The 42164-nt window shown below is 74.0% G+C and carries 37 protein-coding genes; 20 read left to right on the top strand and 17 right to left on the bottom strand.

Going from position 1 to position 42164, the window contains the following annotated elements:
• Positions 1–61 precede the first annotated feature (61 nt).
• The 7 genes from AB0N76_RS28145 to AB0N76_RS28115 all read right to left on the bottom strand — a co-directional run bounded on the left by AB0N76_RS28145 (position 62) and on the right by AB0N76_RS28115 (position 8638).
• A complete protein-coding gene (locus AB0N76_RS28145) occupies positions 62–841 on the bottom strand; it encodes an enoyl-CoA hydratase (RefSeq protein WP_363561693.1) in 780 nt (259 codons plus the stop codon).
• 135 nt (positions 842–976) lie between these two features.
• On the bottom strand, positions 977–2017 hold the full coding sequence (locus AB0N76_RS28140; RefSeq protein WP_363561691.1) for an enoyl-CoA hydratase/isomerase family protein: 1041 nt from the start codon (positions 2015–2017) through the stop codon (positions 977–979).
• 251 nt (positions 2018–2268) lie between these two features.
• On the bottom strand, positions 2269–3489 hold the full coding sequence (gene fahA / locus AB0N76_RS28135; protein WP_363561689.1) for a fumarylacetoacetase: 1221 nt from the start codon (positions 3487–3489) through the stop codon (positions 2269–2271).
• 43 nt (positions 3490–3532) lie between these two features.
• Complete coding sequence (locus tag AB0N76_RS28130; protein WP_363561687.1) at positions 3533–4405, bottom strand: hypothetical protein; 873 nt, start codon at positions 4403–4405, stop codon at positions 3533–3535.
• On the bottom strand, positions 4402–5604 hold the full coding sequence (locus AB0N76_RS28125; RefSeq protein WP_363561685.1) for a cupin domain-containing protein: 1203 nt from the start codon (positions 5602–5604) through the stop codon (positions 4402–4404). Before AB0N76_RS28125 ends, AB0N76_RS28130 begins: the two co-directional genes overlap by 4 nt.
• 39 nt (positions 5605–5643) lie before the next feature.
• Positions 5644–6858, bottom strand: a complete 1215-nt coding sequence (gene hppD, locus AB0N76_RS28120) for a 4-hydroxyphenylpyruvate dioxygenase (RefSeq protein ID WP_363561683.1) — start codon at positions 6856–6858, stop codon at positions 5644–5646.
• Positions 6859–7168: 310 nt separating this feature from the next.
• The gene (locus AB0N76_RS28115) at positions 7169–8638 is read right to left on the bottom strand and encodes a phosphoribosyltransferase family protein (protein ID WP_363561681.1); all 1470 of its coding nucleotides are present in this window, start codon (positions 8636–8638) and stop codon (positions 7169–7171) included.
• Positions 8639–8849: 211 nt separating this feature from the next.
• Here AB0N76_RS28115 and AB0N76_RS28110 point away from each other — a divergent pair, with 211 nt between their 5' ends.
• The 9 genes from AB0N76_RS28110 to AB0N76_RS28070 all read left to right on the top strand — a co-directional run bounded on the left by AB0N76_RS28110 (position 8850) and on the right by AB0N76_RS28070 (position 15351).
• Positions 8850–10196: an iron-containing alcohol dehydrogenase gene (locus AB0N76_RS28110; protein WP_363561679.1), complete on the top strand. Its 1347-nt coding sequence runs from the start codon at positions 8850–8852 to the stop codon at positions 10194–10196.
• Complete coding sequence (locus AB0N76_RS28105) at positions 10189–10896, top strand: cupin domain-containing protein (protein ID WP_363561677.1); 708 nt, start codon at positions 10189–10191, stop codon at positions 10894–10896. The genes AB0N76_RS28110 and AB0N76_RS28105 overlap by 8 nt, the downstream gene beginning before the upstream one ends.
• A complete protein-coding gene (locus tag AB0N76_RS28100; protein ID WP_363561675.1) occupies positions 10893–11303 on the top strand; it encodes a hypothetical protein in 411 nt (136 codons plus the stop codon). The genes AB0N76_RS28105 and AB0N76_RS28100 overlap by 4 nt, the downstream gene beginning before the upstream one ends.
• Positions 11304–11585: 282 nt before the next feature.
• Complete coding sequence (locus AB0N76_RS28095) at positions 11586–12221, top strand: hypothetical protein (RefSeq protein ID WP_363561673.1); 636 nt, start codon at positions 11586–11588, stop codon at positions 12219–12221.
• The gene (locus AB0N76_RS28090) at positions 12218–12643 is read left to right on the top strand and encodes a hypothetical protein (protein WP_363561671.1); all 426 of its coding nucleotides are present in this window, start codon (positions 12218–12220) and stop codon (positions 12641–12643) included. Before AB0N76_RS28095 ends, AB0N76_RS28090 begins: the two co-directional genes overlap by 4 nt.
• A gap of 133 nt (positions 12644–12776) precedes the next feature.
• Positions 12777–13505, top strand: coding sequence for a cupin domain-containing protein (locus AB0N76_RS28085; RefSeq protein WP_363561669.1), 729 nt, complete (start codon positions 12777–12779; stop codon positions 13503–13505).
• Positions 13505–14446 carry an SDR family oxidoreductase gene (locus AB0N76_RS28080; protein WP_363561667.1) on the top strand — a complete coding sequence of 314 codons (942 nt, stop codon included), beginning with the start codon at positions 13505–13507 and terminating at the stop codon, positions 14444–14446. The genes AB0N76_RS28085 and AB0N76_RS28080 overlap by 1 nt, the downstream gene beginning before the upstream one ends.
• Positions 14443–14997, top strand: coding sequence for a VOC family protein (locus AB0N76_RS28075; RefSeq protein ID WP_363561665.1), 555 nt, complete (start codon positions 14443–14445; stop codon positions 14995–14997). Before AB0N76_RS28080 ends, AB0N76_RS28075 begins: the two co-directional genes overlap by 4 nt.
• A 174-nt stretch (positions 14998–15171) precedes the next feature.
• Positions 15172–15351 (top strand): hypothetical protein, encoded by a 180-nt coding sequence (locus AB0N76_RS28070; protein ID WP_363561663.1) that lies wholly within the window; start codon positions 15172–15174, stop codon positions 15349–15351.
• Between the two features lie 212 nt (positions 15352–15563).
• Here AB0N76_RS28070 and AB0N76_RS28065 read toward each other — a convergent pair whose 3' ends face one another.
• A complete protein-coding gene (locus AB0N76_RS28065) occupies positions 15564–17822 on the bottom strand; it encodes an ATP-binding protein (RefSeq protein ID WP_363561661.1) in 2259 nt (752 codons plus the stop codon).
• Positions 17823–18245: 423 nt separating this feature from the next.
• Here AB0N76_RS28065 and AB0N76_RS28060 point away from each other — a divergent pair, with 423 nt between their 5' ends.
• The 3 genes from AB0N76_RS28060 to AB0N76_RS28050 all read left to right on the top strand — a co-directional run bounded on the left by AB0N76_RS28060 (position 18246) and on the right by AB0N76_RS28050 (position 22940).
• A complete protein-coding gene (locus AB0N76_RS28060) occupies positions 18246–18881 on the top strand; it encodes a response regulator transcription factor (protein ID WP_363561696.1) in 636 nt (211 codons plus the stop codon).
• 169 nt (positions 18882–19050) lie between these two features.
• Positions 19051–21321, top strand: a complete 2271-nt coding sequence (locus tag AB0N76_RS28055; protein ID WP_363561659.1) for a histidine kinase — start codon at positions 19051–19053, stop codon at positions 21319–21321.
• A gap of 260 nt (positions 21322–21581) precedes the next feature.
• Positions 21582–22940, top strand: a complete 1359-nt coding sequence (locus AB0N76_RS28050) for a M28 family metallopeptidase (protein ID WP_363561657.1) — start codon at positions 21582–21584, stop codon at positions 22938–22940.
• 51 nt (positions 22941–22991) lie between these two features.
• Here the strand turns inward: AB0N76_RS28050 and AB0N76_RS28045 are convergent, their stop codons facing one another.
• Together AB0N76_RS28045 and AB0N76_RS28040 are read right to left on the bottom strand one after the other, a co-directional pair.
• On the bottom strand, positions 22992–24692 hold the full coding sequence (locus tag AB0N76_RS28045; RefSeq protein WP_363561655.1) for an acyl-CoA dehydrogenase family protein: 1701 nt from the start codon (positions 24690–24692) through the stop codon (positions 22992–22994).
• Positions 24693–24773: 81 nt separating this feature from the next.
• On the bottom strand, positions 24774–25349 hold the full coding sequence (locus AB0N76_RS28040; RefSeq protein WP_363561653.1) for a PadR family transcriptional regulator: 576 nt from the start codon (positions 25347–25349) through the stop codon (positions 24774–24776).
• A gap of 209 nt (positions 25350–25558) precedes the next feature.
• On the opposite strand from AB0N76_RS28040, the gene AB0N76_RS28035 reads away from it, so the two are divergent.
• Positions 25559–26029, top strand: a complete 471-nt coding sequence (locus tag AB0N76_RS28035; protein WP_363561651.1) for an SPW repeat protein — start codon at positions 25559–25561, stop codon at positions 26027–26029.
• An 82-nt stretch (positions 26030–26111) separates the two neighbouring features.
• Here AB0N76_RS28035 and AB0N76_RS28030 read toward each other — a convergent pair whose 3' ends face one another.
• Together AB0N76_RS28030 and AB0N76_RS28025 are read right to left on the bottom strand one after the other, a co-directional pair.
• Positions 26112–27530 carry a class II fumarate hydratase gene (locus AB0N76_RS28030; protein ID WP_363561650.1) on the bottom strand — a complete coding sequence of 473 codons (1419 nt, stop codon included), beginning with the start codon at positions 27528–27530 and terminating at the stop codon, positions 26112–26114.
• Positions 27531–27881: 351 nt separating this feature from the next.
• Positions 27882–28616: a carbon-nitrogen hydrolase family protein gene (locus AB0N76_RS28025; RefSeq protein WP_363561648.1), complete on the bottom strand. Its 735-nt coding sequence runs from the start codon at positions 28614–28616 to the stop codon at positions 27882–27884.
• A gap of 199 nt (positions 28617–28815) precedes the next feature.
• Between AB0N76_RS28025 and AB0N76_RS28020 the strand changes: the two genes are divergently transcribed.
• Positions 28816–30744, top strand: a complete 1929-nt coding sequence (locus AB0N76_RS28020) for a cholesterol oxidase substrate-binding domain-containing protein (protein WP_363561646.1) — start codon at positions 28816–28818, stop codon at positions 30742–30744.
• A 91-nt stretch (positions 30745–30835) separates the two neighbouring features.
• Here the strand turns inward: AB0N76_RS28020 and AB0N76_RS28015 are convergent, their stop codons facing one another.
• Complete coding sequence (locus AB0N76_RS28015; protein ID WP_363561644.1) at positions 30836–31447, bottom strand: GNAT family N-acetyltransferase; 612 nt, start codon at positions 31445–31447, stop codon at positions 30836–30838.
• A 108-nt stretch (positions 31448–31555) separates the two neighbouring features.
• Here AB0N76_RS28015 and AB0N76_RS28010 point away from each other — a divergent pair, with 108 nt between their 5' ends.
• From AB0N76_RS28010 to AB0N76_RS28000, 3 genes are all read left to right on the top strand, one after another.
• Positions 31556–32746, top strand: a complete 1191-nt coding sequence (locus AB0N76_RS28010) for an acyl-CoA dehydrogenase family protein (protein WP_363561642.1) — start codon at positions 31556–31558, stop codon at positions 32744–32746.
• Positions 32747–32877: 131 nt separating this feature from the next.
• On the top strand, positions 32878–33267 hold the full coding sequence (locus AB0N76_RS28005) for an ADP-ribosylation/crystallin J1 (protein WP_363561694.1): 390 nt from the start codon (positions 32878–32880) through the stop codon (positions 33265–33267).
• 15 nt (positions 33268–33282) lie between these two features.
• A complete protein-coding gene (locus AB0N76_RS28000; RefSeq protein ID WP_363561640.1) occupies positions 33283–34089 on the top strand; it encodes an ATP-grasp domain-containing protein in 807 nt (268 codons plus the stop codon).
• Between the two features lie 21 nt (positions 34090–34110).
• Here the strand turns inward: AB0N76_RS28000 and AB0N76_RS27995 are convergent, their stop codons facing one another.
• Together AB0N76_RS27995 and AB0N76_RS27990 are read right to left on the bottom strand one after the other, a co-directional pair.
• Positions 34111–34572 (bottom strand): hypothetical protein, encoded by a 462-nt coding sequence (locus tag AB0N76_RS27995; protein WP_363561638.1) that lies wholly within the window; start codon positions 34570–34572, stop codon positions 34111–34113.
• On the bottom strand, positions 34569–35006 hold the full coding sequence (locus AB0N76_RS27990; protein WP_363561636.1) for a MarR family transcriptional regulator: 438 nt from the start codon (positions 35004–35006) through the stop codon (positions 34569–34571). Before AB0N76_RS27990 ends, AB0N76_RS27995 begins: the two co-directional genes overlap by 4 nt.
• A 223-nt stretch (positions 35007–35229) precedes the next feature.
• Between AB0N76_RS27990 and AB0N76_RS27985 the strand changes: the two genes are divergently transcribed.
• The 3 genes from AB0N76_RS27985 (at position 35230) to AB0N76_RS27975 (ending at position 38520) form a co-directional block, all read left to right on the top strand.
• Positions 35230–36144 (top strand): alkaline phosphatase family protein, encoded by a 915-nt coding sequence (locus AB0N76_RS27985; protein WP_363561634.1) that lies wholly within the window; start codon positions 35230–35232, stop codon positions 36142–36144.
• 423 nt (positions 36145–36567) lie between these two features.
• A complete protein-coding gene (locus AB0N76_RS27980) occupies positions 36568–37047 on the top strand; it encodes a hypothetical protein (protein ID WP_363561632.1) in 480 nt (159 codons plus the stop codon).
• A 150-nt stretch (positions 37048–37197) separates the two neighbouring features.
• Positions 37198–38520: a multidrug effflux MFS transporter gene (locus AB0N76_RS27975; RefSeq protein WP_363561630.1), complete on the top strand. Its 1323-nt coding sequence runs from the start codon at positions 37198–37200 to the stop codon at positions 38518–38520.
• A 215-nt stretch (positions 38521–38735) separates the two neighbouring features.
• Here the strand turns inward: AB0N76_RS27975 and AB0N76_RS27970 are convergent, their stop codons facing one another.
• Together AB0N76_RS27970 and AB0N76_RS27965 are read right to left on the bottom strand one after the other, a co-directional pair.
• Complete coding sequence (locus tag AB0N76_RS27970; RefSeq protein ID WP_363561628.1) at positions 38736–40832, bottom strand: glycosyl hydrolase family 18 protein; 2097 nt, start codon at positions 40830–40832, stop codon at positions 38736–38738.
• A 940-nt stretch (positions 40833–41772) separates the two neighbouring features.
• Positions 41773–42164, bottom strand: a 392-nt coding sequence (locus AB0N76_RS27965; protein WP_363561626.1) for a hypothetical protein, incomplete at its 5' end; no start/stop codon positions are given.

Raw genomic sequence — 42164 nt, 5'->3', positions numbered from 1 at the left:
GTCAGCCGACGGCGGGCGACCGGCGGCTGACGACCGGCGGCTGACAACCGGCGGCCGTCCGTCAGCGGTGCTGGAAGGAGGCGGGGCGCTTCTCGGCGAAGGCGGCCATGCCCTCCTTCTGGTCGGCGGTGGCGAAGGCGGCGTGGAAGAGGCGGCGCTCGAAGCGGACGCCCTCGGCGAGGGTGGTCTCGAAGGCGCGGTTGACGGACTCCTTCATCATGATCGCCGCCGGCGCGGACATCTCGGCGACCTTCTCCGCGGTGGCCAGCGCCTCGTCGAGCAGCTGGTCGGCCGGGACGATCCGGGACACCAGGCCGGCCCGCTCCGCCTCCTCGGCGCCCATCATCCGGCCGGTCAGGCACAGCTCCATCGCCTTCGCCTTGCCGACCGCCCGGGTGAGCCGCTGCGAGCCGCCGATGCCGGGGATGACACCGAGCTTGATCTCCGGCTGGCCGAACTTCGCGGTGTCCGCCGCGAGCAGGATGTCGCAGAGCATGGCCAGCTCGCAGCCGCCGCCCAGCGCGAAGCCGGCCACCGCCGCGACGACCGGCTTGCGCAGCTCGCCGAGCCGGTCCCACGGGCCCAGCCAGTCGTCCAGGTAGACGTCCGGGAACCGGTTGCCCTGCATCTCCTTGATGTCCGCGCCCGCCGCGAAGGCCTTCTCCGAGCCGGTGATCACCAGACAGCCGATCTCCGGGTCCCGGTCGAACGCGGTCGCCGCGGCCACCACCTCGTTCATCAGCTGGGTGTTGAGCGCGTTGAGCGCCTTCGGCCGGTTGAGCGTGATCAGCCCGACCCGGCCCTTGCGCTCCACCAGGATCGTCTCGTAGGTCTCGGTCATCGCCGTTGACTCCCATTCCGCTGCTCGGCGCCGCCCGGGGCGCGCCTTGGACCACCCAACGATCTCCGAACCGCCCCGCCTCGCGCCAGTCTCGATCCGCGAGACGGTCGTCACGGCCGCCCGGGGGCCCCGGTCTCAGCCCAGGCCCAGCTCATCGCCCTCGCGCGGGGCGAGGAAGCGCGCCACCTCGGCCTCCCCGACGGCCGCGAGCGAGGCCGGGGACCACCGCGGGTTCCGGTCCTTGTCGACGACCTGGGCGCGGATCCCCTCGACCAGGTCGTGGCCGTCCAGCGCCGCGCAGGAGATCCGGTACTCCTGGTTCAGCACCGCCTCCAGCGACGGCAGCACGCGGGCCCGCCGCAGCGCGGTGAGCGTGACCTTGACGGCGGTCGGCGAGTTGCCGAGCACCAGCTCGGCCGCCTCCTTCGCCTCCGGCGCACCGTGCGCGAGCAGCCGCCCGACGATCTCCTCGACCGTGCCGGCGGCGTAGCAGGCGTCGATCCACTCCCGCTGCCCGGCGAGGGCGGCGGGCGGCGCCGGTTCGGCGTGCGCGGCCACCAGCGCCGCGAAGTCACCGGTGGCAGAGGCGAGTTCGGCGAGCAGGGCGGGCACCTTCGCCGACGGCACGAAGTGGTCGGCGAATCCGCACAGCAGCGCGTCACCCGGCCCCATCGAGCCCGAGGTCAGCCCCAGGTGGGTGCCCAACTCGCCCGGGGCACGGGCGAGCAGCCGGCTGCCGCCGACGTCCGGCACCAGGCCGATCCGGGTCTCCGGCATCGCCACCACCGAGCGCTCGGTGACGATCCGCACCGCCCCGTGGGCGGAGAGCCCGACCCCGCCGCCCATCGTGATCCCGTCCATCACCGCGATGTACGGCTTCGGGTAACGGGCGATCAGCGCGTTCAGCCGGTACTCGTCGCGGAAGAAGGCGCGCGTCCCGGCCCCGCCGGCCTTGGCGTCGTCGTGCATCGCCCGGATGTCGGCCCCTGCGCACAGCCCGCGCTCGCCGGCGCCGGTGAGCACCACGGCCCGCACCGCGTCGTCCCCGGCCCACCCGTCCAGCGCCGCCCGGACGGCCGTGATCATGCCGTGGGTCAGCGAGTTGAGCGCCCGCGGCCGGTCGAGCACGATCCGCCCCACCCCGCCGTCCCGGTAGACCTGCACCTCGTCACCCATCGGGCCCGCTCCCGTCCGTCGTCGGTCCTGCGCTGGTCGGCGGCGATCCCGCCGAAGATCCGTGCCGCCGCCACCGTACCTTCGCACCCGGCGCGTCCGGTACCGCGAGCCGGAAAGCCCGGGGGAGGGAGCACAGCGGGCCGGACAGTACGGAGGGCGGCGCCCGGGGGTCCGGGGCCGCCCTCCGTCCGGCGGTGCTGCGGTCGGTGGTGCTGTGGTCGGCGGTGCTGCGGTGGTTGGGGAGGGGCGCGTCAGGGGGCGACGCGGCCGGTGACCTCGCCGAGGCCGACGACCGTGCCGTCCGGGCCGGGGGCGGTCGCGGTGATGGTCACCTCGTCGCCGTCCTCCAGATAGCTGCGGGTCGAGCCGTCCGGGAGCTTGAGCGGCTCCTCGCCGTTCCAGGTCAGCTCGATCAGCGCGCCCCGGGTGTCCCGCTCCGGGCCGCTGATCGTGCCGGAGGCGAACAGGTCGCCGGTGCGCAGCGAGGCGCCGTTGACCGTCATGTGGGCGAGCTGCTGCGCGGCCGTCCAGTACATCGAGGCGAACGGCGGGCGGGAGACGGCGTGGCCGTTCAGCCGGACCTCCAGGGCGAGGTCCAGGCCCCACGGCTCGCCGTCGCGGTCGTCGAGGTAGGGGAGCAGCTCGACGTCGCGGGCCGGCGGGGCCACCCGGGCGTGCTCCAGGGCGTCCAGCGGCACGATCCACGGCGAGACGGAGGTGGTGAAGGACTTGCCCAGGAACGGGCCGAGCGGCACGTACTCCCAGGCCTGGATGTCGCGCGCCGACCAGTCGTTGACCAGGCAGACCCCGAACACGTGCTCGCGGAACCGGTCCTGGGGGACGGGCGTGCCGAGCGTGGACGGCGCGCCGACCACGAAGCCGACCTCGGCCTCGATGTCGAGCCGGCGGCTCGGGCCGAAGGACGGCACGGCGTCCGCCGGCGCCTTGCGCTGGCCGTGCGGGCGGACCACCGGCGTGCCCGAGACCACCACGGTGCCGGAGCGGCCGTGGTAACCGATCGGCAGGTGCTTCCAGTTGGGCGTCAGCGGCTCGGTGCCGGGGCGGAAGATCCGGCCCAGGTTGGTGGCGTGGTGCTCGGAGGCGTAGAAGTCGACGTAGTCGGCGACCTCGAACGGCAGGTGCAGCTCCACCTCGGCGACCGGCAGCAGCAGCGGCGAGAGCGCGTCCCGGTGGGACTCCTCGGTCAGCCAGCGGGTGAGCGAGGAGCGGACCTCGGTCCAGACCGGACGGCCCGCGCCCAGCAGCGGGTTGAGCGAGTCCGCGTCGAGCAGCACGGACGGCTCCCCGGTGGCGCGGGCGGCCGCGCCGGCGTCGAGGACGAAGTCCCCGATCCGGACGCCGATCCGCCGCCGACCCGGCTGGTCGGCCGCGGCGAAGACGCCGTAGGGCAGGTTGTGCACGCCGAACGGCGAGTCCTGGGCGCTCGCGAGCCAGCTGCGGGGGGTGGTCAACGGTCCTCCAGGGGCGGTGGGTTGAGCGATCGGGCGGCGGGGGTCACGGGGTCGGCGACGCCGCGGGCGGGGTGAGCAGGCCGAGGGCGGCCAGGTCGTCGAGCGGCTCGGCGATGCTACAGGTGCCGAACGCGGTGAACGAGTTCCGGATCACCGTGATCTGACGGTCGGTCAGTTCATGGACCGCCGCGGCCAGCACCTCGCCGGAGCGCTCGGCCAGCACCTCCGCCGCCGCCTTCCGGTCGGTCTCGGTGGCGGCCAGCAGGACGTTGAGGAACCCGTGGTGCTCGAAGCCGGTCGCCGGGTCGGTGTACCGGACGGCGTGGTGCAGTCCGGCGGTGCACTTGTACGGCAGTCCGCGCTGCGCGCAGCCGGTGAGGAAGCCGGCCAGCTCGTCCTCGTCCGGGAACGCGCCGGCCACCACCCCGCCGGTGCGGAACTTGGCCCGGTACGGGCTGTCCACCAGCACGTCCAGCACCTCGTCCAGGCCGTCGCCGCGCAGCAGTTCGCGCGGCAGTTCGACCGCGGCGGGCACCGTCGGCGGCAGCAGCAGGTCGAGCGCGGCGACCGCCTCGCGGGCGTCCCGGGTGGCCAGTTCGACGCCGGCCACCTCGAACGGTTCGGCGGCGGCGAGGGCCGGGCCGAGCTCGGCGCTGCCCCCCGGCAGCACCAGCCCGACCCGGAGGCGGGGCCCGGGGCCCGCCACCGCGGCGGCCGCCTCGCCGAGCCGGCCGGCCCCGCAGAGGAACGGCCCGACCGCGTCGGCGTACCAGGCGGACCGGTGTGCGCGGTGCGCGGGCACCGCCTCGGCGACCGGCAGGTTCCCCGGCGGGAACACCGCCGCGTCGTCGAACAGCCCCCGGAACAGCTCGGGGACGGCGGGAGCGGCGGGAGCCGCGGCGTGGGGGGCGCTCACTGCTGCGGCCCCCGACCGGCCCAGGTCCAGGCGTAGTTGGAGTCCTCGCTGGCCCGGCCGCCCTCGCCCAGCTCCAGCGGACGGAAGGTGTCCACCATCACCGCGAGCTCGTCGAAGAACTCCGCCCCGATGGACCGCTCGTACGCGCCCGGCTGCGGGCCGTGCGTGTGGCCGCCCGGGTGCAGCGAGATCGAGCCCTGGCCGATGCCGGAGCCCTTGCGCGCCGCGTAGTCGCCGCCGCAGTAGAACATGACCTCGTCGCTGTCCACGTTGGCGTGGTAGTACGGCACCGGGATCGACAGCGGGTGGTAGTCGACCTTGCGGGGCACGAAGTTGCAGATCACGAACCCGTTGCCCTCGAACACCTGGTGGGCCGGCGGCGGCTGGTGGATCCGGCCGGTGATCGGCTCGTAGTCCGAGATGTTGAACGCGTACGGGTACAGGCAGCCGTCCCAGCCGACCACGTCGAACGGGTGGTGCGGCACCGTGTACCGGGTGCCCGAAATGCCGTTCGGGCCGCGGTGCTTGACCAGCACGTCGACGTCGCCGGCCTCGTCCACCAGCAGCGGTCCGGCCGGGCCGCGCAGGTCCCGCTCGCAGTACGGCGCGTGCTCCAGCAACTGGCCGTACTTGGACAGGAACCGCTTCACCGGGGTGATGTGGCTGTTCGCCTCGATGCAGTAGGCGCGCAGCGGCTCGTCACCGGACGGCACCCAGCGGTGGGTGGTCGCCCGCGGGATGACCACGTAGTCGCCCTTGCCGACCTCCAGCGTGCCGAAGACCGACTCCAGGGTGCCGGAACCGGACTCCACGTACACGCACTCGTCGCCGAGCCCGTTGCGGTACAGCTCGCTCGGCGCCCCGGCGGCGACGTACGAGATCCGCACGTCGCCGTTGCCGAGGACGAGCCGGCGGCTGGACACGACGTCCGCGGACTTCCACTCCTGGCCCGCGAACAGCTCGTGCAGCTTGAGGTGGCGGGGGAGCAGGGGGTGGTTGGGCACCGTCGACTGGTCCGGCAGCTCCCACGGCACCGCGTTCACCACGGCGGACGGGATGCCCCGGTGGTAGAGCAGCGAGGAGTCCGAGGAGAACCCCTCCTCGCCCATCAACTCCTCGTAGTACAGCCCGCCTTCGGGCGTGCGGTGCTGCGTGTGCCGCTTGGGCGGGATGCTGCCCAGCTGTCGGTAGTACGCCATCGTCCTGCTCCTCCCAGACCCGTCCCGTCGCTCAGTCGCTCAGAGGTTCCCGCGGGCGTCCTGCTCGCGCTCGATCGCCTCGAAGAGGGCCTTGAAGTTGCCCTTCCCGAAGCCCAGCGAACCATGCCGCTCGATGAACTCGTAGAAGACGGTCGGGCGGTCGCCGATCGGCTTGGTGAAGATCTGCAGCAGGTAGCCGTCCTCGTCCCGGTCGACCAGGATGCCGCGCTTCTTCAGCTCCTCGATCGGTACCCGGACCTTGCCGATCCGCTCGCGCAGCTCGGGGTCGTCGTAGTACGAGTCCGGGGTGTTCAGGAACTCGATGCCGCGGGCGCGCAGCACGTCGACGGTGGTGAGGATGTCGTTCGTGGCCAGCGCCATGTGCTGGCAGCCCGGGCCGGTGTAGAACTCCAGGTACTCGTCGATCTGCGACTTCTTCTTCGCGATCGCCGGCTCGTTGAGCGGGAACTTCACCCGGTGGTTGCCGCTGGCGACGACCTTGGACATCAGCGCGGAGTAGTCGGTGGCGATGTCGTCACCCACGAACTCGGCCATGTTCACGAAGCCCATGACCTTGTTGTAGAAGGTGACCCACTCGTCCATCTTGCCGAGCTCGACGTTGCCGACCGCGTGGTCCAGCGCCTGGAACAGCCGCTTCGGCGAGCCCTCCGGGTGCTTGACCCGGCTCTCGGCCGTGATGAAGCCCGGCAGGTACGGGCCGTGGTAGCGCGAGCGGTCGATCAGGGTGTGCCGGGTCTCGCCGTAGGTGGCGATCGCGGCGCGGCGCACGGTGCCGTTCTCGTCGGAGACGTCGTTCGGCTCCTCCAGGACGGTCGCGCCGGTCGCGCGGGCGTGCGCGATGCACTTGTCGACGTCCGGCACCTCCAGCGCCAGGTCGACGACGCCGTCGCCGTGCCGGCGGTGGTGGTCCAGCAGCGGGCTGTCCGGGGCGACGCCGCCCTTGATCACGAAGCGGCAGGAGCCGGAGCGCAGCACGTACGCCTTGCGGTCGCGGCGGCCGGTCTCCGGGCCGGAGTAGGCGACCAGCTCCATGCCGAACACGACCTGGTAGAACTGGGCCGTCTGGGTGGCGTTGCCCACGACGAACACGACGGCGTCCTGCGCGGTGACCGGGAACGGGTCGGTGGCGGGGTCGTGCTCGACGAGGCCGACGAGGCGGCGCAGCTGCTCGGCGTCGAGACCGGCCTCGCGCTCCTCGGGGGTCAGCTCAAGGGCGTGGGACTGCGGGGTCATCGGTGGTTCCTCCACATTGAGGCCTCGGCATTGAGGCATCCGCTTGAGGCGGCCGCGCCGCGAAGGGTGGGTACGGGTGGGTGCGGGCGGCTGAGCGGAGAGCTTGCTCCAGTCGGGGTGGTTGGGCAACAGGTCGGGTTTTCACTGTTCAATGTGTACAAGGTGATCAGGAAATCAATGGTCCGGCTGTGCAGAATGCCTGGTCGGGCGGGGGTGTTTCACGAGTTCTGCGTAACGGCCGTCGCGGGTGCCGATCAGCGGGTGGACGGGCGGGGTGGACGGGTGGGGGCGCGGTGGGGCGCGGGTGGGGTCACGACGGTGCGAGGTGGTCGCGGAACCAGTCCCGGGCCAGCTCGGCGACCTGGTCCAGCGTCCCGGGCTCCTCGAAGAGGTGGCCCGCCCGTGGCACCACCGCGAGCTCACTCTCGCAGCGCAGCCGCTCGCGCGCCCGCCGGTTCAGGTCGATCACCACGCCGTCCCGGCCGCCGACGATCAGCAGGGTCGGCGCGGTGACGGCGGCCAGGTGGTCTGCCCCGGCGAGGTCCGGCCGGCCGCCCCGGGAGACCACCGCGCGCACGCCGTCGCCGAGCCGGGCGGCCGTCCACAGGGCGGCGGCGGCCCCGGTGCTCGCGCCGAACAGGCCGAGGGGGAGCGGGCGCCCGGGCGTGTCGGCGGGGGTGGTGGGGGTGGGGATTCCGGTGGGATGGGTGGGGTCGGCGAGTTCGGCGCTTTCGGCGAGCTTGGCGATTTCGGCGAGCTTGGCGATTTCGGTGGGGAGGGTGCGGGCCACCTCGGTCAGTCGGGCGCCGAGCAGATCGACGTCGAAGACGTTCCGCCGGTCCGGCTCCTCGTCCTCGGTGAGCAGGTCGAACAGGAAGGTGGCCAGGCCGGAACGGCTGAGGAAGTCGGCCACGTACCGGTTGCGCGGGCTGTGCCGGCTGCTGCCGCTGCCGTGCGCGAACACCACGATGCCGCGCGCGGCGGCCGGCACCGTCAGCCGCCCGGTGAGCCGGACGTCGCCGACTCGGAGGGTGAGGTCGCGGTCGAAGGGGACGGCGCTCCGCGGGCTCGCGGTTCCGGCGCCGGCTTCGGTGTCGGTTTCGGTGTCGGCTCGGGCGCCGGCTCGGGTGTCGGCTTGGGCTTCGGCGAGGTGGCGGAGGACCTCGGCGTCCTCGGTCTGCGAGAAGTCCGCGTAGAACTCGCCGATCGCGAAGAACGGCGACGGCGTCCCCACGCAGACGAGTTCGTCGGCGACCCCGCTCAGCCGCTCCGTCCAGTCCCGGGGCGCGACCGGGACCGCCAGCACCACCCGCGCCGCGCCCCGCGCCCGCACGATCAGACAGGCGGCCCGGGCGGTCGAACCGGTGGCGATGCCGTCGTCGACCACGACCACCGTCCGCCCGCGCAGGTCGGCGGGCGGCCGGTCGCCCCGGTAACGGCGGGCCCGGCGCTCCAGCTCGACCCGCTCCCGGGCCTCCACGGCGGCCAACTGCTCCGGCGTGACCCCGGCGGGCCGCAGCACCTGGTCGTTGAGGACCCGCACCCCGTCCTCGCCGATCGCCCCCATCCCGAGCTCCGGCTGGTACGGGACGCCCAGCTTGCGGATCACGCAGATGTCCAGCGGCGCGCCGAGCGTGGCCGCCACCTCGGCGGCCACCGGGACGCCGCCGCGCGGCAGGGCGACCACGATGGTGCCGGGGCCACGCAGGTGGCCCAGGCAGGCGGCGAGGCGGCGGCCCGCGTCGGTGCGGTCGGTGAAGTGGGTACCGGTGGCGTGCATGGTTCGGCCTCCCGAGTCCACCGTACGTCCGGCGTACGTCCGGCGGGGGCGGGGGTGGCGGCGGACGGTCCCGGGCGGTCCCGGGCGGGGGCGGGACGCGGATGGGGCCCGCCGCCCGTGTGTCCGGGACGACGGGCGCGCCAGCGTGGACCACAACGCGGCGGTCCGCCCCCCGACGGCCGGTCCGCCCGACCCGCGAAGGAGCCGTCCCGTGTCCATCCCCCAACCCCAGCACCGCCCTGCCGCCGCCGGCGGGCCGCCGCACCCGGCCGACTCGCCGGACCACGGCCCGGCCGAGCGGGCCGCGCCGTCCGCGCGCGCCCTGGACGCCCACGCCCCGGGTCTGCACGCCACCGGCGACCCGGCGAGCGGGGACCCGGCCGCCGGCTGGACGGTCGCCACCGCGCTCCCGGTCAGCTACCGGGTCCGCTTCGTCCCCGGCGTGCTGGACCCCCGGAACCCGGCCCTCGCCCGGGCCGGCGGCCCGCCCGGACGGCGCCTCGTCGTCGTCGACGCCCGGGTGCACGAACTGCACGGCCACCGGCTCCACCGCTACCTCACCGCCCAGGGCGTCGAGTACGAGACGCTGGTCCTGCTCGCCCACGAGCAGGTGAAGACCATGGACGCGGTGTTCCAGGTCGCCGACCGGATGGACTCGTTCGGCATCTCCCGGCGCGGCGAACCGGTGCTCGCCGTCGGCGGCGGCGTGCTGACCGACGTGGTCGGCCTCGCCTGCAGCCTCTACCGCCGCTCCACCCCGTTCGTCCGGGTCCCGACCACACTGATCGGCCTGGTCGACGCGGGCGTCGGGGCCAAGACCGGCGTCAACCACGGCCGGCACAAGAACCGGCTCGGCAGCTACCACCCCGCCGTCGACACCCTCCTCGACCCGGCCTTCCTCGCCACCCTGGACCGGCGGCACGTCGCCAACGGGCTCGCCGAGATCCTCAAGGTCGCGCTGATCAAGGAACCGGGCCTGTTCGACCTGCTGGAACGGCACGGCCACGGCCTGCTCGACGCCCGTTTCCAGACCCCGCGCGTCGCCGCCGCCGTCCTCGGCCGGGCCGTCCACGGCATGCTCCAGGAGCTCCAGCCCAACCTCTGGGAACACCGCCTGGAACGCCTGATGGACTACGGCCACTCGTTCAGCCCCACCCTGGAGATGCGGGCACTGCCCGAACTGCTGCACGGCGAGGCGGTCTGCGTCGACATGGCGCTCACCACCGCGGTCGCCCGGCGACGCGGCCTGCTCGACGCGCAGCAGGCCGAACGGATCCTGCGGCTGATGCGACGGCTCGAACTGCCCGTCTGGCACCCCCTGTTGGAACCGGTCACGCTCGCCGAGGCGCTCGCCGACACCGTCCGCCACCGGGACGGGCGGCAACGGCTGCCGCTGCCGTCCGGGATCGGCGCCGGGGTCTTCGTGGACGACCTGAGCGGGCGCGAACTCGCCGACGCGGCCCGGAGGTTGCGCTCCTGGTCGGCGGCCGACCGGTCCCGCGCGGCGGCCGGGCCGATGGCGGCCGGGATGCCGGAGGGGTGTGAGGCGTGTGCGTAGCGCGGTCGTCGTCGCGGACACCGGCGCGCCGGCCGACGTCCACGGGGTGCACGGCGCGGCCGGGGTCACCCAGTGGGCCTGCCTGGCCCGGCGCGCCGGACTGACCGGGGCCTGGGAGGCCGTCGAGTGGGCGCGGATCCCGGCGGGCGGGGTCAGCGGCGAACACCTGCACACCCGCACCCGCGAGGTGTACGTGCTGCTGGCGGGGGAGGGCGAGGTGACCCTCGACGGCCGCCCGTACCCGGTTCGGGCGGGCGACGCCGTGCTGACGGCGGTCGGCACCCGACACGGGCTGCGCAACACCGGGGCCGGACCGCTGGAGTGGCTCGTGATCGAGCTCCCGGCCGACCCGGTGGGAGGGACGAAGGGGAGCGAGGACGTCGGCAGTACGGTCGTCGCCGACCTGCGGCGGAGCGGACCGCTGGACCCGTCCGCCGTGATCGGCGGACCGCTGCGCCTGCTGCGGCACGTCGAACTGGCGCCGGGCGGACGGGCCGAGCTCGCGGCCGACGGCGTCGAGCACACGCTGTTCGTCACCGGCGGGGGCGGACGGGCGGGCATCGGGGGCCTCCGGGTGCCGCTGCGGGCCGGGACGGCGGTGACCCTGCCGCTCGGCACGGCGGTAGGTCTGGCGGCCGGTCCGGACGGGCTCGGGTACGTCCACGCGGAGCTCACGCTGCCGGGCGGTGAGCGGGGATGATCGTCACCGGAACCGGCGGGCCCAGCCTGCTGGTCGGGCCCGGTGCCCAGCGGATCCGCACCCGCTGCCTGGCCCGGCGGGGCATGCTGCACAGCGAGTGCGAGGCGTTCGAACACATCCGGCTCGGGCCGGGAACCTGCTACGACCTCGCCGGACGCGAGCGCACCGAGGCGGCCTGGTACGTGCTGCGCGGACCGGTCGCGCTGCTCGACTGCCCCGACCACCCGCTGCGCCTGCTCGACCGGGGCGCCCTGCTGCTCGCCCCGCGCGGCGAGTCCGTGCACCTGCACGGCGGCCCGCTGGGTGCGGAACTGCTCTGCCTGACCGTCCTGCCGGGGCGGGTGAGCGCCGCGCTGCCGGAACGGCGGCCGGAGGTGGAGGGGCGCGCGCCGGCGGATGTCGGCTGACAGATGACGGATAACAGATGACGACTGACAGATATCAGATTCTGTCAGTTGCCATCCGTCATCCGTCGTCTGTGTGTGCCGGTCCCGTCCCACGCCGCCCGGGAGCGTCCGGGACGCCCCGGGACGTCGCCCGCAGGCCCGGAAACCCCGGGGGCAGGGGCCCGGCCCGGGGGCGGGAACAGGACGGGACCGGGTTCCCGTGCGGCCGGGACGACAGGCGCCACACCGTGGAGGGCAGAAGCGGCCCGGAACGGACCGCAGGACAGCAGAAGGAGCCCCGTCATGACGGGCACCGTCATCACCGACCTCCGCCGACGCGGCGCCGTGGACCCCAGCCGGGTGTTGACCGGACCGCTCCGCGTCGTCGGACTGCAGTGGCTCGACCCGGGCCGCAGCGTCGAGGTCGCCGCCGAGGGCGTCGAACGAGCCCTCTACATCACGGCCGGTTCGGGAACCGCCACGGTGCCCGGGGCCGAGGACGAGGCCGAGGACGAGACGTCGATGGCCGCCGACTCCGGGATCCCGCTGGTCGAGGGCACGGCCCTGACCCTGCCGCTCGGCGCGTGCACCGTTCTCACCGCCGGAACCGCCGGCCTTGAGTTCTTCCACGCGGTCCTCGCCGTCGCCGGGCACCCGGGCGGTGCCATCGCCCACCCGGCGGCGGACCGTCCGACCGTCGACCACCCGACCGTCGACCACCCGAGCGAGGCGGGCCCCGCCACCGGCCACCCCGCCACGGACCACCCCGACACCGAGGAGTCCACCGCTGACAGCCCGGCTGCCGACCGCCCGGCCGTCGACCGCCCGGCCGTCGACCGCCCGGCCGTCGACCGCCCGGGCGGCGCCGCCGCGAAGCTCCCCGAACAGCCGGACCACCCGGACAACCCCTCCAGCCCGAAGGGAGGCGAGCCCCGGTGATCGTCGCCACCGCGACGGCCTCGGCCGCCGTCATCATCGGCCCCAACGGCGAGCGCGTCCGCCTGCGTTGCCTGGCGCGCCGCTCCATGCTCGCCAGCGCCTGCGAATCCTTCGACCACCTGCGGCTCAGCCCCGGCGCCCGCCACACGCTGTCGGGTCAGCCGGCGGATGAGACCGTCCTCTACGTCCTGCGCGGCTCCCTGCTCATCGGCCAAGTCGCAGAAGAGCCGGACCACTTGGCCGTCGACGGCGATCTGCTGCTGGCGAGCCGGGGTTGCCCGCTCCAACTGGAGGCCGGTCCGCTCGGCGCCGAGGTGCTCTGCCTCGACCTCGTCGCGCCGAGCCGCTCCGCCGCGACCCGCGAGTCCCTGGCCCGGCGGCGCGCCGAACGACGGGGCGCCGAACGGCGGACCCGGCCGTGATCGGGCCTGTCGCCCCACCACCGACCGCCCACCCACCAGCCATCCACCTGACGAACGCCGTCGCGGCGCCGGTCGATCCGGCGCCGCGCGGTGTGACGACGACGGCGCCGCCCACCGCCGAAGGAGACCTCGCGTGATCCTCGTACCCGCAGCCGCACCCCGCACGGCCCCCGCGTTCCGGCGACTGATCGACCCGCAGCACCTGCCGTCCGCGCACGGCGGGCTGACCGTCGAGACCCTGCCGCCCGGCGTCCGCGTCGAGCAACACCCCTCCCGGGTCGGCGAATCGGTGACCCTGGTCCTGTCCGGCGGCATTCGCTCGGCCGGGCGGGTGCTCGGTCCGGGCGAGGGCCTCTACCACCCGCCGGGCAGCTCCTGCGGACTCACCGCCCTGCCGGGCGCGCCCGCCGCCGTACTCACCGTCCGGCCGCTCGCGGTGCCCGGCGACCAGCCCGCGCCGCGCCCGTACCCGGTCCCGTTCGCCCCGCCGAGGCCGGACACCTGCGTCGCCGGGTCGTCCGGCATGGCGGTGCGCTGGCTGGCCACCGACGACACGGTCGGCGCCCGCCGGCTCACCGTCGCCGCCTCGATCTTCACCACCGGCGGCCGCCAGGACCTGCACCGGCACCCGCACGCCGACGAGTTCTTCCTGGTCCTCTCGGGGGGCGGCAGCCACCTCACCGACAGCGCCGAAGTCCCGCTCCGCGCAGGGGACCTGGTGTTCGTGCCGGCCGGCGAGTGGCACGGCTTCCGGACCGGTCCGGCCGGCCCCACCGCCGCCCTCCACGGCTACCTGGGCGCGCCCAGCCTCGCCCGGGCCGGCCACCAGTTCCGCCCGACCGCCGTGCCGGAGGCCGCGTGATGGACACCGCGCACGGCACCCCCGGCCACGGGCCCGGGCGGCGGCCGGACGGGCCGGACGGGCCGGCGCGGCCGCCGTCGGTGGCGATCGTCACCGGCGCCAGTTCCGGCATCGGCCGGGCCACCGCCGTCGCCCTGGCGCGCGCCGGGCACGCCGTGGCCATCGGCTACCGCACCGACCGGGCCGCCGCCCGCCGGACGGCCGCCCTGGCCGGCGGGCGGACCATGCTGCTCCCGCTCGACCTCGCGGACCCGGCGGCCGCCGCCCGGGCCGTCCAGGGGGCCGCCGAACACCTCGGTGGGCTCGACATCCTGGTCAATTGCGCCGGAATCAACCGGCGTTCATCCGTTCTCGACGAGACCCTGGACGACTGGCAGCGGATCCTCACGGCGGACCTCACCGGACCGTTCGCCTGCGCCCAGGCGGCCGCCCGCCGGATGGTCCGGCAGGGGCGTGGCGGGCGGATCGTCAACGTCACCTCCGTCCACGAGTTCGCCCCGATCGTCGGTGGCGCCGCCTACTGCGCGGCCAAGGGCGGGCTGGGCGGACTGACCAAGGTGCTGGCCCTGGAGCTGGCGCCGTACGGGATCACCGTGAACGCGGTCAGTCCCGGCGAGACCGCCACCCGGATGAACGGGGTGCTCGACGACCTCGACCTCGCCGATCTCGCGGACCTCACCGACCGCGCCGGTTTCTCCCGGCCCGCCATCCCGGTGGGTCGGCCCGGACTGGCGGCCGAGGTGGCCGCCGCCATCGTCCACCTGGCCGGGCCGGATGCCGCCTACACCACCGGTATCTCGCTCACCGTCGACGGCGGGCTCAGCCTGATGAGCGCGATCGCCAACCAGCGCGACGCCGCCCACGAGCGGACCGGCGCCGGTTGCCCCGGCCCCGCCGCGTCCGGCTCCGTCCGTCATGCTCCGGAAGGGAGCGCGCCATGACCGGCATCCCCGGCGCCCGCGCGGTGCACCACGTCGCCTTCACCGTCCCCGACCTCGACCAGGCGGTGGCGTTCTTCACCGGCGTCCTCGGCGCCCGGCTGCTCTACCGCCTGGGCCCGATCGCCGCGCCACCGGGCGACCCCGACTGGATGACCCGGCAACTCGGCGTCCACCGGGAGGCGGTGGCGTACATCGCGATGCTGCGGTTCGGGCCGGTCGGCAACCTGGAACTGTTCCAGTACTCCGCCCCGGACCAGCGCCGCGAGCTGCCCGCCAACAGCGACTGGGGCGGCCACCACCTCGCGATCGCGGTCGACGACGTCGACCTGGCCGTCTCCTACCTGCGGTGGCAGCCGGGCGTCAAGGTCCTGGGACAGCCGCAGACCGTCGCCGACGGCGGACCGATCGACGGCGACCGCTGGGTGTACTTCCGCACGCCCTGGGGGCTCCAGTTGGAGGTGCTCGCGATGCCCGCCGGCATGCCCTACGAACGCGCCACCGCCGAGCGGCTGTTCACCCCGAAGGAACGCTGGTCCCGCGTCCTGCCCTGAGGCGCCTCCGCGCACCGAGCCGCCGTCGCGCCCGCCGTCCCGTTCCGGTTCCCGTTTGGGACCGGAACGGGACGGCGGGCCCATGCGCCCGGGGCGTGCCGCCGACCAGAGTGGAGGGCGGAGCGGTCGATCGGCTCGACCGTTCGGAAGTAGAAAGAGTCTGGAGCACCACCCATGGCAACGAACACGGCAACGAAGACGCTCGGCGTCGCGTCCGTACTCGTCGGGCTCGCCACGGCCACCGCCGTCATCCGGAGCGCTGTCGTCAGCGCGGTGGCCAAGCCTGGCCCCGCAGCCGACGCCTCGGAAACCGCGCGGCGCTGCAAGCCGGGCGAGCAGGACTGCAAGGGCTGATCACCCACGGTCGCCCGTCCGTCCTCCCCCGACCATCCGTCCCCCCGCCCCGGCGCCGCCAGCGCCGGGGCGCCGACGGTGCCCGGACGGGCGGCCGATGACAGGTGACGGCGGACGGATGACAGCTGACAGAATCTGAAATCTGAAATCTGTCAGCTGTCATCCGTCAGCTGAAATCTGTCATCCGTCAGTTGTCAGTCGTCCCCCGCCACTCACCGGCAGCCGCTCGCGCCCTGTGTGTGCGAGGGGTGCCGGGGGAGTACCGCCAGGACCCGCGTCCCGTTGTCCGCTGGTTGCCGGTCGATGGTGCAGCGGCCGCCGATCTCGGCCGCCCGGTCCGCCATCGACCGCAGTCCGACCCCGCAGTCCGGCTGCTCGGCGGGCGGCCGGAACTCCCCGAGGCCGATCCCGTCGTCCTGGACGGTCAGCGTCAGGTGCGTCTCGTCCACCCGGAGCGACACCTGGGCGTGGCGGGCCCGGGCGTGGCGCAGCACGTTGTTCAGCGCCTCGGCGGTGATCCGGTACGCGGCCACCTCGACGGCGGCGGGCAGTTCCGGCAGCGGGTCCGGCTGGAGCGTGGCGGTGACGGTCAGCCCGTCACTGCTGAACGTCGCCGCGAGGTGCTGCACGGCCCTGGCGAGGCCGAACTCGCCGAGCGGCGCGGGCCCGAGCCGGTCGGTGATCCGTCGCACCTCCTTGATCGTCATCGCCAGGTCACGGGAGATGCCCCGCAGCGTCTCCGCGAGCCCGTCGCCGGCCCCGTTCCCCGCCGCCCCCGCTCCGGTGTCGGACCCGGCCGGGGCGGAGGTCGGGCCCGCGGTCGAGCCCGCCGCCGAGGCCGCGTTGTCGACCCGCAGCCGCAGCCCCGCCAGGGCCGGCCCGAGCCCGTCGTGGATGTCCCGGCGCAGCCAGCGCCGTTCCTCCTCACGGGCCGCGACGATCTGCTCCCGGCTGGCCTGGAGGTCCTCCAGGAGCTGGAGGGAGGCGACGGCCGGCGAGGCCTGGTCGGCGAGCGACCGCAGGATGCCGACGTCGCTCGGATCCAGTTCCTCCTCGCCCGCCCGCAGGCCGACCGTCAACTCCCCGATCACCGTGCCGTGGTGGACCAGGGCGAAGTCCTGCACCGGCCCGTCCAGCCGTCCGACGGCGGCCAGCGGGCGCCGCCCGGCCCGGGTGCTGACGGTCAGCGCGACGCCCGGCAGTCGCAGTTCCTCCGCGACGGCGGTGCAGAGCGCCGACGGAAGCCGCTCCGGCTCGACCACCTGTCGGACCTGCCCGGCCAGGGTCCGCAACACCTGGTAGGGCTGGGCGCGTTCGCCGTAGTAGAGCCGGTCGACGGCGCCCACGGCCCACCGGGTGACCCGGGGAAGTCCGGTGCCCAACCCGTAGACCAGGGCGATCAGCACCAGCGCCGCCGCGCCCCGGCCGGGCAGCAGCCAGCTGGAGAGCACGGCCGCGCACACCACGAACAGCAGGGTGAGCCCGGTGACGAGCAGCAGTCCGGTGAGCACCGACCGGGCCGCCCGGTCGAGCCGCCACCCGCCGTCCCGCACCACCAGGAACGCCACCGCGACGGCCCACACGGCGCCCGCCGCGGTGAACAGCGAGTAGCTCAGCCAGTATTCGTACTGGAACCGGCGCGTGTAGTAGTCCTGCATGCCCGCCCAGAGCAGGTAGGCGCCCAGCATCGCCGCGAGGTGGGCCCGCCGCCGGGGCCCGGCGGTCGAGCCTCCCGAGCCTTCCAAGCCTCCCGAGCCGGCCGAGTCCGGCCGGGCAGCCTGGGCGGGCCGGAGCAGGCGGACCAGCAGGACGGCGGCCGCGATGCCGATCAGCAGGTAGTTGACCGGGTCGTAGAGGCTGTCGAGGTGGTCCGACACGGAGCCGAAGAAGCCCGTGACCGCCCCGCCCGCGAGCGGGTTGGGGCGGCCGAAGACCGTGGTCCGGTCCAGGAACGACATGCTGTCCGGCAGCACCCAGAGGGTGACCGCGCCGATGTACCACCACCACTTGCGGGTGGTGAGCCGACCGGCGGGCAGCCAGAGCGGCAGCACGTAGAACAGGCTCTGGCTGACGGTGTCGCAGACCCCGCGCACGATCGCCGCCGCGCCGACGATCCCGGGGTCGGAGACCTCCACCCAGACCGGTGCGGCGGTGGCGCTCGGCAGCATGGACGTCAGCGCGTAGAGGAGCATCACCCAACCGAGCGGATTTCCCGGCCGGTGGGCGTGCAGGAGCATCCCCGCGCCGGCCGTGGGCAGCGCGTAGAGCAGGATGGCGAGCTGGTCCCGGGGGGCCTCCACGCCGGGGTCGCCGAGGTGGACCAGCACGTAGCAGATCCACAGCGTGGCGATGGCCAGGCAGAGCGCGGTGACGGCGGCGGCGCCGGTCAGTTGTCGCTGGGCGGGCGTCCGGAGTGGCGCGATCCCGGCGGATGTCCGCGGCCGGGGGCGAGGGGAGATCACCGTGGTCATGGCACCGCCTAGGGACGGGTGGGGATGGGGTCCACCGGCGGCGGCCGGTCGCCGGGCCGGGCGCTCCCACCAGTCTCGGCCGCCCGTCGTCCCGGGCGCATGGGGCAGTGGTCTCGTCCGTCACCGGGAGGCCACACCGAGCCACCGCGGGCCGCACCGCTTCCCGAGCGCCCGCACGCCGCCCCGACGATCGCCCACCGTCGACCGTCCGCCCACCGCCGATCCGGCCGTCCGGGCCGCCGATCACCGGTGTGACCTGCCCCGACGGCCGCCCAGCCGACCATGCATGTCACGGAAAGTCACGGTCACATCGCTGGTAGTGTCGGCCGGGTGGATGAAGAGCAGCCCGCCGAGGAATCCCGGCAGTCGGAGCAGGACCCGGACCGCACTCCGGGGGAGGAGCCGGACGCCGCGCCCGTCCGGGTGCTGATCGTCGACGACCACCCGCTGTTCCGGGAGGGCCTCAAGGCCGCCCTCGAAAGCGCCGAGGGCATCGTCGTGGTCGCCGAGGCCGAGCGCGCCGGCGACGTCCCGGACGCGGTCGCCCGCCACCGCCCGGACATGGTCGTGATGGACCTCTCCCTGCCGGACGGCTCCGGCCTGGAGGCCACCCGTCGACTCTCCGCCGAGCAGCCGGCCCCGCCGGTGCTGATGCTCACCATGGCGGACGACGACGGCAGCCTGCTCGCCGCCCTCCAGGCGGGCGCCCGCGGCTACCTGGTCAAGGGCGCGGGCCGGGAGGAGGTGCTGCACGCCGTGCGGACGGTCGCGGCCGGCGGCGCGGTGTTCGGCGCGGACGTGGCCGAACGGATCACCACCCTGCTGGCCGGTGCCCGGGTGCGGGAGGCCGGGCAGCTCTTCCCGGCGCTCACCGCGCGCGAGGCGGAGGTCCTGGACCTGGTGGCCCGGGGGCTCGACAACCGGCGGATCGCCCGTGAGCTGGTGGTCGCGGAGAAGACCGTGCGCAACCACGTCACCCACATCTTCGAGAAGCTGCACGTCGCGACCCGCGCGGAGGCGGTGGCCCGGGCCCGTGACATGGGCCTCGGCGACGGCTGACCCCGCGCCCGCGTGTCCCCCTCCCGCCGTGCCCCCCGCTTCGCCCTGCCCCCGCTCCGCCGGGCCGGGGCAGGCCGCTGGGGCCCGGACCGGACCGCCGCCCCGCGCTTCCGGGACGGCGGGACGCGCAGGATGCGGAGGAACGGAGGACGCGGGGGAGGAGGCCCTGATGAGTGAACCGGCCGTCACCCCGGCCAGCGGAGGCCGGGCCGTCACCACCCCGGCCCCGTCGACGGCCGCGTCGACGACCCCGCCGACCCCTGCCGCCCGGACGAACCCGACCGGACCGCCGAGCCCGGGCGCCCCGTCGAAGCCGCCGGTCGCCCCCTGGCGGACCGCCCTGGCCCCGGCCTACTGGACCTGCGGCGCGACCCTGCTCAGCGGACTCGGCTGGGTCCTGCTCGCCGTCACCCACCAGGACGCCGCCTGGGCCGCGCCGTTCTACCTCCACGACGGCGAGACCGTCCTCCTCGGTTTCGCCTTCTCACTCTCCGGGCTGCTCATCCTCGCCCACCGCGCCGGCCCCGTCAGCCCTGCCAGCCCCGGCGGCCCCGACGACCCCGCGCGCCCGGGCGCCGGCCCGCCCGGACCACCGGCCGGCCGCAGCCTCGGCCGCTGCCTGCTCGCCGCCGGCTTCGGCGGCTGCCTCTCCCGCTTCGTCCTCCTGGCCGGCGCGGTCGCCGACGCCGGACCGGTCACGGAGGTGGTCGGCGCGGCACTGCTGCTCGCCTCCGTCACCCTGTTCATCTTCGTCTCGCTCGCGCTCCCGCTCTGGCTGCCCGAGGGGCGCCTGCCCGGTGGCGCGGGCCGCGGCTACGTCGCCGCCGTCGCCCTCTGGAGCGCCCTGCACGCGTGCGCCGTCCGGCTCGGCAGCCGGCTCCCGTACTTCAACGACGTCCTGCTGCCCGGCGACGAGGGGCTGCCGCTGGACGAGTGGCGGGCGACCCTGGTCGCCTGGGGCATCGTCGCCGTCAGCCTGACCGTGGCCGCCGTCCGCTGGCGGCGCTCCGCCCGCCCGCACCGCAGCGTCACCGCCGTCCTCGTGCCCTACCTGATCTGGCTGGTCACGACCAACATCGCGCTGCGGATCGGGACTTCGGAGAGCGTCGCGGCGGTCGCCTACTTCTCCGGGTCCGCGCTGTGGATGCTCGGCGCGGTCGGCTACGCCTTCACCCGCGACCGTTCCCACTACCTCGACCGGGCCACCCGCCGGATGCTCAGCGTCCTCGCCCTCACCGCCCTGCTGATCGCCGGCTACCTCGGCATCGCCCTGCTGCTGCGCCGCGCCCTGCCGCAGGCCAGCAGCGCGGGCGCGCAACTGCTGGCGGCCGGAGCGCTGGCCATCGGCGGACTGCTCGGACCGACCACCCGCTGGGTGGTGCGCGCCGTCGACCGCTTCTACTACGGCGACCGGGCCCGCCCCTACCAGGTGGTGCGGGCGCTCGCCGAACGGCTGAGCCGCGCCGTCAGCCCCGCCGACGCGCCGCCGCTGCTGTGCGACACCGTCGTCAACGCGCTCGGCCTGCCCGGCGCCCGGGTCGTCCTGCACACCCGCACCGGGCCGCACGAACTCGCCTCGCTCGGCTCCATCGGCCCCAACAGCCAGGTGTTCCCGCTCAGTTACGAGGGCGCGGTGATCGGCGACCTGTACGCGCCGCCGCGCGCCGGGCAGCCCGAGCTGGACGTGCAGGACCACGAAGTGCTGCGGTTCCTCGCCGACCAGGCCGCGCCCGCGATCGCCTCGCTGCGGATGTACGAGGAACTGCAGCGCGGGCGGCGACAGATCGTGCTGGCGCGGGAGGAGGAGCGCCGACGGCTCCGGCACGACCTGCACGACGGGCTCGGGCCGACGCTCTCCGGTCTGCGGCTCGGCGTCGACACCGCGCGCGCCGCCGTGCCCGAGGACTCCGCGGCGGCCCGTTCGCTGCGCGCGGTGTCGGCCGGGATCGGGCAGGCGATCGACGAGCTGCGGCGGATCACCGAGGGGTTGGCGCCGGCCGCGCTGGCGGGGGAGGGGCTGGCGGTCGCGCTGCGGCGGCTGGTGGCGGAGCTGGACGGGCCGCGGGTGCGGATCGCGCTGGTGCTGGATCCGGATCCGCCGCCGGTGCTGCCCGCGGCCGTCGAGGTCGCGGCGCTGCGGATCAGCGGGGAGGCGCTGCACAACGTGCTGCGGCACTCGGGCGCGGGGCAGGCCCGGTTGACGCTGCGGGTGCGGGCGGAGGAGGTCGCGGTCGAGGTGTGGGACGACGGCTGCGGGTTCCCGCCGGAGGCGCCGGGCGGCGGGGGCGGAGCCCGAGGGGGCGGTTCGGGCGTGGGACTCCGTTCGATGGCCGAGCGGGCCGAGGAGCTGGGTGGCGGCTTCATGACGGGCAACCACGACGGTGGCGCCGTCGTCCGCGCCGTCCTGCCCCGCACACCGGACCGGTCGCCGGGCGACTGACAGCTGACAGAATCTGAAATCTGAAATCTGAAATCTGTCAGCTGTCATCCGTCAGTCGTCAGCTGTCAGTCGTCACCCGTCATTTGTCGGCCGCCGGCCACCCCGCCGCCTCCCTGCCCCTTGACGGACCCGCGCCTTCGCTCAATCATCATGGTCGCGTCAACTTTACGGCGAGGCGGGCCCCCGCGCCCCCTCAGCACTCCCACGCCGCCCGCGAGATGACGCGCTTCCGATCTGCCCCACCAGAAACCGGAGCCCCCATGACCGAGCGCGTTCCGCGGCGATCCCGCCTGCGCCGATCCGCCCTGCCCGTCGCGGCCGTCGTCACCCTCGCGGCCGCCCTCCTCGCCCCGGCCGCCGCCGCGGCCCCCACCGTGCCGCCGGCCCAGGCGGTGGCCGCGTCCACGACGGTCGCGGCCGCCCCCGACATCCCGGTCGCCAACGTCAAGGCGCACCTCGCCCAACTCCAGTCGATAGCCACCGCCAACGGCGGCAACCGGGCCCACGGCCGGTCCGGCTACAAGGCCTCGATCGACTACGTGAAGGGCAAGCTGGACGCGGCCGGCTACACCACCACCCTGCTGACCTTCAGCTACAACGGTTCGACCGGCTACAACCTGATCGCCGACTGGCCCGGCGGCGACACCTCGCACGTCGTCATGGCCGGCGCCCACCTGGACTCCGTCACCGGCGGCCCCGGCATCAACGACAACGGCTCCGGCTCGGCCGGCGTCCTGGAGACCGCGCTCGCCGTCTCCCGGGCCGGACTCAAGCCCACCAAGCACCTGCGGTTCGGCTGGTGGGGCGCCGAGGAGTACGGCATGGTCGGCTCCAAGAACTACGTCAACGGCCTGGGCGCCACGGAGCGTTCGAAGATCGAGACCTACCTCAACTTCGACATGATCGGCTCGCCCAACCCCGGCTACTTCACCTACCGCTACGACAGCGCGCTCGACGCCCTGTTCCGCGATTACTTCGCCGGCCTGGGCATCAGCACCGAGCAGGACTTCGAGGGCGACGGCCGCTCCGACCACGCCCCGTTCCAGAACGCGGGCATCCGGGTCGGCGGCCTGTTCAGCGGCGCCGACTACACCAAGACCAGCGCTCAGGCGGCGAAGTGGGGCGGGACGGCGGGCCAGCCGTTCGACCGCTGCTACCACTCCTCCTGCGACACCAGCGCCAACATCAACGACACCGCGCTGGACCGGATGAGCGACGCCATCGCGTACGCGATCTGGACCCTCGCGGCCGGCAGCACCACCCCGCCCACCGGCACCGTCTTCGAGAACACCGCCGACGTGCAGATCCCGGACAACGGCGGCGCGGTGACCTCCGACGTCGCCGTCACCGGCCGGACCGGCAACGCCCCGGCCGCGCTCCAGGTCGGCGTGGACATCAAGCACACCTGGCGCGGCGACCTGGTCATCGACCTGGTCGCGCCGAACGGCACCACCTTCCGCCTGAAGGACGCCAGCGGCAACGACTCCGCGGACAACGTGCAGACCACGTACACGGTGGACGCCTCCGCGGTGGCGGCCAACGGCACCTGGAAGCTCAAGGTCCAGGACATCGCCTCGCAGGACACCGGCTACATCGACAGCTGGAAGCTCACCTTCTGACGGACACCCGTGGGTGCCGGCCCGCCGGCCGGCACCCACGGGAGCAACCGGCTACGCGGGCATCTCGTACGCGCCCGAGAGCGCCTCGACCATGCCCCACACCTTCGCCGCCCGCGCGCCGTCCGCGACCGGGCGGCGGACGTGCGCCAGCGCCCAGGCGGCCTGCGCCTCCGTGGTCGACGCCTTGCCGTGCAGCTCGGTGGCGTGCGCGGAGAAGTCCCGCACCAGCGCGTCGAAGATCTGGTCCAGCAGGTCCGCGTCCAGCCCGGTGAGCTCGGCCTGCTCCAGCACCAGCTGGCCGTAGACGATCAGCGCGAACAGCTGGCCGATCTCCAGCAGGAAGTCCAGGTCCGCCTGCTGCTCGGCGCTCGGCGCGTGGCTGAGCAGCAGCTCGCAGAAGCCGTCGGCCTGCTCGCGGAACCGGGCGACGTTCGGGACGTGCGCGTGCGCGTCGTAGGCGGTCCGCCAGTCGTGGAAGCGGATCGCGCCGAGGCCGCGGGCCGGGCCCTGGCGGAACAGGAACTCGTCGTCGGTGGCGTCCAGCCGGCTCGGCACCGGCGCGTACTCGGCCGGGTCGAACAGGTAGTTGGCCATGAACTTGAGGATCAGCGCCAGGTTGACGTGGACGGTGCCCTCCAGCTTCGGCAGGCCCCGGATGTCCTTGGCGGCCTTGTCGAAGTAGGTGTCCGCCTCGAAGCCCTTGGCCGCGATGACGTCCCACATGAGGTCGATGACCTTCTCGCCCTCGGTGGTGACCTTCATCTTGGTCATCGGGTTGAAGAGCAGGTAGCGGCGGTCCTCGGGGGAGGCGGTGCGGAAGTAGTCCACCGAGCGGGCGGCGAACAGCTTCATCGCCGCCAGTCGCGCGTAGGCGTCGGTCAACTCCCGGCGGACGTGCGGGAAGTCGGTGACCTTCTTGCCGTAGAGCACCCGGTTGTGGGCGTGCGTGACGGCCTCGTACATGGCGTGTTCGCAGATGCCGACGGAGGCCGTGCAGAGGTTGAACTTGCCGACGTTGACGGTGTTCAGCGCGGCGTCGAAGGCGGCCTTGCCGGTGTGCAGGACGTCCTCGGCCCGGACCGGGTACTCCTCCAGCCGGAACTCGCTGACGTACATCTGGGCGTTCACCACGTTCTTGACCAGGTGGTACGCCTCGTGGCGGCTGTCCGCGGCGAAGAAGACGTAGCCCTCCGGGCCCTCGACGTCGGAGCGGCGGCCGAACACCGAGACCAGGCCGGCCACGTTGCCGTTGCCGATGTAGTACTTGGAGCCGGTGGCGGTGAAGCCGCCCTCGCCGTCCGGGGTGAGGATCATGTCGGTCGAGTAGATGTCGGCGCCGTGGCTGCGCTCGGAGAGCCCGAACGCCATCACGTGCCCCTCGGACAGGAGCTTCGCCGCGCGCGCCCGGACCGCCTCGTTCTCGCTCTGCCAGACCGGGCCGAGGCCGAGGATGGTGACCTGCCAGGTGTACCAGTAGCCGAGGCCGTAGAAGCCGAGGATCTCGTTCAGCTCGGCGATCCGCGCGGTGTCCCAGCGCTTGTCCGGGTCGGCCGCGGACGGCGTCAGGAACTCCGCGAACAGGCCTTCCTTGGCGGCGAATTCGAGGAAGTCGGCGTACCAGGTGCGGTCGATGTAGGTGTCGATCAGCGCCTTCTTGCCGCGCGACTCGAACCAGTCCACGGTCGCGCGCAGCAGCCGGCGGGTCGGCTCGTCGAACTGCGCGGGGTCGTAGGTACGCGGGTTGAAGAGCATCGCGGGCTCCCGGGGGGGTCGAGGGTGGTTCGGAACTTCGGAGGGAACTTCGGGGGATGTCAGGGGGACATCAGGGGGACGTCAGTCACTGGGCGCGGTGGGGGTGCCGGCGCCGTCGGCGACCAGCTCGCGCAGGGTGGCGAGGACGTCGTCGAGCCAGGCGAGCGTCATCCGCTCGTACTCGATCCCGCCGCGCAGCACCACGTGCTGGAGCCGTTCCCGGGGCGCGAGCGCGTCCGGTGCCGGGAAGTCGCGCTGTTCGCCGTGCAGGTAGCGGGCGAGCAGCGTGGCGTGGCTCTCGCGGTGCCGTTCGACCTCGGGGATCAGCGCCGCCGGGTCGTCGAAGGCGGCCGCGCGGATCCGGACGGCCAGTTCGTGCCGGACGGTCTCCGGTTCGACGGGTTCGCGCAGCCACGCGGCGAGCGCGGTCCGGCCGGGCGGGGCCGCCGAGTAGACCTTCTTGTCCGGTCGGCCGTCCTGGGCGACCTCCTCGGCGCGGACCCAGCCGTCCGCCTCCATCCGCCGCAGCACCCGGTAGATCTGCTGGTGGGTGGCGGTCCAGAAGCGGCCGATGGACCGGTCGAAGCGCCGGGCCAGTTCGTAGCCGGAGCCGGGCCGTTCCAGCAGCGAGACGAGGATCGCGTGCTCCAGTGCCATGACCGGCATCCTGCTATGCAACGAGTTGCATACGCAATGGCGACAGGCGGCGGTGAGACGGAGGTCACCCGCGGCGGCCGGGACGGCGCGGAGGGTGACACGTGGCGGGCAGGGTAGCTTCCCCGGCGAAAAGGTGCAAAACGGCCGAACGGCGACAGAATGGTACTGGGCTAGAGCCCTCCATGTTCCAGACCTAGGAGGTGGTATCGGTGTCTACCCAGATCCCGATGGGCATGGAGCACCATCCGGACATCGTCGAACTCCGGGAGCACTACGAGCGGGTCACCCTGACCCCGCAGGCCCAGGGCATCGAGGCCCTGGCCGTTCTCGCCGGCCTGTTCCTGGCGGCCTCGCCATGGATCGTCGGCTTCACCGCCTTCAGCACGCTGACCGTCACCTGCCTGATCGTCGGTCTCGCCTACTGCGTGCTGATGGCCGGCTACGGCTCGGCGTACGAGCGCACCCACGCACGGGCCTGGGCGGCCACCCTGCTCGGCGCGTGGACGATCATCTCCCCGTGGGTCGTCTCGGGTGAGGTGGACCGCGGCAAGAACATCGTCACCTGCATGATCGCGGGCGGCGTGATGTTCCTGCTGGGGCTCGCCGCCATCTCGATGGCCACCATGACGTCGAACGGAGCAGCGATGAGGCGCGGCCGGGCCGGCCGAGCCAGGGGCTGACGGACACCGGAAGCCCGGCACCCGGGGCGTGGAGCGGCGAGGCCGCCCTCCGCGCCCCGGGCGCGTCAGAAGCGGTACGACACTACGGCCGGGTCATCCGCAGCACGTCCAGCGCCTCGTCCAGCTGCTCGACGGTGAGCCGCCCCTGTTCGACGTACCCCCGCTCCAGGACCACCTGACGGATGGTCTTCCGCTCGGCCAGCGCCTGCTTGGCGACCTTGGCCGCCTCCTCGTACCCGATGTACCGGTTCAGCGGCGTGACCACCGAGGGCGAGGACTCCGCGTACTCCCGGGCCCGTTCGACGTTGGCGGTGATGCCGTCCACCGTGCGGTCGGCGAGCAGCCGGGCGCTGTTGGCGAGTAGCCGCACCGACTCCAGCACGTTGCGGGCGATCACCGGCAGCATCACGTTGAGCTCGAAGTTCCCGCTCGCCCCGGCGACCGTGACGGTGGCGTCGTTGCCGATCACCTGGGCCGACACCATCAGCACCACCTCGGGCAGCACCGGGTTCACCTTGCCCGGCATGATCGACGAACCGGGCTGGAGGTCCGGCAGGGCGATCTCGCCGAGGCCGGTGCGCGGGCCGGAGCCCATCCACCGCAGGTCGTTCGCGATCTTGGTGAACCCGACCGCGACGGTCCGCAGCTGGCCGCTCAGCTCGACCAGGCCGTCCCGCGCGCCCTGGGCCTCGAAGTGGTCCCGGGCCTCGGTCAGCGGCAGGTCGGTGGCGCGGGCGACCTCCTCGATCACGGCCGCGGCGAACCCCGGCGGGGTGTTGATGCCGGTGCCCACCGCGGTGCCGCCGAGCGGGAGCTCGGCGACCCGGGGGAGGGTGGCCAGCAGCCGCTCCCGGCCGTGCCGGACCTGCGCCGCGTACCCGCCGAACTCCTGGCCGAGGGTGACCGGCGTGGCGTCCATCAGGTGCGTCCGGCCCGCCTTGACGACCTCCGCGAACTCCGCCGCCTTGCGCTCCAGCGCCTCCGCCAAGTGCTCCAGGGCCGGGATCAGGTCGTGGGTGACGGCGGCGGTGGCGGCGATGTGGATCGAGGACGGGAAGACGTCGTTGGACGACTGGCTGGCGTTGACGTGGTCGTTGGGGTGGACCGGCCGCCCCAGGCGCTCGCCGGCCAGGGTGGCGATCACCTCGTTGGTGTTCATGTTGGACGAGGTGCCCGAGCCGGTCTGGAACACGTCGACCGGGAACTCGGCGTCCCAGCGGCCCGCCGCCACCTCCTCGGCGGCGGAGACGATCGCGTCGGCGGTCTCCTCGTCCAGCACGCCGAGCCGGGCGTTGACCCGCGCGGCGGCGGCCTTGATCCGGGCCAGCGCGGCGATGTGCGCCCGCTCCAGGCGCTGGCCGGAGACCGGGAAGTTCTCCACCGCCCGCTGGGTCTGCGCCTGCCACTTCGCCTCGGCGGGCACCCGGACCTCGCCCATCGAGTCGTGCTCGATCCGGTACTCCCGCCGGTCCTGCTGCCGGTTCGCCTGCTCGTCGGCCATTGCGCGCCGCACCTCCTGGTCGGCCCGGGCGGGCGCCCGGCACCCCGGTCGTCGTCCGCCGGTGCGCCCGGGTGCCCGCCGCCGGGCCCTCGCTCTCGGTTCTGGGTCTCGCTGTCGATCACCACAGCCGCGCGCGGGCCCGGCGTATTTCCGCATCCGGGGACGACCTTCGGCATTCGACATTCGGCCAAGGAATGACGTCCGCCGGGCCGCCGTCCGCCGGGGGCGGTGCGGGCCGGGGTCGTGCTGGCCGGGGTCGTGCCGGACGAGGGCCGTCCCTCCCAGGGTGGCCCGGCCGCCCGCCGACCGCAGCCCGGCCCCATCTCCCGACGGCCCCCGGTGGGCGTGGGCTCAGGCCGTCGGCTTGCGCAGCTCCACCCGGACGATGCCGCCCGGCTCCTCGCCCGCCTGCCCGACCAGCGTCCCGTCCGGCGCCCAGACGCCGGAGCCGCCCGAGGTCGTCGCGAACTCGCCGCTGGCCCCCGCGCCGGTGGACATCACGCCCCACACCCCGTGCGTGACGGCCCGCTCGCGGGTGTGGCCGTCCCGTCGCTCCAGCTGCGACTCGCTGTCCCCGTACAGCGCCGAGGCGACGTACGCGTCGATCCCGAGCGCGGCGGTCCGCGCGGCGTGCCCGGGCTCGGCGACGTCGGCGCAGATCGCCAGGCCGAGCCGGAAGCCGTCCAGCTCCAGGACGGACGGCTCCTCGGCGGGCGTGAAGCGCTCGCCCTCCTGGCCGTGCAGGTGGATCTTGCGGCAGGCCAGCCCGACACCCTCGCCGCTGACGGCCAGGGTGGCGATGTACTCGCGCCGCCCGTCCGGGTCGGCCACCGGCGCGCCGACCAGCGCGACGCTGCCGGTCTCGGCGCAGGCCGCGACCAGCGGCGCGAGCCGGGCGTCGTCGACGGTGAGGGCGGGCGCCGCCAGGTCGTAGCCGGTGAGCGAGAACTCGGGGAAGACCACCAGCCGGGCCCCGGCCGCGCGGACGGTGGCGGCGTGCCGCTCGACGTTGACGGTGACGGTGTCGGGCCGCCCCGACTCGAAGCAGGCGGGCTGGGCGACGGCGACGGTCAGGGGCGCGGGCACGGTGAGGGCCTCCGAGGGGGTAGGTCGAGCCGATCAGGGGTGGCGATCACGATCAACCTATGAGCTGACCAAGAATCCGGGCAAGGTTCATACGTTCGAGTGAAGAGCAATAATCCGGCTCCACAACCGGAACGCCCGCTTCATAGGCTGACCCCGGTTCGGGGGAGAAGAACCGGACGACCGGACACAAGGGGCGGGCATGACGGCGGCAACGGAACGCGACGACAACCACGACGACAACCACCAGGACGACAGGGGCCTCAGCCGGCGCCGCCTCCTCGGCGCCTCCGCCGCGCTCGGCGCCGCCGCCTGGCTGCTGCGCGGAACCGTCGGCCCGGACAGCGCCCAGGCCGCCGCCCCGGTCCCGCCCGGCCTGCCCGCCGGCACCGAGCTCTACCAGCGCGTCTACCAGAACTGGTCCGGCGAGGTCCGCACCGACCAGCTCTGGACCTGCGCCCCGCGCACCCCCGAGGAACTGCCCGCGCTCGCCGACTGGGCCCGCGCCCGCGGCTGGCGCCTGCGCGCCCAGGGCTACCGCCACACCTGGGCGCCGCTCACCGTCGCCGACGGCACCCCCGAGGCGGCCCGGGTCCTGCTGCTGGACACCACCCGCCACCTCACCGCGATCAGCGCCGACGGCGCCACCAGCGTCCGGGTCCAGACCGGCGCCACCATGGAGGCGCTGCTGGCCCACCTGGCCGGGCGCGGCCTCGGCCTCACCGCCGTCCCCGCCCCCGGCGAACTCACCGTCGGCGGCGTGCTCGCGATCGGCGGCCACGGCACCGCCGTCCCCGCCGCCGGCGAGCTGCGGCCCGACGGGCACGGCTACGGCTCGGTCAGCAACCAGGTCACCCGGCTGACCGCCGTCGTCCTCGACCCGGCCACCGACCGGTACGTGCTGCGCACCTTCGACCGCGCCGAGGCGGACAGCGCCGCCTTCCTGGTCCACCTCGGCCGGGCGTTCCTCACCGAGGTGGTGCTCCGGGCCGGCTCCGACCGGCCGCTGCGCTGCGTCAGCCGCCTGGACATCCCGGCGACCGAACTCTTCGCCCGCCCGAGCGCGTCCGGCTCCTCCGGCGGTTCCTCGTCCGACGGCTCCGGTGGCCTGCTCGGCGGCCTGGTGGGCGGGTTGCTCGGCGGCGCCACCGGACCGCGCACCTTCGCCGAGTTCGTCGAACGCGACGGCCGCGCCGAGGCGATCTGGTTCGCCTACACCGACCGGCCCTGGCTGAAGACCTGGAGCGTCGCGCCGACCCGCCCGCTCGGCTCCCGCGCCGTCGACGAGCCCTACAACTACCCCTTCTCCGACTCGATCCCGGAGCCGGTCGCCCGACTGGCCGGCGACATCGTCGGCGGCGCCTGGGGATCGGCCCCGCTCTTCGGCCAACTCCAGTACCTGATCGCCAAGGTGGCGCTCACCGGCGACATCACCGACGTCCTGCTCTCCGGCGGGCTGATCCGCGACCTGCTCAACGGCGAGGTGCTCACCCACCTGCTGGCCGGCGGTCTGCGCTCCGACCTCTGGGGCCCCTCCCGCACCCTGCTCCAGTACGTCCGCCCCACCACCCTGCGGGTCACCGCCAACGGCTACGCGATCCTCGCCCGGCGTGCCGACCTCCAGTGGGTGGTGGCCGAATTCGCCGACCAGTACCGGACGTTGCTCGACGCCTACCGGGCGCGCGGCGAGTTCCCGGTGAACGGCGCGGTGGAGATCCGGGCCACCGGCCTGGACGACCCGGCCTGGTCCGGGGTGCCCGGCGCCCGGCCGCCGCTGCTCTCCGCGCTGCGCCCGCGCCCGGACCGTCCCGAGTGGGACACCGCCGTCTGGCTCGACGTGCTCGGCTTCCCCGGCACGCCCGGGCTGCACCGCTTCGGCCGCGACCTCGAACGCGCCCTGCTGCGCTCCTTCGACGGCACCCGGGCGGGCCTGCGCGTCGAGTGGTCCAAGGGCTGGGCCTACACCGAGGACGCGGCCTGGGCCGACGCCGACGTGCTGGACCGGGTCATCCCGGCCAGCCACCGGGACGGCGGCGGGCCCGGCTGGGACGAGGCGATCGCCGTCCTGGACCGCCACGACCCGTACCGGGTGTTCGGGAACCCGTTCCTGGACCGCCTGCTGAAGTCCTAGGCACCGCCGGAAGCACCGCCGGAAGCACCGGCAGTGCCGGAAGCGTCGGCAGTACCAGGAACGCCGGAACCGCCGACCGCCTGGGGAACGCTCAGGCGGTCGGCGCCGTCGGCAGCGCCTTGTAGTAGACGGTGGTCGCGTGCGGCCGTCCGGCCGGGTCGGTCGCGTAGTCCGGCACCGTGCCGACCCGGGTCCAGCCCGCCGACGCGTAGAGGCGCTCGGCGGGGCTGTCCGTCTCGGTGTCCAGCACCAGGGTCCGGATCCCGCGTCCGACGGCCGCCGACTCCAGCGCCGCGAGCAGCCGGCCGGCGAGGCCGCGGCCCCGGTCGGCCCGATGCACCATCAGCTTGGCCACCTCCGCCCGGTGCCGGCCGTTGGCCGGGGTGGCCGGACGCAGCTGCACCGTCCCGGCGACCCGTTCGCCCGCGTGCTCGCCCGGGCCCGCGTCCTCGCCCGGGCCCGCGTCCTCACCCGAGCCCGTATCGGCTCCCAAGCCCCCGTCGGCGCGGGCGACCCAGAGCAGCAGCCGCCCCGCCTCGACGTCCGGCGCCAGCGCCCGCCACCAGGCGGCCGCCTCCGCGCGGTCGAGCGGGCCGAGGAAGCCGAGCGAGGAGCCGCCGTCCACCGTGTCCGCGAGCAGCTCGCCCAGCGGCTCCGCCGAGTCGCGCAGTTCCTCCGCGGTCAGCGGCCGGATTGTGTACATGCTCACTCCCTCGTCTGCGCCCGCCACAAGAGCGGGCCGGTGCGGAATACTCGCCGGTACCCGAGGCCGCGACCGGTACTCGCCGCGCCGAGACTACAAGGAGCTTCAATGGCGAAGCCGACCAGGATCGACCCCGCCGACCTGCTCGCCGTCGGTGACCTGCTCACCGACGAGGAGCGGCTGATCCGCGACACCGTCCGCCGGTTCGCCGACGAGCGGATCCGCCCGCACATCGGCGACTGGTTCGAGCGCGGCGTCTTCCCGGCCCGCGAACTCGCCCCCGAGCTCGGCGCCCTCGGCGTGCTCGGCATGCACCTCGACGGCTACGGCTGCGCCGGCTCCAGCGCCGTCGCCTACGGGGTCGCCTGCATGGAACTGGAGGCCGCCGACTCCGGGCTGCGCAGCTTCGTCTCCGTCCAGGGCTCGCTGGCCATGCGCGCCATCCACGCCTACGGCTCGGAGGAGCAGAAGCAGCGCTGGCTGCCCGGCCTCGCCGCTGGCGAACTGATCGGCTGCTTCGCCCTCACCGAGCCGGACTTCGGCTCCGACCCGGCCAACATGCGCACCCGCGCCCGCCGCAAGGGCGCCGGCGAGGGCGCGGACTGGGTGCTCTCCGGCTCCAAGATGTGGATCACCAACGGCAGTATCTCCGACGTCGCCGTCGTCTGGGCGCAGACCGAGGACGGTGTCCGCGGCTTCCTGGTCGAGCCCGGCATGCCCGGCTTCACCGCCACCGACGTGCACGGCAAGCTGTCCCTGCGCGCCTCGGTGACCAGCGAGCTGGCCTTCGACGAGGTCGTCCTGCCCGCCGACGCCGTCCTGCCGGGCGTCACCGGCCTGCGCGGACCGCTCTCCTCCCTCAACGAGGCCCGCTACGGCATCCTCTGGGGCACCGTCGGCGCCGCCCGGGACTGCTACACCGCCGCCCTCGACTACGCGAAGAGCCGGATCCAGTTCGACCGCCCGATCGCCGGGTTTCAGCTGACCCAGCAGAAGCTCGTCGAGATGATGCTGGAGGTGGAGAAGTCCTACCTGGTCGCCCTGCGGATCGGCCGGCTCAAGGACGAGGGCGCGGCCCGCCCGGCCCACGTCAGCTTCGGCAAGCTCAACAACGTCCGCGCCGCGCTGGAGATCGCCCGCAGCGCCCGCACCGTGCTCGGCGCCAACGGCATCACCACCGAGTACCCGGTCCTGCGGCACGCCAACAACCTGGAGTCGGTGCTCACCTACGAGGGCACCAGCGAGATCCACACCCTCGTCCTCGGCGAGGCCATCACCGGCGAGTCCGCATACCGCTGATCCTCACGCCGTTGAAAACGGCTCGCCGTACGGGCCGTTCATGGCTAGCTTCAGTGACCATGAACGGCCCGACGACACCGCCCACGACCGCTCCGTCCGCCGCGACCACGGCGACCACGGTGACCACGACGATCGCCGCGACCACGGCGACCACCGCGACCACGGCGAGCACCGCGACCACGACGCTCTGGCGTCCCACCGGCCCGAAGGAGCTGGCCCTGGTCGAGGCGGCCGACTGGCGTGCCTGGCCGCCGCGTCTGCCCGATCAGCCGATCTTCTACCCGGTGCTGAACGAGGACTACGCGATCCGCATCGCCCGCGACTGGAACGTCCCCGCCTCCGGCGCCGGCTACGTCACCCGCTTCGAGGTCGAGACCGCCTTCCTCGCCCGCTACCCCGTCCGGCAGGCCGGCGGCCGCACCATCCTCGAACTCTGGGTCCCCGCCGAGGAGCTCCCCGAGTTCAACCGCCACCTCGTCGGCCGCATCGAGGTCACCCACGAGTTCCGCCCCCAGCGCTGACCCAGGCCCGCCACCATGAACCCCGTCCTCCTCACCTCCGCCCAGGACACCAGCACCACCCGGCTCCTCGCCGAGGCGGCCGGTGCCCGGGGGCTGGACACCGTCGTGCTCGCCCGGGGCGTCCCGGCCGGCGCGGACACCGTCGACCGGCTGGCCGGCCGACCCGTCCACTGGTACGGCGGGCCGCTGGCGGCCGCCCGGATCGCCGACCGGCTCGGCCTGGCCCTGCTCGAACCGGCCGACGACTGGCTCCCCGGGCTGCCGGAGGAGTTCACCGGCCGCCGGATCGAACTGACCACGCTCGCCGAGGCGTGGACGCTGCGCCGCCCGGCCTTCGTCAAGCCGCCCGCCGACAAGTCCCTGCCGCCGGCGGTCTACGCCGACGGCAGCCGCCTGCCGCGGACCGGCGAGCGGCTCGGCCCGGACACCCCCGTGCTGGTCAGCGACCCGGTGACGTTCGGCGCGGAGTACCGGCTCTTCGTCCTCGACGGTGCCGTGCGCACCGGCAGCCGCTACGCCCGGTTCGGCCGGCTCGACCCGGGACCGGTCACCACCGAGGCCGTCGCCTTCGCGAACCGGCTGCTCGCGGCCGTCGGCCCGAGCCTGCCGAGCGCCGTCGCGCTCGACGTCGGGACCCTGCTCGACCCGTACGACCCGGCCGAGCGCTGGGCCGTGGTGGAGGCCAACCTGCCGTGGTTCGCCCACTGCTACGCCGCCGATCCGGGGCGCGTCCTCGATGTGGTGCTCCGGGCAGCGGGCCCGGTGGACTCGCTGCGGCCCCGGGACCGCCGGTTCGTCCGGGGCGGGAGCGCCGCGGGCTGACGGCGCGAGGCGGTCAGCGGGTCAGCGGGCCTGCGGGGTGGTCCAGGGGAAGGGGGCGAGGTCGGGGGCGGTCCAGGTGGCGCGGGCCTGGGGGGTGGCGAGGGTCTCCGGGCGGTAGTGGCGGGTGAGCAGGTCCTTGTCGAGCAGCTCGGCGTGCCGGGCGGCGAAGGCGGCGAAGTCCGGCAGCTCCGGTCCGGCGTCGTGGTGGGCGACCAGTTCGACCCAGGCCCGGGTGAGCGTGACGTGGTACTTCTGCGGCGCGCCGGCGGCGGTGGCGACGCGTCGGATGCCGTCGCCGACGAGGGCGAGGGCCGCGGGCATGCCGACCCGGCGGATCGCCAGCCAGGTCAGGTGGACGTGCTCGCGGTGGCCGAAGCCGCCGCCGCCCGCCCGGACCTCGGCCATCAGCTCGTCGAAGACGGCGGCGTCGGGAGCGTCCGGGGCATCGGGGGTGTCAGGGGTGTCAGGGGTGGTGTCGATCATGAGGGCTCCTCCGCGAGGGCGCGCAGAACGGTGTGGAAGCCGGCCAGGGCCTCCTCGGGCAGGTGGGCGAGTGCCCGGGACTCCAGGCCGGCCAGGGTCCGCCGGATCGTTTCGGCGGCCACCCGGCCGGACGCGGTCAGCTCGATCACCACGACCCGCCGGTCGGTCGGACGGGCGCCGCGGGTGATGTGGCCGCGCCGTTCCAGCCGGTCCAGCACGCTGGTGAGGGTGGTCGGACGGGTGCCGGCGGCGGAGCCGAGCTCGGAGACGGTCCGGCTGTGGCCGTCGGCCAGGATCGCGAGCGCGTTGGTCTCGGAGGGGGTCAGATCGAGCCCGGCCAGCTCGGCCGCGAGGACCTGCAGCGTCACGTGGGTGGCGCGCTGCAGCGCGAGGATCGCCGAGCCCGGGGGCGGCGGTTCGAGGGATGAAGTCACGTAATCGGAATATACGAAATCGTAGGACCGGTGGCAAACCGTCCTCGGAGTCACTCTCGCGTCGCTTCCCGGCCCGCTCCGAGCCCGCCGGACGCCGTCCGGACACCCTCCGTTACCGGTCACGAAACCTGGCGGTCCGGTGGACGGTGAAGCATGGCGCGGTCGCCGGGAGCCCCGCCGCGGGCCCGGCCGACGCCCGCACCGCGAAAGGAACCGCCCCACCATGTCCATACCGCCGCCGCCTCGCCCCCGGGTCCTCGTCGTCGGGATCGACGGCGTCCGGTACGACCTGCTGGACCAGGTCCCGATGCCGAGGCTCGCGGAGGTCGCCGACGCCGGGTTCCTGGCCCCCGTCACGGTGGCGGAGGGCACGCCCACCATGTCCGGCCCCTGCTGGACCACCATCGTCACCGGCGTCGAACCCGCCAAGCACGGCGTCTGGGGCAACCACCTGGGCGGCAACCGCCTCGACGTCTTCCCCGACTTCACCACCCGACTGGCCCGCGGCGACCGCCGCCGCACCTTCGTCGCGGCCGGCTGGGACCCGCTGGTGATCGGCGAGTCCGGCGGACCGCTGTTCCGCGCGCCGGGCCGGCTCTGCTACGTCGCCCCCGCCGAGGACACCCCCGAGGCCTGGGAGGCCGTCGACGAGGAGGTCACCCGCGAGGCCGTCGACGTGCTGCGCGGCGCCGACCCGGAAGCGTCCTTCGTCTACCTCGGGGCCGTCGACGAGACCGCCCACTTCCTCGGCTGCGGCGAGGAGTACCGGGCCTCGATGCGCACCGCCGACGAGCGGCTCGGCCGGCTCCTCGACGCCGTCCGCGCCCGGCCCGGCCGCGCCGAGGAGGCGTGGACGGTCATCGTCGTCACCGACCACGGCCACGTCGACGCCGGCGGCCACGGCGGCCGCACCACCGAGGAGCGCACCGCCTGGGTCGCCTGCGCCGGCCCCGGCATCCCCGCCGCCCCGCCCACCGGGGAGATCCGCCACCCCGACGTCGCGGCCCAGGTCTACGCGTCCCTCGGCCGACCGATCGACCCGCACTGGACCCTGGACGGCCGCCCCTTCCCGGTGGCCGCCGCCGTGCCGGTCGCGGTGCCGGTCGCCGCGGCGGTCGCAGTGCCGGTCGCGGGCTGAGGGCGACGACGGCGTCCGGCAACCGGGTGGCCCGTGCACCCGGCCGGCCCCCGGCGGCCCGGACCGGGCTGCGCCCCGCCCCGGCCTGGGTCAGGCTCGACCGGGGCGAACCGTGCGGGGCGAGCCGTGCGGGTGGGCCGTGAGGGGCGAACCGAGTCGGGTGAACCACAGGCCCGCCGGGCGCGTGTACGTCTCAAGGTGGAGGACCTACCCCCTAAGGATGGCGGAAAGGTCACGACCTGTTGGTGACGCCCCGGCAGTACGGCACGGACCAGGATGGAACCACGACCTGAGGGCGGACCCCGGAACCACGGGACCGCAGGACGGGTCGGAAGCAGTGACAGTGCACGGCGGCAGCGGCAACGGCGAAAGCACGGCAGCGGCGGCACGGCAACGACAGCGCATCGGAGAGGGCAGACGGTCATGAACGGCATCGTGGGCAAGGTCGTACTCGGAGTGGCGGGCACCGGCATGGCCGTCGCCGTCGCCGCCGTGGCGGTCGGGCCGAGGGTCGCCGACTGGTACGACGGCCGGCACCAGGAGCAGTCCAGCTACTCCAGCGGCGGCGAGGCCAAGGCCGACCGCCGCTCGATGCCGACCTGGCTGCCCGACAACGCCTCGTCCGTCCGCTACCTGATGTCCACCACCGGCGACGACCGCCTGCTGCGCGCCACCCTCCCGGAGGGCCGACTGCCCGCCGGGTGCAAGACCGGCGAGGTCGGCAAGGGGACCCACCCGGTGCCGGTCACCCTCAAGGCGGGCTGGTTCCCGGAGGGCGTCACTTCGAAGATCACCGGCTCCTGCGGGCACTACAACGTCACCCTGACCGGCAACCAGCTCTACGCGTGGCAGGACGGCGCCGCCGTCCAGGCCGCCCTCCGGGCCGGGCAGCCCACGCGCTGACCGGCGGCGGGTGACCGTTCCGACGGCCGGTCCGATGGCAGGTGAGGGGGCGGGAATGGGCCGCGCGGCCCCACCCGACTGTCGGCGGACCGGGCCGCTGGGGTAGGACGGAGCGAGCACGACCTCCGTGCCCGTTCCGAGAGGAGCCCCATGCCTGGTCCGACCGCCGGCCCCGCCGGTGACACGTCGACCGCCCCCTCCACCCCCACCAGCTCGGCCGACGCCGGTCCCGGTACCGGCACCGCCGGCGGCTCGGGCTCCGGCCGCGCCACGGTCGCCGTCCTCGGCGGGCTGGTCGCCCTCGGCCCGCTCACCACCGACCTCTACCTGCCCGGCCTGCCCGCGATCGCCGAGGACCTCGCGGCCGAACCGGCCGCCGTCCAGCTCACTCTCACCTTCTCGATGTTCGGCGTCGCCGTCGGCCAGCTGATCTTCGGGCCGCTGAGCGACCGCTTCGGGCGCCGCCCGCCGCTGCTCGGCGGACTCGTCGTCTACACCCTCGCCAGCGTCCTGTGCGTGATCGCGCCCAACCTGCCCGTCCTGGTCGCCGGACGGTTCGTCCAGGGCGCGGCGGGCGCCGCCGGACTGGTCATCGGCCGTGCCGTCGCCCGGGACCGCTTCGAGGGCGTCGCGATGATCCGCTTCCTCGCCTCGATCACCCTGATATCCGGCCTCGCGCCGATCCTGGCCCCGCTGTTCGGCGCGCAGCTGCTCCGCGTCACCTCCTGGCGCGGGACGCTCGGCTCCCTCGCCGCGCTCGGGCTGCTGCTCACCCTGGTCGCCTACGGCGCGCTGCGCGAGACGCTCCCGCCCACCGCGCGGCACGGCGGCGGCCTGGTCACCACGCTGCGCACGATGGGCGGGCTCCTGCGCGAGCTGCCCTTCCTCGGGCTGGTGCTGACCAGCACCTTCTCCTTCGGCGCGCTGTTCGGCTACATCAGCGGCTCCTCGGTGGTGCTCCAGCACGTCTACCACGTCTCGCCGCAGACCTACAGCCTGCTGTTCGGCCTCAACTCGATCGCGATCGTCGGCATGACCCAGCTGAACGGCCGGGTCCTCGCCCCGCGCTTCACCGCCGGAGCGCTGATGACGGCGGGCCTCGGGGTGGCGATCGCCGCCGGGACGTCCCTGGTGCTCTTCACCGTCGTCTGGGACCTCGGGCTGGTCGCCGTCTGCGCCTCGCTGTTCGTGCTGATGGGCAGTCTCGGCATCGTCCTGCCGAACTCGGCCGCCCGCGCGCTGAGCATGGTCGCGCCGCAGTCCGCCGGCTCCGCCTCCGCGCTGCTCGGCACCGGCAACTTCCTCTGCGGCGCCGTCGTCGCCCCGCTCAGCAGCCTGGGCGGCAGCCCGTCGGCGATCCTGCTCGCGATCGTCGTCCTGAGCTGCGCTGTGCTCGCCGCCGCGTCCTACCTCGCGCTGTGCCCGCCGTGGCGGACCACCCCGGCCGACGCCCCGGAGCCGGCCGCCGCCTGATCCGGCCCGCGGGTCGTCGGCCCGCGCACCACCGGCCCGCACGCCCGCACGCCACCGGGGTGCCGCGACACGTGTCGCGGCACCCCGGCGGGTGTGGGAGGAGCGGGAGCGGCTGACGATTGACAGCTGACGATATCTGTTAGCTGTCAACTGTCATCCGTCAGCTGAAATCTGTCAGCTGTCAGTTGTCAGCCGCCGACTGTCATCGGCCATCGTCAGGCGATGGAGAAGTCGTCGCCGAAGACGGTGCCCTGGCCGTACCAGCCGTGCAGGTACACCGTCACCGTGCCGGAGGCGCCGGTGGTGAACGGGACGGTGAGCTTGGTCCAGCCGGAGGCGTTGGTCCAGGCGGAGCCGGTGGCGCCGCCGCTCACGCCGACGTACGCGTAGCTGCCCTGGACCCAGCCGGTCAGCGTGTACGCCTTGTTGGGCGCCAGCGTGACGGTCTGGGCGCACTGGCCGGTCTGCGCCGGGCCGGCCGCCGCCTGGAGCGCGTACGAGCCGGAGTGGACCGGGGTGCTCACCACGGCGCCGCCGCTCTGGCAGGTCCACGGACCCAGGCTGCCGGTCTCCAGGCCGCCGTTCACCAGACCGCCCGGCGGCGTGACACCCGTGACGGTCAGCGCGTAGCTGCCGGTGTGGGTGCCGGACGGGGCGGTGCCGGTGATGGTGAGCGGGTAGGTGCCCGGCGTGGTGGCCGCGGTGGTGGTGATGTTGAGGGTGGCGGGGGAGCCGGCGGTGACGCTGCCCGGGGTGACCGTGGCGGTCACGCCGGTCGGCGCGCCGGTGACGGTCAGATTGATGTTCTGGGCGGAGCCGGCGATCACCGCGGTGGAGATGGTCGCGCTGGTCGACGAACCGGCCGCCACCGTGCCGGAGTTGGGGTTGACGACGATCGAGAAGTCGTTGCCCGGCTGAGTGCTCGTCACCTTCAGCGTGTAGGTGCTGGTGTGGGTGCCCGAGGTGCCGGTGCCGGTGATGGTGAGCGGGTAGGTACCGGCGGCGGTCGCCGCGGTGGTGGTGATGTTGAGGGTGGCGGGGGAGCCGGCGGTGACGCTGCCCGGGGTGACCGTGGCGGTCACGCCGGCCGGTGCGCCGGCGACGGTGAGGTTGACGTTCTGGGCGGAGCCCGAGGTCACGGCGGTGGAGATGGTCGCGCTGGTCGACGAACCAGCGGCAACCGTGCCGGAGTTGGGACTGACCCCGACCGAGAAGTCGTTGCCCGGCTGGGTGTTGCTGGTGAACGGCGCGAAGATCTTGGTGAAGTCCCAGGTGTTCTGGGCGATCCCGGAGCAGTCGTCCCGCGCGGTGGAACCGGGGCAGCCGCCGTTGTCGCGCTGCAGCGCCCAGAAGGACAGCGTGTTGATCCCCTTCGCCACCGCCCAGTTGTAGACGGTGGTCGCGTTGGCGAGCGTGAAGGTCTCGGCCGGGCCGAAGTCGTCGACGCCGATCATCTCGATGATGCCGATCGAACCCCACAGCTGGGCGGGGGTCTTGCCCGGGTACAGCTTGGCCAGCTGGTTGTAGAGGCCGTTCGCCGCCGTCTGGGTGTCGGCGGCCATGTCGTGGGCCTGGTTGTCGTAGTAGTCGAACGTCATCATGTTGACGACGTCGATCTTGGCGTTGTTGGTGACGGCGTTCTTCAGCACCGCGAGCCCGCTGGCGGCGAGGCCGGTGGGCGTGGTCGGCAGGGTGTAGGAGAACTGGATCTGCCGGCCGTTGGCGGCGGCCCAGTCCTGGACCAGCTTGATCGCCTTGTTGCGGCGGTCGATGCCGGCGGTGTTGTTCAGCGAGTTGTCCTCGATGTCGAGGTCGATCCGGCTGATCTCGTACGTGGTGATGAGGTTCTCGAACGCGGCGGCGATCTGGTTGACGTCGGTGCAGCTGTCGGCCAGTTCGGTGCCGGTGTTGTCGGCGGTGTAGCCGCCGAACGACGGGATCACGTCGCCGCCGTTGGCGCGGATGGTGGCGAAGTCCGCGCCGAACGAGGACTGGGCGACCGGCAGTGAGGTGTCGCCGTTCCAGTACGGCGTGCAGGAGCCCTTGGAGGCGGCCTGCAGGAACGCCATCGTCAGGTGCTTGGCACCGGACTGGGCGGCCAGTGTGGCGGGGCTCTGGCCGACCCAGGCCTCGAAGTAGGGGGCGAACACCCGGGTCGGCAGCGGCGTGGCCGCGGTGCCGGCGGTGGTGACGGTGGCCGTGGGGGTGGCGGGCGTCGCGCCGGCGGTGGCGGAGCCGGCGACCAGGCCGGCCGAGGCGGCGAGCGTGACGCAGGCCGTCACGGCGGCCTGGATCGTTCTGCGTAGACGCATGGTTTCTCCAACAGACGTGGTGGGGCTGGGCGTTGGTGAAGCGTGCGGAACAGCGCGGGGGAGCCGGGGAACTGTGGATCCGTACGGCGGGACGGTGGCGCGGGGGGTGTGCGGCCCCCGGGCTCGTGGCACGGCGAACGGCGGTGCGCTGGCGCGTGAACGCGGGCACGCCGTGACGGGGCCTGGGGGCGGAGCTGAGCTGGGCAGGGCAGAGCTGTGCCTCAGCCGCCGGTGGTCACACCCCCACAGTGCATCCCGGTCGGATCGACATGCATATGGTTGGACTAGACCAGTCGTCTGTCAAGGGTCCTAACAGTTCGTCGGCGGAGCACGGAGGTTGGCTGGAGGATTGTCCTCCGTTGAACAATCCGGTTGTGGTGGGCATGGCCGCTCCGACATCATCGGAGTCATGCGAGACCTCTACTGGAAGCTCGACGCGAAGGGCGGCTGCCGCCCGCAAGGGTGAGCACCCCGCACGCCGCCGCCGACCGGCGGCCGGAACGCGCGCCACCCACACGGCGATGGTGGCGACGCGGATCCCCGGAACCTCGTTGTGGCGCCTGCCTCGCGCGCGGGCGTCATCCACCTGCACTACGCCTTCGAGGGCTGTGCGCCCAACCGCGCGCTCAACCCCGTGCCCAACCGCGCGCCCCGCACGTCCACGCCTGCCGACGCGAGCCCACGCGCTCCCGTGCCCGTGAGTCCCGCACGCCCAGATCTCTGAACGTCCGCCGACCGGTGCGGCGTCATGCCCCTACATCCGCGAACCCTCAGGAGGGGAGGTCATCATGTTCTTCATCTCGTCCGATGAGAAGGACACCGCCTGGAGCCTGGTCTGAGCCCAGCGGTCTGTGCCGTGGCCGCGCGGTGGTCATCGCGCGCGGCCACGGCCGGCCCGGCGCTCAGGACACCGGGCCATTCGGGGGCCCACCTGACCGGCTCAGGCCGGCGGGCAGAGGGTGGTGCGCAGCGCGTCGAGGATCTTCTCCGCCTTCTCGGTTCCGAAACCCTGCGGGTGGTCGGGGGCGGTGAAGCGCTGGTTGGCCAGTTCGACCAACTTGGCGCGGTCCTTGGGGAACTGGTACATCGACTGGCACTGGTTCCGGGCCCGGTCGATCGCCTGGTCCGGCTTTCCGCCGACGATCGCGGGATCGATCGCGTCCAGCGCGCCGATCAGCAGCGCGGTGACGTCGGCGGCGGGCTTGCTGGGCAGTCCGGCGCCGGCGGGCGGCGCCGGCTTCGGCGCGGCCTGGGTGGCCGGGGCGTCGGGCGCGTCGGTGCCGGCCGAGGGGGACGACCGGCACCGCGCCCACCCCGGGCGCCCCGGCCTCC

Source organism: Kitasatospora sp. NPDC093806 (assembly GCF_040683335.1).
Taxonomy (GTDB): domain Bacteria; phylum Actinomycetota; class Actinomycetes; order Streptomycetales; family Streptomycetaceae; genus Kitasatospora.
This window is presented reverse-complemented; position numbering and strand designations above follow the sequence as displayed.

Excerpts from the sequence above, each read along its gene's own strand:
- AB0N76_RS28145 (WP_363561693.1), bottom strand. The coding sequence starts at position 841 with ATGACCGAGACCTACGAGACGATCCTGGTGGAGCGCAAGGGCCGGGTC.
- AB0N76_RS28140 (WP_363561691.1), bottom strand. The coding sequence starts at position 2,017 with ATGGGTGACGAGGTGCAGGTCTACCGGGACGGCGGGGTGGGGCGGATC.
- AB0N76_RS28125 (WP_363561685.1), bottom strand. The coding sequence starts at position 5,604 with ATGGCGTACTACCGACAGCTGGGCAGCATCCCGCCCAAGCGGCACACG.
- hppD (WP_363561683.1), bottom strand. The coding sequence starts at position 6,858 with ATGACCCCGCAGTCCCACGCCCTTGAGCTGACCCCCGAGGAGCGCGAG.
- AB0N76_RS28115 (WP_363561681.1), bottom strand. The coding sequence starts at position 8,638 with ATGCACGCCACCGGTACCCACTTCACCGACCGCACCGACGCGGGCCGC.
- AB0N76_RS28100 (WP_363561675.1), top strand. The coding sequence starts at position 10,893 with ATGATCGTCACCGGAACCGGCGGGCCCAGCCTGCTGGTCGGGCCCGGT.
- AB0N76_RS28095 (WP_363561673.1), top strand. The coding sequence starts at position 11,586 with ATGACGGGCACCGTCATCACCGACCTCCGCCGACGCGGCGCCGTGGAC.
- AB0N76_RS28080 (WP_363561667.1), top strand. The coding sequence starts at position 13,505 with ATGGACACCGCGCACGGCACCCCCGGCCACGGGCCCGGGCGGCGGCCG.
- AB0N76_RS28075 (WP_363561665.1), top strand. The coding sequence starts at position 14,443 with ATGACCGGCATCCCCGGCGCCCGCGCGGTGCACCACGTCGCCTTCACC.
- AB0N76_RS28070 (WP_363561663.1), top strand. The coding sequence starts at position 15,172 with ATGGCAACGAACACGGCAACGAAGACGCTCGGCGTCGCGTCCGTACTC.
- AB0N76_RS28065 (WP_363561661.1), bottom strand. The coding sequence starts at position 17,822 with ATGACCACGGTGATCTCCCCTCGCCCCCGGCCGCGGACATCCGCCGGG.
- AB0N76_RS28055 (WP_363561659.1), top strand. The coding sequence starts at position 19,051 with ATGAGTGAACCGGCCGTCACCCCGGCCAGCGGAGGCCGGGCCGTCACC.
- AB0N76_RS28050 (WP_363561657.1), top strand. The coding sequence starts at position 21,582 with ATGACCGAGCGCGTTCCGCGGCGATCCCGCCTGCGCCGATCCGCCCTG.
- AB0N76_RS28045 (WP_363561655.1), bottom strand. The coding sequence starts at position 24,692 with ATGCTCTTCAACCCGCGTACCTACGACCCCGCGCAGTTCGACGAGCCG.
- AB0N76_RS28040 (WP_363561653.1), bottom strand. The coding sequence starts at position 25,349 with ATGGCACTGGAGCACGCGATCCTCGTCTCGCTGCTGGAACGGCCCGGC.
- AB0N76_RS28030 (WP_363561650.1), bottom strand. The coding sequence starts at position 27,530 with ATGGCCGACGAGCAGGCGAACCGGCAGCAGGACCGGCGGGAGTACCGG.
- AB0N76_RS28020 (WP_363561646.1), top strand. The coding sequence starts at position 28,816 with ATGACGGCGGCAACGGAACGCGACGACAACCACGACGACAACCACCAG.
- AB0N76_RS28015 (WP_363561644.1), bottom strand. The coding sequence starts at position 31,447 with ATGTACACAATCCGGCCGCTGACCGCGGAGGAACTGCGCGACTCGGCG.
- AB0N76_RS28010 (WP_363561642.1), top strand. The coding sequence starts at position 31,556 with ATGGCGAAGCCGACCAGGATCGACCCCGCCGACCTGCTCGCCGTCGGT.
- AB0N76_RS28000 (WP_363561640.1), top strand. The coding sequence starts at position 33,283 with ATGAACCCCGTCCTCCTCACCTCCGCCCAGGACACCAGCACCACCCGG.
- AB0N76_RS27995 (WP_363561638.1), bottom strand. The coding sequence starts at position 34,572 with ATGATCGACACCACCCCTGACACCCCTGACACCCCCGATGCCCCGGAC.
- AB0N76_RS27985 (WP_363561634.1), top strand. The coding sequence starts at position 35,230 with ATGTCCATACCGCCGCCGCCTCGCCCCCGGGTCCTCGTCGTCGGGATC.
- AB0N76_RS27980 (WP_363561632.1), top strand. The coding sequence starts at position 36,568 with ATGAACGGCATCGTGGGCAAGGTCGTACTCGGAGTGGCGGGCACCGGC.
- AB0N76_RS27975 (WP_363561630.1), top strand. The coding sequence starts at position 37,198 with ATGCCTGGTCCGACCGCCGGCCCCGCCGGTGACACGTCGACCGCCCCC.
- AB0N76_RS27970 (WP_363561628.1), bottom strand. The coding sequence starts at position 40,832 with ATGCGTCTACGCAGAACGATCCAGGCCGCCGTGACGGCCTGCGTCACG.